The sequence below is a fragment of the Massilia aurea genome (assembly GCF_040790145.1).
Taxonomy (GTDB): domain Bacteria; phylum Pseudomonadota; class Gammaproteobacteria; order Burkholderiales; family Burkholderiaceae_D; genus Telluria; species Telluria aurea_C.
Genome location: NZ_JBFMMP010000015.1, coordinates 1 through 55,448, shown reverse-complemented (window position 1 = coordinate 55,448; position 55,448 = coordinate 1). Strand labels below are relative to the sequence as shown.

53 protein-coding genes and 2 pseudogenes (1 of these 55 running past the window's edge) are annotated in these 55,448 nt (G+C 64.1%); 19 read left to right on the top strand and 36 right to left on the bottom strand.

The features are described 5' to 3' along the window. Positions 1-238 carry the 3' portion of a ribosome assembly RNA-binding protein YhbY gene (yhbY, locus tag AB2N08_RS18370; RefSeq protein ID WP_183551125.1) on the top strand. The gene continues 233 nt to the left of window position 1, outside the view, so 238 of the gene's 471 nt are visible here — the last part of the coding sequence; the start codon falls outside the window, past its left edge; its stop codon occupies positions 236-238. Between the two features lie 171 nt (positions 239-409). Here the strand turns inward: yhbY and AB2N08_RS18365 are convergent, their stop codons facing one another. From AB2N08_RS18365 to AB2N08_RS18335, 7 genes are all read right to left on the bottom strand, one after another. After that, positions 410-892: a DUF4149 domain-containing protein gene (locus tag AB2N08_RS18365; RefSeq protein WP_367612336.1), complete on the bottom strand. Its 483-nt coding sequence runs from the start codon at positions 890-892 to the stop codon at positions 410-412. Next, positions 892-1,365 (bottom strand): transcription elongation factor GreA, encoded by a 474-nt coding sequence (gene greA, locus AB2N08_RS18360; RefSeq protein ID WP_367612335.1) that lies wholly within the window; start codon positions 1,363-1,365, stop codon positions 892-894. Before greA ends, AB2N08_RS18365 begins: the two co-directional genes overlap by 1 nt. Before the next feature lie 134 nt (positions 1,366-1,499). After that, positions 1,500-4,730 carry a carbamoyl-phosphate synthase large subunit gene (gene carB / locus AB2N08_RS18355; RefSeq protein WP_367612334.1) on the bottom strand — a complete coding sequence of 1,077 codons (3,231 nt, stop codon included), beginning with the start codon at positions 4,728-4,730 and terminating at the stop codon, positions 1,500-1,502. A gap of 1 nt (position 4,731) precedes the next feature. Beyond that, positions 4,732-5,895: a glutamine-hydrolyzing carbamoyl-phosphate synthase small subunit gene (gene carA / locus AB2N08_RS18350; protein WP_367612333.1), complete on the bottom strand. Its 1,164-nt coding sequence runs from the start codon at positions 5,893-5,895 to the stop codon at positions 4,732-4,734. Between the two features lie 244 nt (positions 5,896-6,139). Continuing rightward, positions 6,140-6,550, bottom strand: a complete 411-nt coding sequence (locus AB2N08_RS18345) for a GlcG/HbpS family heme-binding protein (RefSeq protein ID WP_367612332.1) — start codon at positions 6,548-6,550, stop codon at positions 6,140-6,142. Positions 6,551-6,561: 11 nt separating this feature from the next. Beyond that, a complete protein-coding gene (locus AB2N08_RS18340; protein WP_367612331.1) occupies positions 6,562-7,479 on the bottom strand; it encodes a patatin-like phospholipase family protein in 918 nt (305 codons plus the stop codon). Between the two features lie 100 nt (positions 7,480-7,579). Next, entirely contained in the window at positions 7,580-9,811 is a 2,232-nt protein-coding gene (locus AB2N08_RS18335; RefSeq protein WP_367612330.1) for a TonB-dependent siderophore receptor, read from the bottom strand. Between the two features lie 163 nt (positions 9,812-9,974). Between AB2N08_RS18335 and AB2N08_RS18330 the strand changes: the two genes are divergently transcribed. From AB2N08_RS18330 to AB2N08_RS18315, 4 genes are read left to right on the top strand one after another with little or no spacing between them, the layout of a single operon-like run. Continuing rightward, positions 9,975-10,703: a DUF4198 domain-containing protein gene (locus tag AB2N08_RS18330; protein WP_367612329.1), complete on the top strand. Its 729-nt coding sequence runs from the start codon at positions 9,975-9,977 to the stop codon at positions 10,701-10,703. A 58-nt stretch (positions 10,704-10,761) separates the two neighbouring features. Then, positions 10,762-11,049: a DUF3649 domain-containing protein gene (locus AB2N08_RS18325; RefSeq protein ID WP_367612328.1), complete on the top strand. Its 288-nt coding sequence runs from the start codon at positions 10,762-10,764 to the stop codon at positions 11,047-11,049. Next, a complete protein-coding gene (locus AB2N08_RS18320; RefSeq protein WP_367612327.1) occupies positions 11,046-12,683 on the top strand; it encodes a PepSY-associated TM helix domain-containing protein in 1,638 nt (545 codons plus the stop codon). Before AB2N08_RS18325 ends, AB2N08_RS18320 begins: the two co-directional genes overlap by 4 nt. After that, complete coding sequence (locus AB2N08_RS18315; protein ID WP_367612326.1) at positions 12,680-13,030, top strand: DUF3325 domain-containing protein; 351 nt, start codon at positions 12,680-12,682, stop codon at positions 13,028-13,030. Before AB2N08_RS18320 ends, AB2N08_RS18315 begins: the two co-directional genes overlap by 4 nt. Before the next feature lie 543 nt (positions 13,031-13,573). Here AB2N08_RS18315 and phoR read toward each other — a convergent pair. The 10 genes from phoR to alr form a co-directional block, all read right to left on the bottom strand. Beyond that, the gene (gene phoR / locus AB2N08_RS18310; RefSeq protein WP_367612325.1) at positions 13,574-14,863 is read right to left on the bottom strand and encodes a phosphate regulon sensor histidine kinase PhoR; all 1,290 of its coding nucleotides are present in this window, start codon (positions 14,861-14,863) and stop codon (positions 13,574-13,576) included. 18 nt (positions 14,864-14,881) lie between these two features. Next, positions 14,882-15,568, bottom strand: a complete 687-nt coding sequence (locus AB2N08_RS18305; protein WP_367612324.1) for a response regulator — start codon at positions 15,566-15,568, stop codon at positions 14,882-14,884. Between the two features lie 2 nt (positions 15,569-15,570). After that, positions 15,571-16,272, bottom strand: a complete 702-nt coding sequence (phoU, locus tag AB2N08_RS18300; protein WP_367612323.1) for a phosphate signaling complex protein PhoU — start codon at positions 16,270-16,272, stop codon at positions 15,571-15,573. 82 nt (positions 16,273-16,354) lie between these two features. Continuing rightward, a complete protein-coding gene (gene pstB, locus AB2N08_RS18295; protein WP_343027699.1) occupies positions 16,355-17,143 on the bottom strand; it encodes a phosphate ABC transporter ATP-binding protein PstB in 789 nt (262 codons plus the stop codon). Positions 17,144-17,179: 36 nt separating this feature from the next. Then, on the bottom strand, positions 17,180-18,040 hold the full coding sequence (pstA, locus tag AB2N08_RS18290; RefSeq protein ID WP_367612322.1) for a phosphate ABC transporter permease PstA: 861 nt from the start codon (positions 18,038-18,040) through the stop codon (positions 17,180-17,182). Positions 18,041-18,053: 13 nt separating this feature from the next. Beyond that, positions 18,054-19,076, bottom strand: coding sequence for a phosphate ABC transporter permease subunit PstC (gene pstC / locus AB2N08_RS18285; protein ID WP_367612321.1), 1,023 nt, complete (start codon positions 19,074-19,076; stop codon positions 18,054-18,056). Positions 19,077-19,184: 108 nt separating this feature from the next. After that, positions 19,185-20,219, bottom strand: coding sequence for a phosphate ABC transporter substrate-binding protein PstS (gene pstS / locus AB2N08_RS18280; RefSeq protein WP_367612320.1), 1,035 nt, complete (start codon positions 20,217-20,219; stop codon positions 19,185-19,187). A gap of 472 nt (positions 20,220-20,691) precedes the next feature. Beyond that, positions 20,692-21,012 (bottom strand): PilZ domain-containing protein, encoded by a 321-nt coding sequence (locus tag AB2N08_RS18275; RefSeq protein WP_367612319.1) that lies wholly within the window; start codon positions 21,010-21,012, stop codon positions 20,692-20,694. A 95-nt stretch (positions 21,013-21,107) separates the two neighbouring features. After that, positions 21,108-22,484, bottom strand: a complete 1,377-nt coding sequence (gene radA, locus AB2N08_RS18270) for a DNA repair protein RadA (RefSeq protein ID WP_367612318.1) — start codon at positions 22,482-22,484, stop codon at positions 21,108-21,110. 9 nt (positions 22,485-22,493) lie between these two features. Then, positions 22,494-23,603, bottom strand: coding sequence for an alanine racemase (alr, locus tag AB2N08_RS18265; RefSeq protein ID WP_367612317.1), 1,110 nt, complete (start codon positions 23,601-23,603; stop codon positions 22,494-22,496). A gap of 161 nt (positions 23,604-23,764) precedes the next feature. On the opposite strand from alr, the gene lplT reads away from it, so the two are divergent. After that, on the top strand, positions 23,765-25,024 hold the full coding sequence (lplT, locus tag AB2N08_RS18260) for a lysophospholipid transporter LplT (protein ID WP_367612316.1): 1,260 nt from the start codon (positions 23,765-23,767) through the stop codon (positions 25,022-25,024). Between the two features lie 466 nt (positions 25,025-25,490). Here lplT and AB2N08_RS18255 read toward each other — a convergent pair whose 3' ends face one another. The 4 genes from AB2N08_RS18255 to tsaB are packed head-to-tail and all read right to left on the bottom strand — an operon-like array spanning position 25,491 to position 28,468. Then, positions 25,491-26,435 carry a DUF1853 family protein gene (locus AB2N08_RS18255; RefSeq protein ID WP_367612315.1) on the bottom strand — a complete coding sequence of 315 codons (945 nt, stop codon included), beginning with the start codon at positions 26,433-26,435 and terminating at the stop codon, positions 25,491-25,493. Next, positions 26,419-27,276 (bottom strand): uracil-DNA glycosylase, encoded by an 858-nt coding sequence (locus tag AB2N08_RS18250; protein ID WP_367612314.1) that lies wholly within the window; start codon positions 27,274-27,276, stop codon positions 26,419-26,421. The genes AB2N08_RS18255 and AB2N08_RS18250 overlap by 17 nt, the downstream gene beginning before the upstream one ends. Beyond that, positions 27,273-27,740, bottom strand: coding sequence for a ribosomal protein S18-alanine N-acetyltransferase (gene rimI, locus AB2N08_RS18245; RefSeq protein ID WP_367612313.1), 468 nt, complete (start codon positions 27,738-27,740; stop codon positions 27,273-27,275). The genes AB2N08_RS18250 and rimI overlap by 4 nt, the downstream gene beginning before the upstream one ends. Then, positions 27,737-28,468 (bottom strand): tRNA (adenosine(37)-N6)-threonylcarbamoyltransferase complex dimerization subunit type 1 TsaB, encoded by a 732-nt coding sequence (gene tsaB, locus AB2N08_RS18240; RefSeq protein ID WP_367612312.1) that lies wholly within the window; start codon positions 28,466-28,468, stop codon positions 27,737-27,739. The genes rimI and tsaB overlap by 4 nt, the downstream gene beginning before the upstream one ends. Before the next feature lie 89 nt (positions 28,469-28,557). Between tsaB and AB2N08_RS18235 the strand changes: the two genes are divergently transcribed. Beyond that, positions 28,558-28,983 carry a thioredoxin family protein gene (locus tag AB2N08_RS18235; RefSeq protein ID WP_367612311.1) on the top strand — a complete coding sequence of 142 codons (426 nt, stop codon included), beginning with the start codon at positions 28,558-28,560 and terminating at the stop codon, positions 28,981-28,983. On the opposite strand, the gene AB2N08_RS18230 is transcribed toward AB2N08_RS18235, so the two are convergent. Further along, entirely contained in the window at positions 28,980-32,072 is a 3,093-nt protein-coding gene (locus AB2N08_RS18230) for a bifunctional diguanylate cyclase/phosphodiesterase (protein ID WP_367612310.1), read from the bottom strand. The two genes, AB2N08_RS18235 and AB2N08_RS18230, sit on opposite strands and share 4 nt — an antisense overlap. Before the next feature lie 240 nt (positions 32,073-32,312). Between AB2N08_RS18230 and AB2N08_RS18225 the strand changes: the two genes are divergently transcribed. Next, positions 32,313-32,822: a DUF1993 domain-containing protein gene (locus AB2N08_RS18225; RefSeq protein ID WP_367612309.1), complete on the top strand. Its 510-nt coding sequence runs from the start codon at positions 32,313-32,315 to the stop codon at positions 32,820-32,822. A gap of 6 nt (positions 32,823-32,828) precedes the next feature. Here AB2N08_RS18225 and AB2N08_RS18220 read toward each other — a convergent pair whose 3' ends face one another. From AB2N08_RS18220 to AB2N08_RS18210, 3 genes are read right to left on the bottom strand one after another with little or no spacing between them, the layout of a single operon-like run. Next, positions 32,829-33,065 (bottom strand): DUF1289 domain-containing protein, encoded by a 237-nt coding sequence (locus AB2N08_RS18220; RefSeq protein WP_367612308.1) that lies wholly within the window; start codon positions 33,063-33,065, stop codon positions 32,829-32,831. Beyond that, complete coding sequence (locus tag AB2N08_RS18215) at positions 33,049-33,615, bottom strand: DUF1415 domain-containing protein (protein ID WP_367612307.1); 567 nt, start codon at positions 33,613-33,615, stop codon at positions 33,049-33,051. Before AB2N08_RS18215 ends, AB2N08_RS18220 begins: the two co-directional genes overlap by 17 nt. After that, complete coding sequence (locus tag AB2N08_RS18210; protein ID WP_367612306.1) at positions 33,612-33,881, bottom strand: hypothetical protein; 270 nt, start codon at positions 33,879-33,881, stop codon at positions 33,612-33,614. Before AB2N08_RS18210 ends, AB2N08_RS18215 begins: the two co-directional genes overlap by 4 nt. Positions 33,882-33,961: 80 nt before the next feature. Between AB2N08_RS18210 and AB2N08_RS18205 the strand changes: the two genes are divergently transcribed. The 3 genes from AB2N08_RS18205 (at position 33,962) to selD (ending at position 38,464) form a co-directional block, all read left to right on the top strand. Beyond that, positions 33,962-35,299 (top strand): transglycosylase SLT domain-containing protein, encoded by a 1,338-nt coding sequence (locus AB2N08_RS18205; RefSeq protein ID WP_367612305.1) that lies wholly within the window; start codon positions 33,962-33,964, stop codon positions 35,297-35,299. Between the two features lie 412 nt (positions 35,300-35,711). After that, positions 35,712-37,265, top strand: coding sequence for a DEAD/DEAH box helicase (locus AB2N08_RS18200; protein ID WP_367612304.1), 1,554 nt, complete (start codon positions 35,712-35,714; stop codon positions 37,263-37,265). 143 nt (positions 37,266-37,408) lie between these two features. Beyond that, entirely contained in the window at positions 37,409-38,464 is a 1,056-nt protein-coding gene (selD, locus tag AB2N08_RS18195) for a selenide, water dikinase SelD (RefSeq protein ID WP_367612303.1), read from the top strand. Between the two features lie 12 nt (positions 38,465-38,476). Here selD and nhaR read toward each other — a convergent pair whose 3' ends face one another. Next, positions 38,477-39,373: a transcriptional activator NhaR gene (gene nhaR, locus AB2N08_RS18190; protein ID WP_367612302.1), complete on the bottom strand. Its 897-nt coding sequence runs from the start codon at positions 39,371-39,373 to the stop codon at positions 38,477-38,479. Between the two features lie 194 nt (positions 39,374-39,567). On the opposite strand from nhaR, the gene AB2N08_RS18185 reads away from it, so the two are divergent. Beyond that, a complete protein-coding gene (locus AB2N08_RS18185) occupies positions 39,568-40,533 on the top strand; it encodes a TerC family protein (RefSeq protein WP_367612301.1) in 966 nt (321 codons plus the stop codon). Between the two features lie 134 nt (positions 40,534-40,667). Here AB2N08_RS18185 and AB2N08_RS18180 read toward each other — a convergent pair whose 3' ends face one another. Genes AB2N08_RS18180 through egtD form a run of 3 tightly spaced genes read right to left on the bottom strand, consistent with a single transcriptional unit; the run spans position 40,668 to position 43,797 of the window. After that, positions 40,668-41,609 carry a YihY/virulence factor BrkB family protein gene (locus AB2N08_RS18180; RefSeq protein WP_367612300.1) on the bottom strand — a complete coding sequence of 314 codons (942 nt, stop codon included), beginning with the start codon at positions 41,607-41,609 and terminating at the stop codon, positions 40,668-40,670. After that, complete coding sequence (gene egtB / locus AB2N08_RS18175) at positions 41,606-42,832, bottom strand: ergothioneine biosynthesis protein EgtB (RefSeq protein ID WP_367612299.1); 1,227 nt, start codon at positions 42,830-42,832, stop codon at positions 41,606-41,608. Before egtB ends, AB2N08_RS18180 begins: the two co-directional genes overlap by 4 nt. Further along, on the bottom strand, positions 42,829-43,797 hold the full coding sequence (gene egtD, locus AB2N08_RS18170) for an L-histidine N(alpha)-methyltransferase (protein WP_367612298.1): 969 nt from the start codon (positions 43,795-43,797) through the stop codon (positions 42,829-42,831). Before egtD ends, egtB begins: the two co-directional genes overlap by 4 nt. A 223-nt stretch (positions 43,798-44,020) precedes the next feature. Here egtD and AB2N08_RS18165 point away from each other — a divergent pair, with 223 nt between their 5' ends. The 6 genes and pseudogenes from AB2N08_RS18165 (at position 44,021) to AB2N08_RS18140 (ending at position 48,512) form a co-directional block, all read left to right on the top strand. Then, on the top strand, positions 44,021-44,899 hold the full coding sequence (locus AB2N08_RS18165; RefSeq protein ID WP_367612297.1) for a putative selenate ABC transporter substrate-binding protein: 879 nt from the start codon (positions 44,021-44,023) through the stop codon (positions 44,897-44,899). 20 nt (positions 44,900-44,919) lie between these two features. Continuing rightward, positions 44,920-45,735 carry a phosphonate ABC transporter ATP-binding protein gene (locus AB2N08_RS18160; protein ID WP_367612296.1) on the top strand — a complete coding sequence of 272 codons (816 nt, stop codon included), beginning with the start codon at positions 44,920-44,922 and terminating at the stop codon, positions 45,733-45,735. Positions 45,736-45,737: 2 nt separating this feature from the next. Beyond that, positions 45,738-46,568 carry a PhnE/PtxC family ABC transporter permease gene (locus AB2N08_RS18155; protein ID WP_367612295.1) on the top strand — a complete coding sequence of 277 codons (831 nt, stop codon included), beginning with the start codon at positions 45,738-45,740 and terminating at the stop codon, positions 46,566-46,568. Then, on the top strand, positions 46,565-47,362 hold the full coding sequence (gene phnE, locus AB2N08_RS18150) for a phosphonate ABC transporter, permease protein PhnE (RefSeq protein ID WP_367612294.1): 798 nt from the start codon (positions 46,565-46,567) through the stop codon (positions 47,360-47,362). The genes AB2N08_RS18155 and phnE overlap by 4 nt, the downstream gene beginning before the upstream one ends. A gap of 42 nt (positions 47,363-47,404) precedes the next feature. Beyond that, positions 47,405-47,905: pseudogene (locus tag AB2N08_RS18145) on the top strand (ABC transporter ATP-binding protein); the annotation flags it as partial. Between the two features lie 316 nt (positions 47,906-48,221). Further along, positions 48,222-48,512: a hypothetical protein gene (locus AB2N08_RS18140; protein ID WP_367612292.1), complete on the top strand. Its 291-nt coding sequence runs from the start codon at positions 48,222-48,224 to the stop codon at positions 48,510-48,512. Between the two features lie 33 nt (positions 48,513-48,545). Here AB2N08_RS18140 and AB2N08_RS18135 read toward each other — a convergent pair whose 3' ends face one another. Beyond that, positions 48,546-49,037: a hypothetical protein gene (locus AB2N08_RS18135; RefSeq protein ID WP_367612291.1), complete on the bottom strand. Its 492-nt coding sequence runs from the start codon at positions 49,035-49,037 to the stop codon at positions 48,546-48,548. Between the two features lie 306 nt (positions 49,038-49,343). On the opposite strand from AB2N08_RS18135, the gene AB2N08_RS18130 reads away from it, so the two are divergent. After that, entirely contained in the window at positions 49,344-50,441 is a 1,098-nt protein-coding gene (locus tag AB2N08_RS18130) for an AI-2E family transporter (RefSeq protein ID WP_367612290.1), read from the top strand. Here the strand turns inward: AB2N08_RS18130 and AB2N08_RS18125 are convergent. The 6 genes and pseudogenes from AB2N08_RS18125 to AB2N08_RS18100 all read right to left on the bottom strand — a co-directional run. Beyond that, positions 50,415-51,335: a Ppx/GppA phosphatase family protein gene (locus tag AB2N08_RS18125; protein ID WP_367612289.1), complete on the bottom strand. Its 921-nt coding sequence runs from the start codon at positions 51,333-51,335 to the stop codon at positions 50,415-50,417. The genes AB2N08_RS18130 and AB2N08_RS18125 overlap by 27 nt on opposite strands. A 45-nt stretch (positions 51,336-51,380) precedes the next feature. Then, positions 51,381-52,553, bottom strand: coding sequence for a GGDEF domain-containing protein (locus tag AB2N08_RS18120; RefSeq protein ID WP_367612288.1), 1,173 nt, complete (start codon positions 52,551-52,553; stop codon positions 51,381-51,383). Between the two features lie 93 nt (positions 52,554-52,646). After that, positions 52,647-53,273: an exopolysaccharide biosynthesis protein gene (locus AB2N08_RS18115; RefSeq protein ID WP_367612287.1), complete on the bottom strand. Its 627-nt coding sequence runs from the start codon at positions 53,271-53,273 to the stop codon at positions 52,647-52,649. Positions 53,274-53,313: 40 nt separating this feature from the next. After that, a complete protein-coding gene (locus AB2N08_RS18110; RefSeq protein WP_367612286.1) occupies positions 53,314-53,562 on the bottom strand; it encodes a hypothetical protein in 249 nt (82 codons plus the stop codon). Positions 53,563-53,655: 93 nt separating this feature from the next. Continuing rightward, on the bottom strand, positions 53,656-55,245 hold the full coding sequence (locus tag AB2N08_RS18105) for a TrkA C-terminal domain-containing protein (protein ID WP_367612285.1): 1,590 nt from the start codon (positions 55,243-55,245) through the stop codon (positions 53,656-53,658). A gap of 84 nt (positions 55,246-55,329) precedes the next feature. Next, a pseudogene (locus AB2N08_RS18100) lies at positions 55,330-55,448 on the bottom strand (IS1595 family transposase); the annotation flags it as partial.

The following is a 55,448-nucleotide window of genomic DNA, read 5'->3' as shown; positions in this document are numbered from 1 at the left end:
CATCGGCAAGCTGCTGGTACTGTACCGTCCGAAAGTCGAGACGGCCAAGGAACGCAGCAGCAAGGCCGGCCCGGGCATGCGCGAAGTCACCATCGTCAAGGCCAGCGCCAGCGGCACCAAGAAGCCGAGCGTCACCAAGGTCATGCTCAAGGGTAACGAGCGCGTCACGGCAGGCGGCAACATCAAGCGCGCCAAACCGCGTCAGACCAGCTCCAAGAAGAGCTCGCTGAACAAATAAAAAAAACCGGGGAAACCCGGTTTTTTTACGTAGGGTTGGCGGCTGCGCCGCCGACGCGGCGATGGTTGGCAGTTAGATCATCCGGCACGACAACGGCGCCGATATCGATCACCGCGTCGGCGGCAGAGCCGCCAACCCTACCCCAAGTGGGCAATCGCCACCGAACCGGCGTTACCGCAAGCGTACCAGCAGCCACGCTCCCAGCAAACTCTGGGCAATGTGAAACAGCTGCGACACCCCATGCATGACGGCAAACTGCGTCCAGTACGGCGACGCCCGTACGCCGGCCTCGCCTGCCAGCACCCGCAGATGCGCCATCCCCGGCTGCAAGCCGACAAAAATCACCAGCGCGCACGCCAGCATCGCAACCACGAGCCAACCGAGAAAGCGCCGGCGCACCGGCGCCAGGTCTTTCGACACCTGCAGCAGCACCAGCAGCACGACCGCGCAGACAATCGACAGCCAGGCCTGGCGCGTGAGCAGCACGGCCACCAGATCGCCGGCCTGCCCGCTGCCAAGCACCTTGAACGCCGCTGGCGCCGCGATGTAACCGAGCGCCCACAGGCTGCCGGTCCACAATGCCGCCACCAGCAGGCGCGCCGCCGGCAGGCGCCCTGCCCGGCCTGCGCCGAAGCCCTGCGCGCTGCTGTCCATCAGATGTAGCGCACTTCCAGGATTTCGTATTCGCGCGGGCCCGATGGCGCCTGCACTTCGACGACATCGCCGGCATACTTGCCGATCAGCGCGCGCGCGATCGGCGACGTGATCGACACCTTGTTCATTTTCAGGTCGGCTTCATCCATGCCGACGATCTGGTACGTGACCTTCTGGCTCGACTCGAGGTCTTCCAGGTCGACGGTGGCGGCGAACACCACGCGGCCTTCGGCGTCGAGCGTGGTCGGATCGATCACCTGCGAGGTGCTGAGCTTGCTTTCGAGTTCGGCGATGCGGCCTTCGACGAAGGCCTGGCGTTCCTTGGCGGCGTCGTACTCGGCGTTTTCGGACAGGTCGCCATGCGAACGCGCTTCGGCGATCGCGTCGATCACGCTGCGGCGTTCCTTCGTCTTGAGCTGGTGCAGCTCTTCTTTCAGGAGTTCTGCGCCGAATTTGGTCAGTGGTGTGGTCATGGTTCTCTGCTTGTGATGTATTTGACGGGGTGCCCGCCGCCACAAGAAAGCGAAAACCACAGAGGCACGCGGCGCCAAGGCCGCGCGAGCTCTGTGGTTGACTGGACTTGCTGTGTGACGGGTACTGCGTGTGCTTAGTTTAAGGTTTTATGAAGACCTTGTAAATCGTACACGCGCAGTTCGTCGATATGCGGCATGCCTTCGATCGCCGCTTCGGCGCCAGCGATCGTGGTGTAGGTCACCACGTGGGCCGCCAGTGCCGAGGTGCGGATTGCGCGCGAGTCGACGATGGCGCTGCGTTTCTCTTCCACGGTGTTGACGACCATGACGATGTCGCGGTTCTTGATCATGTCGACCACATGCGGACGACCCTCGAGCACCTTGTTCACGGCGCGCACCGGAATCCCGGCGGCGGCGATCACGGCGGCCGTGCCCTTGGTGGCGACCAGATCAAACCCCAGCGCCACCAGGTCACGCGCCACGCTCGTTGCCCGCGGCTTGTCGGACGACTTCACCGACAGGAACACGGTGCCCGAGCGCGGCAGCTTGATGCCGGCCGCGAGCTGCGACTTGACGAACGCTTCGCCGAAGGTCATGCCCACGCCCATCACTTCGCCGGTCGATTTCATCTCTGGGCCCAGGATGGTGTCGACGCCCGGGAATTTCACGAACGGGAACACCACTTCCTTGACGCTGTAGAACGGCGGGATCACCTCTTTCGTGATGCCCTGCGATGCCAGCGTCTGGCCGACCATGCAGCGCGCGGCGATCTTCGCCAGTTGCAGGCCGGTGGCTTTCGACACGAACGGCACGGTACGCGACGCGCGTGGGTTCACTTCCAGCACAAAAACAGTATCAACCGTATGGCCGTTTTCTTCCTTCTGCTGGATCGCGAACTGCACGTTCATCAGGCCGACCACGTTCAGTGCCTTGGCCATCAGCGAGGTCTGGCGCTTGAGCTCATCGATCGTCGATTGCGTCAGCGAGTACGGCGGCAGCGAGCAGGCCGAGTCGCCCGAGTGCACGCCCGCCTGTTCGATGTGTTCCATCACGCCGCCGATGAAGGTGGCTTCGCCGTCCGAGATGCAGTCGACGTCGACTTCGATGGCGTCGTTCAGGAAGCGGTCGAGCAGCACTGGCGAATCGTGCGAGACCTTGACCGCTTCGCGCATATAGCGCTCGAGGTCACGCTGCTCGTGGACGATTTCCATTGCGCGGCCACCCAGCACGTACGACGGACGCACGACCAGCGGATAGCCGATTTCCTCGGCCAGCGCCAGGGCGTCGGCTTCGGTGCGCGCGGTACGGTTCGGCGGCTGGCGCAGGCCCAGCTCTTGCAGCAGTTGCTGGAAACGCTCGCGGTCTTCGGCGGCGTCGATCATGTCCGGCGAGGTGCCGATGATCGGCACGCCGTTGGCTTCCAGGTCGAGTGCGAGTTTCAGTGGCGTCTGGCCGCCGTACTGCACGATCACGCCCACCGGTTTTTCGAGCTCCACGATTTCCAGCACGTCTTCCAGCGTCAGCGATTCGAAGTACAGGCGATCGGACGTGTCGTAATCGGTTGACACCGTCTCTGGATTGCAGTTGACCATGATGGTCTCGTAGCCGTCTTCGCGCATCGCGAGGGCCGCGTGGACGCAGCAGTAATCGAATTCGATGCCCTGGCCGATGCGGTTCGGACCACCGCCCAGCACCATGATCTTTTTACGATCGGTCGGGTTCGACTCGCACTCTTCGTCGTACGTCGAGTACATGTACGCGGTGTCGGTCGAGAACTCGGCCGCGCAGGTGTCGACGCGCTTGTAGACCGGACGGATGCCCAGCGCATGACGGCGCGCGCGCACCTCTTCGGGCTTCACTTTCAGCAGGAACGCCAGGCGACGATCGGCGAAACCTTTTTGCTTGAGCTTGTACAGCACCGGTTTATCGAGACCTTCGAGCGTCTGCGTCTCGAGCCACAATTCGATGTCGACGATCTCCTTGATCTGCACCAGGAACCACGGATCGATCTTGGTCAGGTTGTGCACTTCTTCGAGCGTGAAGCCCTGGGCAAAGGCGTCGCCCACGTACCAGATACGGTCCGGGCCAGGCTCGCCCAGCTCTTCTTCGATCTTTTCGCGGTCGCGCGTTTTCTCGTTCAGTCCATCGACGCCAACTTCCAGGCCGCGCAGGGCTTTCTGGAACGCTTCCTGGAAGGTGCGGCCCATGGCCATCACTTCGCCCACCGATTTCATCTGCGTGGTCAGGTGCTTGTCGGCAGTCGGGAATTTCTCGAACGTGAAGCGCGGGATTTTCACGACGACGTAGTCGATCGACGGTTCGAACGAGGCCGGCGTGGCGCCGCCCGTGATGTCGTTGCGCAGTTCATCGAGCGTGTAGCCGACCGCCAGCTTGGCCGCGATCTTCGCGATCGGGAAACCGGTTGCCTTCGAGGCCAGCGCCGACGAACGCGACACGCGCGGGTTCATCTCGATGACGATCATGCGGCCGTCTTTCGGGTTGATCGCGAACTGCACGTTCGAACCGCCGGTATCGACGCCGATTTCACGCAGCACGTCGATCGACGCGTTGCGCAGGATCTGGTATTCCTTGTCGGTCAGGGTCTGCGCCGGCGCGACGGTGATCGAGTCGCCCGTGTGCACGCCCATCGGGTCCAGGTTTTCAATGGAGCAGATGATGATGCAGTTGTCGTTCTTGTCGCGAACAACTTCCATCTCATACTCTTTCCAGCCCAGCAGGGACTCTTCGATCAAGAGCTCGGAGGTTGGCGACGCTTCCAGGCCGCGCTTGCAGATCGCTTCGAATTCTTCTTCGTTGTAGGCGATGCCGCCGCCGCTGCCACCCATCGTAAACGATGGACGGATGATGGTCGGGAAGCCCATCTCGCGTTGCACGACCCACGATTCTTCCATCGTGTGGGCCACGCCCGAACGGGCCGAACCCAGGCCGATCTTGGTCATCGCGTTCTTGAACTTCAGGCGGTCTTCGGCCTTGTCGATCGCTTCCGGCGTGGCGCCGATCAGCTCGACGTTGTACTTCTCGAGCACACCGTGGCGGTGCAGGTCGAGCGCGCAATTGAGCGCGGTCTGGCCGCCCATCGTCGGCAAGATGGCGTCAGGACGCTCTTTCTCGATGATGCGCTCGACGACTTTCCAGGTGATCGGCTCGATGTAGGTCACGTCCGCCGTTTCAGGGTCGGTCATGATCGTGGCCGGGTTCGAGTTCACCAGGATGACCTTGTAACCCTCTTCGCGCAGGGCCTTGCAGGCTTGCGCGCCGGAGTAGTCGAATTCGACGGCCTGGCCGATGACGATCGGGCCGGCGCCGATTATCAGGATGCTTTTGATGTCACTACGTTTTGGCATATTATTTTTTCTCCGCTGCTTGCATCAGGCCGATGAAGCGGTCAAACAGGTAGGCGACGTCGGTCGGCCCAGGCGAGGCTTCCGGGTGACCCTGGAAACAGAACGCGGGTTTGTCGGTACGCTCGAAACCCTGCAGCGAGCCGTCGAACAGCGACACGTGCGTGACGCGGCAGTTGTCGGGCAAGGTCGCGGCATCGACGGCGAAACCGTGGTTCTGCGACGTGATGAGCACTTTCTTCGAATCGAGGTCCTGCACCGGGTGATTCGCGCCGTGGTGGCCGAACTTCATCTTCAACGTTTTCGCGCCGGAGGCCAGCGCCATGATCTGGTGACCGAGGCAGATGCCGAAGGTCGGGATGCCCTTTTCGATCAGTTCACGCGAAGCGGCAATCGCGTAATCGCACGGCTCCGGGTCGCCCGGGCCATTGGCCAGGAAGATACCGTCCGGGTTCAGGGCCAGTGCATCGGCGGCGGTGGACTGCGCCGGCAGCACGGTGACCTTGCAGCCGCGCTCGGCCAGCATGCGCAGGATGTTGCGCTTGACGCCGTAGTCGAAGGCGACCACGTGGTATTGGGGATTGGTTTGCTTGCCGAAGCCTTCGCCGAGCTTCCACTCGGTTTCGGTAAATTCGTACGACGCTTTTACCGACACGACCTTGGCCAGGTCCATGCCGGCCAGGCCCGGGAACGAGCGCGCCAGTTCCAGCGCCTGCGCCGCCGACGGTTCGGCGCCCTGCGCGGCCGTAAGGATGGCGCCAGCCTGGGCGCCCTTCTCGCGCAGGATGCGGGTGAGCTTGCGGGTATCGATGCCGGCAATCGCCACGACGTTCTCGGCCTTCAAGTAGTCGCCGAGCGACTGCGTGGAGCGGAAGTTCGAGGCCAGCAGCGGCAGATCGCGAATGATCAGGCCGGCGGCGTGCACTTTCGAGGCTTCGACGTCGGCCGTGTTCACGCCGTAATTGCCGATGTGCGGGTACGTCAGCGTGACGATCTGACGTGAATAGCTCGGGTCGGTGAGGATTTCCTGGTAGCCGGTCATGGCGGTGTTGAACACCACTTCGCCGGTCGTGTGACCGACGGCTCCGATGGAATAACCTTTGAAAATGGTCCCGTCAGCAAGGGCCAGGATGGCCGGGACAGAGGGGCCAGAGAAAAATGGCGGCAAGGGCAACTCCCGTAAAAGTTGCCGTAGCTGCGCCACGTCAGACCGACATCCAGCGAACCCCGCTGCACTGGGTGCGCCGGGCGTTGGAGGTCTTTTGAATGAGGGTTGGTGGGTATGCGCTACGGCGAAGTTTGAATTAGATAAACTTCCGAATTATAGCGCGTCAAGCGACGTTCGGCAATGCGGCGTTGCAGCATTCGCCGCTGCAAATACTGCACCCGCACTGCGCTTCAAGCCTCAAATATCAGGCTGCGCCCAGTGCCGCAATACCGGCTTTGGCGATCTGCACATCCTCATTCGATTTCACGCCCGACACGCCCACGGCGCCAATCACGTGACCGTCGACGATCACCGGCACGCCGCCTTCGAGCATGCCTTCGAGCTTCGGCGCGCTCAGGAACGACATGCGGCCGTTGTTGATCACGTCTTCGTAGATCTTCGATTCGCGCCGACCGAGCGCGGCCGTGCTGGCCTTGCTCGGGGCGATATGCGACGAGATCGGCGGCGCGCCATCGAGGCGCTGCTGCCACAGCAGGTGGCCGCCGTCGTCGACGATGGCGATCGACACGGCCCAGCCATTGGCAAGGGCTTCGGCTTCGGCGGCGGCGCCGATCTGTTTCACGTCCGCCAGCGTCAGGTAGGGTTTGGTATGCATGATGGGCTTTCTCAGGGTACTTGTTGTTTGAGTTTCAGTTTGGCCTTAATTTGCGGCATGACGGCGGCGGCGGCCTGTTCGCCGGCGAGGATGGCCAGGTTGCGGCCGCCGAAGTCGCTTGACCCCATATTGCCCAGCGCCGGCGTGATGACGATGTCGGCGTCCTTCAGCTCGAAGTGGTTCAGGCGCTGACCCATGATGGAAAATGTCTGCATCAGCACGTCGAGCGAGCTGGCCGTGGCTGCACCCTCGGTGGCGCTCGAAATATTGACCGCGATAATGAAATCGGCACCCATATCGCGCACGTAGCGCACCGGCACCGGCGCCACCAGACCGCCATCGACATAGCTCTTGTTGCCGATGACAACCGGCTGGAACACGCTCGGTACGCTGGATGAGGCGCGCACGGCCATGCCCGTGTTGCCGCGGCTGAACAGAATCGGCTGGCCCGACTTGAGGTCGGTGGCCACGGCGCCGAAGCGCAATTTGAGCTTTTCCATCGGCACATTGTTGACCGATTTGTTCACATAGCTTTGCAGCGCCTCGCCCTTGAGCAGGCCGGTCGATTTAGAAAACAGCGGCAGCGCCCAGTCCGAGATCGTCGCCTCGTCCATGCTCAATGCCGTTTTTTGCAGCGCAAAGCCGTTCAGCCCCGACGCATACAGCGCGCCGACGACCGAACCGGCACTGGTGCCGACGACGATTTCCGGATAGATGCCCTGGGCTTCGAGTGCCTTGATCACGCCGATATGGGCAAAACCGCGCGCGGCGCCGCCGCCGAGGGCCAGGCCGATACGGATTTTCTTGGGTGGTAATGGCGCCGCCTTGGGGGCGGCAACCGGCACGACGGGGGCCGGCGTTGGGGTGCTGCCGCAGGCGGCCAGCAACAGCGCGGCGAAGGCCACGAGGGAAGTACGACGAGAGAGCATAAGAGGCGCCGAAAAGAACGAGGCCCGATTGTACATCGGCTCGTTCTGAACGGCATGAGCGGTCCGCCGTGGTGGCGGACCGGGCGGCATTACTGGCAGATTACAGGCTGGCGCGCAGCGACACCGACACATTGCGTGGGTCGCCGTAGTAGTACGAGATGCCCGTCGGGCCGATCTTCTTGTAATACACCTTGTCGAACAGATTATTGATATTGCCCTGCACCGACCATGTGTCGTCGATACGGTAGGCAAACATCGCATTGGCCACGCCATAGCCACCCTGGCGCGCGGTCAGCACACCGGAGCGCACATAATTGTCGCTCTGGATATTCACGCCGCCACCGACGGTCCAGCCCGGGCCCGAGCGGTTCGGGCTGTAACTGGTGAACAGGCGCAGCTGGTGTTTCGGATCGTGGCTGCGCAGCGGCTGGCCGGCGTTGGCGGCCGTGTCGACGACGTACTTGGTGCGGGTGTTGGTGTAGCCGCCCATCACTTGCCAGCCGGTGTAGACCTCGCCCGAGATTTCGGCTTCGAAGCCTTCGCTGGTCTGCTTGCCGCCGGCAATGCGGCAGAAGTCGGCCAGCTGCGTCGGTGGGCACGGGTTGATCGACGACGTGTCGGCAATCGCGCGCCCCACGTTCTCGATCTTGAACAGGCCCAGCGACGCATTCAGGCGGCCGCCGAAGAACTCCCCTTTCAGGCCCAGCTCATAGTCTTCGCCGGTGATCGGGTCGAGGATGTTGTTGTCGGCGCCGCGCACGTTTTGCGGCGTGAAGATTTCGGTGTAGCTGGCATACGCGCTGATGGCGTCCGACAGGTCGTACACCAGGCCGGCGTATGGCGTGACTTCGCGCGTGACCTTGTAGGTGGCGTTGGCATTGGTCTGGTTGAGGACATCCCACCAGCTCAGGCGGCCGCCGATCATGGCGGTGAGCGGATCGGCCAGCGACAGGCGCAGCGTGGCGAAGGCGCCGTCGGTGGTCGTCTGGACCGGCGGGCTGCCGAAGGTCGGCATGGTCGTGACCGGTCGCTGCAGGTAGGTGGTGTACGGATCGAAGGTGCGCACGTCGATGTTTTGCGGGAACAGGTTGCCGACGCCACGGGTACCGATCGACTTGTTGCGCACGTGCTCGCCGCCGAGAACAACCGAATGCTTGCGGCCGAACAGCTGGAACGGCCCGTCGACGATCAGGTTCATCGCCCGCTGGCGGCTGTCGTCGCCCGTGTACTGGGCGGTGGTGATGGTCATCAGGTGTGGATCCGTCGCGCCGACGGTGCGCGCGACGTACGACTGCAGGAACGCATTGTCCTTGATCTGGAGGGCCGTGTAGCCGGCGTTGGCGCGCACCGTCCAGCCGCTGTCGAAGCGGTGCTCGAGTTCGAGCTGGGCCTGGTCGTTGAAGCGGTTCCACTGGTTCCAGTCGACGCCGACATACGTGTTGCGCGGCAGGTTCAAGCCCGCGCCGTCGAGACCGGCCGGCAAGCCGCCCCATGCGCCGGTGGCGTCCAGGTCGGTGTGATGCATCGAGGCGGTGATGGTGGTGCGCGGCCCCAGATCGGCCTGGACCACGCCGTACAGGACTTCACGGTCTTCTTCCTTGGCCAGCTGGAACGATTCCTTCACGTCCTTCACCGCCACCACACGGGCGCGGATCGAACCGCTCTCGTTGAGTGGGGTCGAAATATCGGCTTCACCGCGACGGCGGTCCCACGAACCGACGGTCAGGCCGGCAGACGCCTGGAACGTCCTGGTCGGGCGCTTGAGCACCAGATTCACCGAGGCCGACGGGTTGCCCGAACCGCGCAGCATGCCCGAGGCGCCGCGCAGCACTTCGACGCGGTCGAGCAGCGCGGTATCGGGCTGCACGAAGGCCGCGCCCGACTGGGTATAGGTCAGGCCATTGAGTTGCAGTGCATCGATGGAAAAGCCGCGCGAGTTGTAGCTCAGGCGCTCGCTGTCGGTGTAGTCGACATTGATGCCGGGCGTGTTGTTCAACACATCGGTCAGGTCGAGCAGGTTGCGCTCTTCCATGAACTGGCGGGTAATCACGGTCACCGGCTGCGGCGTGTCGCGAATCGCCTGTTCGCCCTTGAACAGGGTCGACGAACGGGTCGTGAACGATTTGCTCTTTTCCGTGGTTGCATCCATGGTGCCGACGACATTGACCGTTGGGACACCCTCGGTCGGGATGTCGTCTGGCGCAGCCGGCGCCGCGGCAAAGGCCGCCAACGGAGAGATCAGCGCGACAGTGGTCCACAGTGCGATGCTCTGGCGAACCGAGCGGGCGACGGGCGTCGGATTAACTACAACGTGAGGCACTGCGCGCAACATGACTACTCCTTGAAATTGTTTTGAAATGAGAATGATTCGCATTATAATTCTTGTTCGTAAGTTGACGCAATGCACATATTTCTTCCGGCAGCCCTGAAACTTCTTCGACCGGCAGGCTATGTGGGATCAACCGTCTGTCAAAACCAATGAAAAGAGAACGACAATGATGAACAAACTCCTGCTCTCCTCCCTCGTCGCCATGCTGGTCGCCGCGCCTGCCGCTCAGGCCCACCACATCTGGCTGGAGCAGGACGGCAAGGTCGTCAAGCTGCAATTCGGCGAGTTCGCCCTGAACCAGCGCGAGACCACGCCCGGCCTGCTCGACAAGTTCGGCGCGCCGTCGGCGACCCTGCTGGGCGCCAGGGGCGAGCAGGCACTCAAGCTGGAAAAAACCGCCAAGGGGTATGTCGTCAGCGGCGCCACACCAGGCGCAGGCGAATCGATCGTCGCCGAAGACAATGCCTACCCGAGCTGGGAGTCGAACAAGGACGGCAAGAAGCTCAATCACATCTGGGTACCGGCCGCGCGCCTGGCCACGAGCTTTGCCGCGCAGCAGCCGAAACTGGCGCTCGACCTGGTCCCGACCGGCGTGGCCGGCGAATTCAAGGTGTTCTACAAGGGCCAGCCGCTGCCGAAAGCCAAGGTCAGCGCGATCGTGCCGAGCGGCTGGGCCAAAGAAGCGGAATCCGACGTCAGTGGCGTGGTCAAGTTCGACCTGCCATGGAAAGGTACCTACGTGCTGGAGACGGCGCATACCGACAAGACCGCAGGCGAGCGCGCCGGCCTGCAATACGCCAGCGCCAGCCACACCACGTCGCTGACGGTCGTGCAGCCGAAGGGCATCGCTGCGGTGGCCGCCGGCCCGGTCATGGCGCCGAGCGCCGAACACTGATCCGGGTTGCACCTTACATAGCGTCTCCACAGGCCGTCTCAAGAAAGGCTCGAGCTTCATGACCACTATCACCTGGCGCTACCGTGGCGGCGTCACCGTCCGCGCGGTGGCAGCCATCGGTGGCGGCTACGTGTTCACATCGATCGCCAGCGCCCTTATCGCGCTGGCGTTGCCGATGTCGCGCGCAGACGCCGTCACCACCGCCACACTGCTGTCATTTGTCGTCTACACCTGCATCATCCTGTGGGTATTTGCCACGTCCAGCGCGTTGCGTGCCTGTGTAGGCGTGATCGCGTCCAGTGCCGTGCTGGGCGCACTTCTGTGGTTCGTCGGGAGGACGGCATGAAGGACGGCTTGCGTCAATCGATGGCCTGGGTGCATACCTGGTCCGGGCTGCTCGTGTGCTGGCTGCTGCTGCTGGTGTTCATGGGCGGCACCGCCTCGTACTACCGGCACGAGATCACGTTCTGGATGAAGCCCGAGTTGCACAAGGCGGCCGGCGCGCAGTCCGTCATCACGCCGGCGCAATCGACGGCGCTCGCGGTGCGCGAGCTGCAGGAGCGCGCACCCAAGGCGACGCGCTGGACCATCGACCTGCCCGAAGAGCGCAACCCGCTGATCCTGGCCAACTGGCAGAATCCGCCCAAAAAAGGCATGACGCGCGAGGAGCGCCGCGACGCCTTCCGCAAGCAAAACTTCTCGCTCGACCCGGCGACGGGCCTGCAAACAGCGGCGCCGCGCGACTCGCGTGGCGGCGAGTTCCTGTACCGCCTGCACTTCGACCTGTACTACATGTCGGCGATCTGGGGCCGCTGGATCGTCGGCGTGGCCGCCATGTTCATGCTGGTGGCGATCGTCAGCGGCGTGATCACGCACAAGCGCATCTTCAAGGACTTCTTCACCTTCCGGCCCAGGAAGGGCCAGCGCTCGTGGCTCGACGCGCACAACGTCACGGCGGTGCTGGCGCTGCCGTTCCACCTGATGATCACGTACACGGGCCTGGTCACGCTGATGTTCATGTACATGCCAGCGGCCACCAAGGTGCTGTATGGCGCCGAGCAGAATGTGATGTTCGGCGAAGTGTTCCCGAATGCCGAGCGCAGCAAGCCGGCGAAAGTCGCCGCGCCATTGGCCGACCTGGCGCCGATGCTGGCGCAGGCCGAGCGTGCGTGGGGCGTGGCGCCATCGCGCGTGGCAGTGAGCCATCCGAACGATGCGGCGGCGCGCGTGGAGCTGTATCGCCCGTCGGGCCAACAACTGTCGAACATCGAACCGTCGATGACGTTCGACGGCGTGAGTGGCGCCCTGCTCTCGCAGACGGCGCCGGCCAGCACCACGCTGGCTGCACGCGCTGCGATCTACGGCCTGCACGTGGCGCACTTCGCCGATCCGCTGCTGCGCGCCCTGTTCTTCGTGTGCGGCCTGGCCGGCTGCGCGATGGTCGCCACCGGCGCGCTGCTATGGGGCGTGAAGGAACGCCAGGCATATGCCAAGGTCGTGGCCAAGGGTGGACGCGTCGGCTTCGGCGTGCGTCTGGTCGACGCGCTCAACATCGGCGCGATCGCTGGCTTGCCGATCGCGTTTGCCGCCTACTTCTGGGCCAACCGCCTGCTGCCGGTAGACATGGCGCAGCGCTCGAATGCCGAAGCCAACTGGTTCTTTATCGCCTGGGGCGCAGCTGCGTTACTGGCGCAGATCCGGCCGACGCGCGCGATGTGGCGCTTCCAGCTGATGGTGGGCGCGGTGCTGATGGCGGGCATTCCTGTGCTGAATATGTTCACGACAGAGTCGCATCTGGGCGTGACGCTGTTCGGCGGCGCGGGCCTGGGCAAAGTGGCCGCGTTCGACCTGGTCGTGCTGCTGCTGGGTGCGTTGCTGGGCTGGGCTGCGTGGTGGCTGGGGCAGAAAGCAAAAAAGAAGGCGGCCGCACAGCAGCCAATGGCGAGCACCGGGACGACCTCGAAGATGGAGGCCGCATGAGTCTTCTGATTGGCAGCAGCGTCGCCCTCGCCTTCAGCGCGTTCGCCGCGAAAGGCATCGTGATGGACCGCCACTACGCCGACCTGCACGGCCGCGGAACAGAACCGGCGCCAGCCCTGCGTCAGCGAATGCGCGCGCTGGCCTGGCTGGGCCTGGCCCTCTCGTTCGCCGCCTGCATCGGCGCCAGCGGCTGGCACATCGGCCCGGTGCTGTGGTGCGGCGTCTTGTCCATCGCAGCCTGGACCGTCGCCGTGATGCTCCAATACGCTCCGCGCAAAGTGGCGCATGGGGCCTGGATCGGCATCCCCGCCGCAGTGCTCGCCTGCGCACTCCTGCTGCTGCACTAACCTGGATCAGGGGCAGCTCAATCAGGGTCAGCGGCTCAATGAGGGTCAGGCTCAATGAGGTTCAGGCCCAATTAGGGTCAGTGTCGAATTGTTGAGCAATTTCCCACCACCGCTCACGAGTTTAACCTGACTTCAATTTCCCTCTTAAAGCTTGCCCAAAAGACAATTAGGGTCGGAGTCGAATTGTTTGACAACTTTTAAAGTTGCTCATTAATGCGACACTGACCCTACTTGGATTTTCGGCCGAAAAGCCTTAAGAATTTCGCTCAAAACATTACATTGTGATGTTTCATTCCTGTCTGCATATTTCGAATGAAAATCAATTGATCTCAACGTAAAAACGCGAACATATTAAATAGGGTCGGAGTCGAATTATTGAGCAATTTTCTAGAATTGCCAGTAATTCGACTCCGACCCTAATTGTCCAAAGCGAAAGTTTCAGCAAGATACGTGATAGACCGACTGTTCTCGTCAGCATGTCACAAAGTTGTCAAACAATTCGACACTGACCCCAATTGGAATGCAATTGCTTCAGGGTGAAGGTCAGGCTGGCAGCGACGTATTCGGCAAGGTCGCAGCGAACGTGCTGCCCTTGCCCGGCTGTGACGTGATCGTCAACTTGCCGCCGTGCCGCAACAGCACGTGCTTGACGATCGCCAGGCCCAGACCCGTGCCCTGCGTCTCGCGCGAGCGGCTCTTGTCCACCCGATAGAAACGCTCCGTCAGGCGCGGGATGTGTTCCGGATCGATCCCGATGCCGCAATCGGTCACCGCAAATGACAGCGCATCGGCGCCGCGCGACCAGGCCAGGCGGATCGTGCCGCCGTCGGGCGAGTAGCGCACCGCGTTCGAGGCCAGATTGGCGAACGCGCTGCGCAACTCTTCCATGCTGCCCATCACGTCGGGGCCGTCCACCGCCACCTCGATATGGTGCCGCCCACCCGACAGGGCGCGCGCCTCGACGGCGATCGATTCGACCAGGCTCTTCACGTCCACGCGCTCGCGCTTGAGCGGGAACTCGTCCGATTCCAGTCGCGACAGAGTCAGCATGTCCTGAATCAGCCGCTGCATCCGCTGCGCCTGTTCCGTCATCAGGTTCAGATGCGCCGTGCGGATGGCGACATCCAGGCCTGGATCGGCCATCGCGATCTCGAGAAAGCCCACGATCACCGTCAATGGCGTGCGCAGTTCGTGCGAGGCGTTGGCGATGAAGTCGCGCCGCATGGCTTCGATGCGCTCGGTGTCGGTCGCATCGTGCGTCACCAGGATCTGGCGCCGGTTCTCGAACGGGATGATGCGGCACTCGATCTTGCGGCCCCTGAACGCGAGCGTCAGCGGCTGCTCGTAGCGGCCCAGGATGATGTAGTCGATAAAGTCGGGATGGCGCACCAGGTTCGTCACTCGCAGCCCCTTGTCGCGCTCCATCGTCAAGCCCAGATGGCGCTCGAGGGCCGGATTGCACCACTCCAGGAACAGCACGTCGTCCATGATCGCCACGCCTTCGGGCAGCAAGTGCATCGCCTGGCGAAAGCGCGCGAGCCATTCGGTCAGTTCGGCCTGGTGCTTCGTGTCATCGCGCCGCATGCGGTACAGGCGCGCGAACGCATCGGTCCAGGTGCCCCAGCCGTCGGGCAGGCGCGTCCCGGGATCTTCGAGCCATTCGCCGAGCTTTTGCAGGTACGACAGCTGCACGATGACGGCAGTAACGACGGCGGCCAGCGCCAGCGACAGCCCGGCCACCGGGCCAAGCCACCACCAGACCATGCCGGCCAACGCAAACAACAGTCCCAGGCGCAACAGCGCCGGGACCCAGAACAGCAACTTGGGATTCATCGCGTCCTTCGACACAGACTATTTTTCGGACAGCATATAGCCGACGCTGCGCACCGTGCGGATCAGGCCATCGGCGGTTTTCAGCGCCTTGCGCAGCCGCAGCACGTGCACGTCGACCGTGCGTTCTTCGATCACCGCATGGTCGCCCCACACCTTGTCGAGCAGCTGGGCACGCGAAAACACGCGCTCGCGGTGCGCCATCAGGTACTTGAGCAGCTTGTATTCGGCGTTGCCAATGTCGATCTGCTGGTTCTCGACCGTGACGGTACAGCTGTTCGGATCGAGCGTCACCGTGCCCGCGCGCAGCGGCGCTTCGGCCAGGTGCGGACTTTTACGGCGCAGCAGCGCGCGCGAGCGGGCCAGCAGTTCGCGCGGCGAAAACGGCTTGGTGATGTAGTCATCGGCGCCAGTGTTCAGGCCCGCCAGCTTGTCTTCTTCCATGCTCTTGGCGGTCAACATGATCACCGGCAGTTCCTGGAAGTCGCGGTCCGCGCGCAGGCGCGAGAGCAGGCGCAGGCCGCTCTGGTCGGGCAGCATCCAGTCCAGCAGCAGCAGGTCGGGCTTGCCGCGGCTGATGCTGTCCCAGGCGCCGGCCGCCGTATCGGCCGTGCGGATTTCCCACCCGGCTTCGCGCAGCGAGTAGGTCACCAGCTCGACGATCGCCGGCTCGTCCTCGACCACGAGGACGGAGGTGGTGTCTGCCATGCTCAAGCCACCGGTGGCTCGGCAGCCGTCGGCTTGCTGTGGCGGATGTCGCGCCCTTCGGCCACGAAGATCACGTATTCAGCGATGTTCTTCGCATGGTCGCCGATGCGCTCGATCGCCTTGGCGACCCACAGCGTGTCGAGCGCCGACGAAATCGTGCGCGGGTCTTCCATCATGAACGTGACCATCGTGCGCATGATGACGCGGAATTCGTGGTCGACCACTTCGTCGGCCGCGATGATCTGCAGCGCCTGCTTGCCATCGAGCCGCGCGAACGCGTCGAGCGAATCGTGCAGCAGTTCCGACGTCGCCTTGGCGATCGTGCGGATCATGTCGAAGTGGGCAAAGCCGACGGTGCCGCGTTCATGCATGCTTTTCGCGGTGCGCGCGACCTTGGTCGCTTCGTCGCCGATGCGTTCGAGGTCGGTGATCACCTTGACGGTGGCCATCACGGTGCGCAGGTCGTTCGCGGTCGGCTGGCGCTTCACGATCATGTGGCGGCAAGCGTCGTCCAGCGCGACTTCCAGTTGGTTGACTGCCTGGTCTTCGGCCATCACGCGCTCGGCGCGCGCGATGTCACCGACGCGGAAGCACTCCAGCGCTTCTTCGAACTGGGTTTCCACCATGCCGCCCATCAGCAAGACCTGGGAACGGATCCCTTCGAGTTCATGGTCGTACTGCTTGGATGAATGCTCGCCTGTCATACAAACTCTCCGTCAATATTCTTGTGAAGCCGGCCCACGCGGACCGGTCGATAGTGTTGCCAACTCGTTGCAGCCGGTTCGATCAACCGAAGCGGCCGGTAATATAGTCTTGCGTTTCCTTGCGCGCCGGATTCATGAAGATCTGGTCGGTTTCGCCGAATTCGACCAGCTCGCCCAGGTACATATAGGCCGTGTAGTCCGAGCAGCGCGCGGCCTGCTGCATATTGTGGGTCACGATGGTGATCGTGTAGTCTTGCTTGAGCTCGCTGATCAGCTCTTCGATCTTGGCGGTCGAGATCGGATCCAGCGCCGAGGTCGGCTCGTCCAGCAGCAGCACATCGGGTTTGACTGCAACGCCGCGCGCAATGCACAGGCGCTGCTGCTGGCCGCCCGACAGCGACAGGCCGCTCTTGGACAGCTTGTCCTTGGCTTCTTCCCACAGCGCCGCCTTTTTCAGGGCCCACTCGACGCGCTCGTCCATCTCGCCCTTCGACAGGTTCTCGTACAGGCGCACGCCAAAGGCGATATTGTCATAGATCGACATCGGGAACGGCGTCGGCTTCTGGAACACCATGCCGACTTTGGCGCGCAGCATGTTTACATCGACGCCGGCGTCGAGGATATTACCGCCGCGGTACATGATCTTGCCTTCGGCGCGCTGCCCCGGGTACAGGTCATACATGCGGTTCAGGGTGCGCAGCAGCGTCGACTTGCCGCAGCCCGACGGGCCGATGAAGGCCGTCACCTGCTTGGCGTGGATGTCGAGGCTGACGTTCTTCAGACTCTGCGTTTTACCGTAAAAGAAGTTCAGGCCTTCGATTTCGATCGTCTTGGCTTTGGCCGCAGCTGGGGTCGGAGTCGTATTGAGCATGGCTTGGTTCATCACTTTTTCGCTTATCAGAGTGAATTAATTCGGAGTTTTTTGGCTGAACAGCGTGCGCGACAGGATGTTCAGCAACAGCACGGTCGTGGTCACCAGCAATGCACCGGCCCAGGCCAGCGAACGCCAGTCGTCATACGGGCTCATGGCGTAGGTGTAGATCACCACCGGCAGATTGGCCAGCGGGGCATTCATGTCGTGGCTGTAGAACTGGTTGTTCAGCGCGGTGAACAGCAGCGGCGCGGTTTCACCGGTAACGCGGGCCACGGCCAGCAGCACACCGGTCACGACGCCGGCCTTCACGGCGCGCAGGCGCACCGTCAGGGCCACTTTCCAGTGCGGCGCACCCAGGGCATAGGCCGCTTCGAGCAGGCTGGCAGGCACCAGGCGCAGCATATTGTCGGTGGTACGCACCACGACCGGGATCGCGATCAGCGACAGCGCGATCGTGCCGGCGTAACCCGAGAAATGCTGCACCTTCGCCACGTAGATGGCGTACACAAACAGACCGATCACGATCGATGGGGCCGACAGCATGATGTCGGTCACGAAGCGCGTGACTTGCGCGAACTTGTTGTTCTCGCCGTACTCTGCCAGATAGATACCGGCCAGGATGCCGATGGGCGTACTCACCAGCGTCGACAGGCCCACCATCATCACACTGCCCAGGATGGCGTTGCGCAAGCCACCGCCGGGCGTGCCCGGGGCCGGCGTATCGGCCGTGAACAGCGTGGCCGACAGTCCGCCCAGGCCGTTGTACAGCAGCGTGAACAGAATCCAGGCCAGGAAGGCCAGGCCGATGCCCATGGCGCACACCGACAGCGTGATGCCGATGCGGTGCGCCAGCAGGCGGCGGCGATACACCGGGTTTTTGGTAGCGGTATTCATCTGGGTTGCCATCTTATTTCGTGCCTTCGTTACGGGACATACCGACCAGCATCAGCTTGGCGGCCGACAGCACGATGAACGTGATGCCAAACAGGATCAGTGCCAGGGCAAACAGCGACGAGGAATGCAGCGTGGTAGCCGCTTCGGCGAATTCGTTGGCCAGCGTCGACGAAATCGAGTTACCGGGCGAGAACAGCGAGGCCGACAGCGAATGCGCATTGCCGATCACGAACGTCACCGCCATCGTCTCGCCAAGCGCGCGGCCCAGGCCCAGCATCACACCACCCACGACGCCGTTGCGGGTATAGGGCAGCACGACCTTGCGCACCACTTCCCAGCGCGTGCAGCCCAGGCCGTACGCCGATTCCTTCAGCACGGTCGGCACGATCTCGAACACGTCGCGCATCACCGAGGCAATGAACGGGATGATCATGATCGCCAGGATCAGGCCGGCGGTCATGATACCGATGCCCATCGTCGGCCCCTGGAAGATGACGCCAATCACCGGCAGCTGGCCGATGGTTTCCTTCAGCAGCGGCTGAACGTGGTCGGCGAACATCGGCGCAAACACGAACAGGCCCCACATGCCGTAGATGATCGACGGCACGCCGGCGAGCAGCTCGACGGCAGTGCCCAGCGGGCGGCGCAGCCAGGCCGGGCAGATTTCGGTCAGGAACAGCGCGATGCCGAAGCTGATCGGGAACGCGACGGCCAGTGCAATGATCGACGTGGCCAGCGTGCCCCAGATCGCGATCATTGCGCCGAACTCATCGTTCACCGGATCCCACTCGACGCGGGTGATGAAGCCAGGGCCGAACTGCGAGAAGGCCGGCGCGGCGCCAATGGCCAGCGAGATGATGATCCCGATCAGCACCGCCAGGACCGTGGCAGCGAACAGCAGCGTGATTTTATGGAAAAAGAAGTCCTGGATACGCTGGTTGCGCATGGTCGTGCGCAAGGCGGCGTAACGGCGGGCGTCTTCGGCTGCCGCCTGTTCAGGCAGGTCCTGCACGGACAAGGATGGGTGGGCGCTCATATTTTTGGAAAACTCGCTATAAGACTCGTTATCAATATCGTTTTGTCAATATCGCTGGCGTGCAGAAGGACCGGTCGGGCCGGTCCTTCAAGGGTGAAACGGTGTGGCTTACCAGAGCGCCTTGCCGGTCGTGTCTTTCAGGTTGGCGCGCCAGGCATCCTGCACCAGCTTGATGACGGGCGCAGGCATCGGCACATAGTCGAGCTCGGCTGCCGACGGCGCGCCGTTCTTGTACGACCAGTCGAAGAACTTCAGCACTTCCTTGCCCTTGGCCACGTCCTGGGCCTTGTGCACCAGGATGTACGAGGCGCCCGTGACTGGCCAGCTGGCCTTGCCCGGCTGGTCGGTCAGGATGACCGCGAAGCCCGGGGTGCCCGACCAGTTGGCGCCGGCGGCGGCGGCCTTGAAGGCGTCGTCGCTCGGTTGCAGGAACACGCCATCCTTGTTCTGGAGCTGGGTATGCGACATCTTGTTTTTCTTGGCGTAGGCCCACTCGACGTAGCCGATGCCGCCCTTGATGCGCTGCACGTTGGCGGCCACGCCTTCGTTGCCCTTGCCGCCCACGCCCACCGCCCACTTGACGGTGGTACCGGCGCCGACCTTGGTCTTCCATTCAGGGCTCGACTTCGACAGGAAATCGGTCCACAGGAACGAGGTGCCCGAGCTGTCGGCGCGGCGCACGACGGTGATATCGCTGTCAGGCAGTTTCACGCCCGGGTTCAGCGCGGCGATCTGCGGCGCGTTCCACTTGACGATCTTGCCCATGTAGATGTCGGCGATGATGGCGCCGCTCAGTTTCATCTGGCCAGGAGCGATGCCCGGAATATTCACGATCGGCACCACGCCGCCCATCACGGCCGGGAACTGGAACAGACCAGCGGCGTTGAGGTCAGCGGCTGCCAGCGGCATGTCGGACGCGCCGAAGTCGACGGTCTTGGCCTTGATCTGCTTGATGCCGGCGCCGGAACCGACCGACTGGTAGTTCAGGCCATTGCCGGATGCTGCCTTGTACAGCTCGGCCCACTTGGCGTAGATCGGATAAGGAAACGTCGCGCCGGCGCCGGTGATGTTGGCGGCCTGGCTCGATGCTGCGAATGCCGAAGCGGCGACGGCGATCGAAACGAAGAGATGCTTCATGCGCATATCTGATCCTATGGAAGGTGAAACGACGGGACGACCCCGCTGACGATGAAGCGCAGTCTAGCGGGCGAATATGACAGGTTCATGACATATTCTGAAATGTGACACGAACATGACATCGCCGCAAGCATGGCATTGCAGATGGCGACGCGGCGCGCGGCAGGCCGTCAGCCTTGATTTTTTCAGCCTGCGCCAGCCTTGTAAATACGGCGCCACCTGCTACCCTGAGGGTGTTGTCTTTACACGGAGGGGATGCTGAAAGGCGTTTTACAAGTTCATGATCGATATGATGGTGATGGGAATCCTGGGCGGGCTGGCTGCATTGGTCGCCTTCGAGATCTTCCAGGAAGTGCGTGGCAGCGCCAGGCCACTGAATGACCGCTATCACGAATAGCGAATAGCCCGCTCGGCGGGTCACACAAGGGAGCGGCGAGGCCTGAGGGGACTCGCCGCTTGTCATATGGCCATCGGTGTTTTAACGCAGGAAGCGCGCCAGTGCGGTCACCGACGCCAGGTCGAGGCTCTGGAACTGGAATCCCACTTTGTATTCACCGCCGCTGAAGATGCAGTGCAGCGCCTTGGCACGCGTCTCGATAGTGGTGAAGCGCCCTTCAATCATCAAGTCGAAGCGCATCAGGCCGGACAGGCCGACCGGCAGCGGGTCGGGGATATTGACACTGATGCCGTTGGCGCTGACATCGACACTCTTGCCGGAAAATGGCGGCTGGCCGTCGATGGCCAGCAAGACTTTGGTACGCAATACTTTGCGCGGGGATTGCCTCTGCTCTTGTAACACGTGTTTCCCATATTGCCGAAGAAGGAGACACTATTATAGGAACATCTTCGCAATCCGGCACGGCATTGTTGAGCTGACCAGGCCTTCAGGTCGTATCAATCGAGTTCGCGCAGTTTGTTGAACGCTTCTTCGATGCGCTCGACGGCGATGATCGTCATGCCCTCGATTTTCTGTTTCGGCGCATTCGCCTTCGGGATCACGGCAATTGAAAAACCGAGCTTCGCCGCTTCGCGCAGGCGTTCCTGGCCGCGCGGCGCCGGACGGATTTCGCCGGCCAGGCCCACTTCGCCGAACACCACCAGCCCGCGCGGCAAGGGTTTGCTGCGCATCGACGAATTGATCGCCAGGAGCACGGCCAGGTCGGCCGCCGGCTCGGTGATCTTGACGCCGCCCACTGCATTGATGAACACGTCCTGGTCGAACGCGGCGATGCCGGCGTGGCGGTGCAGCACCGCCAGCAGCATCGCCAGGCGGTTCTGCTCGAGGCCCACCGACAGGCGGCGCGCGTTGGGCAGGTGGCTCGTGTCGACCAGCGCCTGAATTTCGACCAGCAGCGGGCGCGTGCCCTCTTGCGTGACCATCACGCAGGACCCCGGCACCGGCGTGTCGTGCTGCGACAGGAACAGCGCCGATGGATTTGACACGCCCTTGAGACCCTTCTCGGTCATCGCGAACACGCCCAGTTCATTCACGGCGCCAAAGCGGTTCTTGATCGCTCGCACCAGGCGGAAACTCGATTGCGTATCGCCCTCGAAGTACAGCACCGTGTCGACGATGTGTTCGAGCACACGCGGGCCGGCCAGTGCGCCCTCTTTCGTCACGTGGCCCACGAGGATGATCGTCACGCCGGTCTGCTTGGCCACGCGCGTCAGTTGCGCCGCGCATTCGCGCACCTGGGCCACCGAACCGGGGGCCGAGGTCAGAGCGTCGGAGTACACGGTCTGGATCGAGTCGATCACTGCCACTTCGGGTTTCAGGTCGGCGATCGTGCCGAGGATCTTTTCAAGCTGGATCTCGGCCTGCAATTTCAGGTCTTGCGCGTCGACTGCGAGACGGCGCGCGCGCAGCGCGATCTGCGCGCCGGATTCCTCGCCGCTGACGTACAGCGTGGAGCGCGTTTTGGACAGGCTGGCCAGCGCCTGCAGCAGCAGCGTGGACTTGCCGATGCCCGGATCGCCGCCAATGAGCACGACGCCGCCGGCCACCAGGCCACCGCCGAGCACGCGGTCGAATTCCTCAATGCCGGTGCCGAAGCGCGGCACGTCGATCGCCTCGATATCGGCGAGCGACAGCACCGGTGCGGTCTGCGCCAGGGCCCGGTGTGGCGTTTGCGACATGCGGTTCACGCCGGGCGCCTCGACGACCGTTTCGACCATCGTGTTCCAGGCCTTGCAGTCGGGGCACTGGCCCATCCAGCGGGTGGCGATTGCGCCGCATTCGGTGCAGGTGTAGTTGGTTTTTGCTTTTGCCATGATCTTTACTTAATATCCGTCGCTGCCCAGGCGGCCTTCGGCGATGCGCACGCGCGGCGCGACAGCGCACATCAACTCGTAGCCGATCGTGCCGGCGGCCTGGGCCACTTCGTCGACCGGCAAACCGTCGCCCCACAACGTGACCTTGCTGCCGATGCGCGCGTTGGCGACCGGCGACAGGTCGACCGTCATCATGTCCATCGAGACGCGGCCGATCAGCGTCGTGCGCACGCCGTCGACGAGCACCGGCGTGCCATGCGGCGCGCTGCGCGGGTAACCGTCGGCATAGCCGCAGGCGACGACGCCAATCGTCATCGGGCCCTCGGCCTCGAAGCGGCTGCCATAGCCGACCGTGTCGCCGCGGTCGATGTGCTGGATGCCGATGATTTCCGAACGCAGCGTCATCGTCGGACGCAGGCCAAAATCACTGGCGCTGCGCCCGCCCGGCGTGCCGCCGTAGAGCATGATGCCGGGGCGGACCCAGTCGTTCTGCAGCTTCTCGCTGAGCATGGCCTGGTGCAGCACCCCGCCCGAATTGGACACGCTACGCTCGCCCGGCAAGTCGCCAGCGCCGATCTGGAAGCGGCGCACCTGCTCGGCGATCGTCAGGCGCGGGTGTTCAAGTTCGTCGGCATTGGCGAAGTGCGTCATGTGGGTAATGTTGCTCACGCCCGGGATCGCGCGCAGCCGTTTGTAGGCGGCGGCGTAATCATCGGGGCGCAGACCCAGGCGGTTCATTCCGGTGTTCATTTTGAGGTAGACGTCGATCGGCCGGTACAACTGGGTGTACTCGAGCAGCTTGACCTGCTCGACGCAGTGCACTGCCGTGACGATATTGTGCTCGGCCAGCAGGGGCACGTCGGCCGCTTCGAAGAATCCCTCTAATAAGAGGATCGGCTTGATCCAGCCAAGTTCGCGCAGGCGAATCGCGCCTTCGAGCTCGATCAGCGCCAGGCCATCGGCGGTGGCAAAGCCGCGCATGGCGCGTTCAAGGCCGTGGCCATAGGCGTCGGCTTTGACGACCGCCCAGATCTTTGCCATAGGCGCGCAGGTGCGGGCTTGCGACAGATTGTGCTGCATCGAATCGGGGTGGATGGTGGCAAACAGGGGACGCGGCATGGTCGGCGATCGAGGCGAAATCGGAGCGGAAAGATGAAGGGACTATTCTACCGGAGCGTGACAGGCGGCGTATCCGGCCGCGGCACGGCGCGTCGTACGGGCTTCGCCACGCCAGCCATTCATGGTATAAAGCAACCCGGACCGAACTTTAGAATTCTCGAATGAACCGTGGTTTTTATACCATCATGGCGGCGCAGTTTTTCTCGTCGCTGGCAGATAACGCGCTCCTGTTTGTCGCGATCAGCCTGCTCGTCGCAATGGACGCCCCGGCATCGCTGACTCCGCTGCTGAAGCTGTCGTTCGTGCTGTTCTATGTGCTGCTGGCCGCCTTCGTCGGCGCGTTTGCCGATGCGCTCAACAAAGGCCGCGTGATGTTCATCGCGAACATCATCAAGGTGTTCGGTTGCGCGCTGATGTTCTTCACGGTGCACCCGTTGATTTCGTACGCGGTTGTCGGCTTCGGCGCGGCCGTGTATTCGCCTGCCAAATACGGGATCCTGACCGAACTGCTGCCGCCTGAAAAACTGGTGCCGGCCAATGGCTGGATCGAAGGCTTGACGGTGATGTCAATCATTTTCGGCACAGTCCTGGGCGGCACGCTGGTAAGCCCGCGCGGCTCTGGCTTCCTGCTCTCGTTCGACCTGCTGCCGCGCTTTGGCATCGACACCCCGGCCGAGGCCGCAATGGCTGTGGTCGTCGCGATCTACATCCTGGCCGCCGTGTTCAACCTGCGCATCCCGGACACCGGCGCCCGCTACGAGCACCAGGAACGCAATCCGATCAAGCTGATCACCGATTTTGCCAATTGTTCGGCCACGCTGTGGCGTGACAAGCTGGGCCAGATTTCGCTGGCGGTGACGACGCTGTTCTGGGGCGCTGGCGCCACGCTGCAATTTATCGTGCTCAAGTGGGCCGAAGCATCGCTGGGCTTGCCGCTGGACCAGGCGACGAACCTGATCGGCGTGGTCGCCATTGGCGTCGCGCTGGGCGCCGCGATGGCCGCCCGCATGATCCCGCTGCGCAAGTCGCTGAGCGTGATCCCGATGGGGATCATCATGGGCCTGGTGGTCACGAGCATGGTGTTCGTCACTTCGGTCACGCTGGCCTACCCGCTGCTGGCCTTCATCGGCTTCCTGTCGGGCTTCTTCGTGGTGCCGATGAACGCGCTGCTGCAGCACCGGGGCCACGTATTGATGAGCGCCGGCCACTCGATCGCGGTGCAGAACTTCAACGAGAACCTGTCGATCCTGACGATGCTGGCGGCCTACGCGGTGATGATCACGCTGAACCTCGACCTGGACATCATCATCGTCATCTTCGGCCTGTCGGTAGCCGGCATCATGCTGCTGATCCAGCGCCGCCACATCCTCAACCAGCGCGAACACGACTCCCTCGGCCTGATCGGCGAAGGCAAGCACTAACCACAAATAGGGCCAGCACAAATAGGGTCAGTGTCGAATTGTTTGACAACGTTCTACCTGGCCCATTTACCTGATGCTACCTCTGTTCGATATACCCACGAGGCAATTGCGCGCACCGGGCACTTTGTCCCCAGTTTCTCCGCATTCGCGAGAAATTGCTCAACAATTCGACTCCGACCCCAATTAATTCGCGGGCCTGAAGTTGCCGGTAAATATGCTTCTTTCAGCACTTTCTGAGGCGATTCAGTCATCGGCTGAATTCGATGCCTGCTGCCAATCGAATCGAGTCTGACGAGCAAAAAATTAAATAGGGTCGGAGTCGAATTGTTTGACAACTTTGAGGAATTGCCCATTAAATCTACACTGACCCTACTTTGTTTAGCAGGCTGATCAGTCATGTTCAAGGCAGGGTCGGGGGCTATTTATTGGGCAACTCGAGAAATTGCCCAATAAATCTACACTGACCCTAATTGGGGGGTTGGGTAGTGGTGGCGCGGGTGCGCCAGTCGTTGGGGACGATGAAGCCGCGGTCGACTTCTTCCAGCGCATCGTCGTGTGCGTGGATCCGCGCGATCAGGACTGGGGCGTTCGATGCGGCGAAGCGGTCGGCGAGTTCTGCTGACAGTTGTGCGCGGGTCATTGTCCAGGCTGATGAGGCGGTGCGTAGTGGCGCCAGCCATGCAAGTTTTGGCAGGATCACGAACGTTTCGTCGGGCAGTTCCCCCAGCTCGTTCAGTGCGCACCAGAAGCCGCGACAATGGGCTTCTGTGATGCCTTGCATTGCCGGCCAGCTGCCGGCAGGGTAGAACAGCCAGCCTTTGACCAGCGCGCCGGCTTTTGTGACCGGGCGCGGCAGCTGCGCTTGTGCTGCCGGGTGCTGACCAAGCGCCAATTGGCGCTCGAAGATTTTGCGCATCTTCAGCCCCAGCGTGTCGGCCAGGTTGGGGCCGACCAGCGTGTCGGGGCCTCCTGCGCCGCTCTCCCCTTGCAGATAGAACTTCGTGGCGAACTCGATGTGCTCGAGGGCATCCGGGCCGTTCTCGAGCAAGAAATCGAATTCGCCCACCGTATCGTTGCGGCTGGCGCGGATTTGCAGGCCGTGCGCGACCAGCAGCCCCTGCTGCGCGAAATAGAAAGCCATCAGCTTTTCAGCGTACAGGCCCAGGCGCGTATAGGGCTTCTCGCCAAGCGCGGCGTTCAGTGCGGATGGATCGGCGTCGAGCCGCGCCAGCCAGGCCGCGACGTCGTCCGTGACCGGGCCGAGCGTGGCCACGCGCCCGGCCCATGCCGGTGCGGCGCTGTCGAGGAGATCCGGAGAGTCGAGCAACCAGGCCAGCGCGCGCACCGGCGCGAGCGTCAGGTGCCGCCAGCGTGCGTGGAACGCGGCCTGGTAACTAGGTGCGGGGTTCAAGCGAGCGTGCCCGGCACAGGTCGGCCCAGGCCAGGGCCTTGTCGGCGCCGCGCAGCAGCAGTTCGCCCGGATGCAGCGTGGCGACCAGCGGCACGTCGCCCAGCGCGTGCACCTGGCCGCGCACGCCGGCCAGCGGTTCGTTCAGGGCGCGGCCCAGCAGGCCATTGGCAGCGACCTGCCCCATCGTCAGCACGGTCGTCGCCCCCGTCAGCGCCAGCTCGCGCTCCAGGAAAGGCCGGCACGCCGTGATTTCTTCGAGCGTCGGCGCACGCTCACCGCCCCTGGCATTGACCGGGCGGCACTTCACCAGCGGCGTGACGTAGGCGTCGCGCTCGCGGGACAGGCCGACCGCGTGCAGCATATTGTCCAGCAGCTTGCCCGGTTCACCACTGAGCGGCTGGCCGGCCTGCTCGTCGAGCGCGCTCGGCGTACCGGCGGCGATCAGCCAGCGCGCCTGGCGCGGACCGCTGCCGAACACCGGCTTGCGACCGTCGCCGCACGCGCAGTCCTTGCAACCGGCAATCGCCTGGCGCAGGCCCGCCCAGTCGAGCGTGGCGACGGCTGGCCCGGCCGGCGCGGCGTGACTGCCGTCATCCCAGGCGGCGTCGGTCTCCACCGGCGGCGGATTGCGATACGGCGGCGCCGACAGCGGCGTCATGCCACGCGCAACCGGCGCCGGGTCCAACGCAGGCGCCTGTGCAGCCACCACCTCGGGTGCGGCATCGACAGCATCGTCGGCAACCGCATCCGCCACCGGCGCGGCCGCAGCACGCAACTGCCACAACGGCCCGATCCCCATTTCGTTCAGGAACAGCGCATCGCGCCCGCTCACATTCTTCATAAATCCAGCCTCATCACGATGGCATCCTCGCGGCCCGCGGCGCCGGCCGGATAATAGCCCTTACGGCGCCCGATATGCACAAAGCCATGGCGCCGGTAAACCTCCAGTGCGCGCTCGTTCGATGGCCGTACCTCGAGCAGGATCGACGTCATGCCCTGGCTACGCGCACGCGCCGCGAGCACCGCCAGCAGCCGCCGCCCGAGACCCTGGCGCTGGCGTGGCGCCGCCACCGCCACGTCGAGCAGGTGCGCCTCGTCGAGCGCATACATCAGCAGGTAGTAACCGGCCAACTCGCCCGCCCCATCGCGCACCGTCCAGCAATCGTAGCCGCTGTTAAGCGAGTCGATGAAGTTCCCGCGACTCCAGGGAAACGGAAACACGCTCGCCTCGAGCGCGCACACCTCGCCCACATCGGCCGCCGTCATTGGCGCCAGTTGCAGGCCGAGGTCGAGCAGGTCGCTCATGCGCCCGCCTTGGCTGCAGCATTGGCCGCCGCATTGGCTTCATTGATCACCAGTCGCTCGGCTGTGGTGAACGCGATCTTGTTACGCAGGTAGATCGGCTGCGCCTGCGCGGCCGGTACGCCCTGCCCGGCCGCCAGCGCGCCGGCAGCGAGCAGCGCCATCTCGCGCGCATGCGGCACGATGTCCGTCATGGCTCTGGCGGCGAACGCCTTGTCGGCGAAGGCGTCGGCATACGCCTCGAAGCCGTTGCCGCACGCCTGCAAGCCATCAACGGCCAGCGGCGCCACGGCCTGCGGCGCGTTCAGAGCCGGCGCCACCACCTCGCGCCACTCGCCGTCGAAGCGGTACTGCGCCCAATACACTTCGCCCATGCGCGCGTCGAGCACCGCCAGCACCTCGGTCGCGCCGGAACGCGCCCTGCACTGTTCGGCCATGGCGGCCAGCGTCACCATCGACAGCACCGGCAGATTGGCGCCATATGCCAGGCCCTGCGCCACGCCGCACGCCGTGCGCACGCCGGTGAACGACCCGGGCCCGGCGCCGAAGGCGATGGCGTCGCACCCGGCCAGCGCAATGCCGGCTTCGCGCAGCAGTTCCTGCACCATCGGCAGGATCGATTGCGAGTGGGTGCGCACGCCGCTGGTGGCGCGTTCGAGGATGACGTCGTTGACCAGCAGCGCGCAAGACGCCAGCTCGGCTGAGGTTTCAATGGCAAGGATGGTAGGCATGCGGTATTTTAACCGCTAGTCCGGGCGCGATCCATGCCGGCCACCCGGCGCATGCACATTGCGCTGCAACACGCGGTAAAATGCGCTCCATGCATAGCCTGACCCTCGATTCTTCGACCCTCGATGCCGCCGTCGCCGCCGTCCATGACGACGCCTGGACGGTCGCCTGCCTGTGCGCCGCCTGGTGCGGCACCTGCGCCACCTACCGCGCCACGTTCGAAAGCCTGGCCGCGCGTCACCCGGACAAGCACTTCATCTGGATCGACATCGAAGACCAGGCCCACCTGGTAGGCGACCTCGATGTCGACAACTTCCCGACGCTGCTGCTGCAGCGCGGCAACACGGTGGCGTTTTTCGGAACGATGGTGCCGGACGGCGGCGTGGCCGACCGCCTGGTACAGGCCCAGGCCGAGATCGCGCCAACCGAACTGGCGCGCCTGGCGCAGTCGAGCGACGAGCGCCGCACGTGGCAGCGCGACTGCAATCTGCGCGTGCTCTTGGACAGCGCGGGCTAAACCTGCCTGCCCCACCGCTCCACGATCGCCTCAGCCGACACTGGCTTCCCATACAAATACCCCTGCGCCAGATTGCACCCATGGCGCAGCAGGAACGCGGCCTGGTCCTCGCGCTCGACACCTTCGGCGATCACCGACAGGTTCATGCTCTTGCCAAGCTGGATAATGGCAATCGCGATCGCCTCGTCGTCCGGCCCCTGCGAGATATCCTTGATGAAGCTGCGGTCGATCTTGAGCGTCTGCACTGGCAGCTGCTTCAGATAGGCCAGCGACGAATACCCGGTGCCGAAATCGTCGATCGCCAGCCCCACGCCGATCGCGTGCAGGTCCCTCACGTACTGCAGCGCGTCGCCCGTGTTCATGATGATCGACTCGGTCACTTCCAGCTGCAGGCGCTGCGGCGCCAGGCCGGTCGACTCCAGCACCGACGTCACGATCGCCCCCATCCCGCCGCGCTCGAACTGGCGCACTGACAGGTTCACCGCGATCTTCGGCACATATAAACCCTGCGCCTCCCACGCCACCATCTGGCGGCACGCCTCCTGCAGCACCCAGTGGCCAAGCTGGCCGATAAAACCGGTGTCTTCGGCCAGCGGGATGAATTGCCCCGGCCCGATCTCGCCCAGCTCGGCACTGTTCCAGCGCACCAGGGCTTCCACGCCGATCATGCGTCCTGTGTCGGTTTCAACCTGCGGCTGGTAGGCCAGGTAGATCTCGTCCTTGTCGATCGCGCGGCGCAGCAGGCCTTCCATGCGCAGGCGCTCGACGCCGTCGCCGCTCATCGACGCCGCGTAGAACTGGTAGCCATTGCGCCCACGCGCCTTGGCCTGGTACATCGCGACGTCGGCGTTCCGGATCAGCATGTGCATGTCCTGCGCATCGTGCGGATACAGGCTGATGCCCACGCTGCCGGTGACAAACAACTCGTAGCCGGCCACCATGAATGGCTGCTCGAACATCGCGATGAACTTGGCCGCCACGCGGGTCGCGCCGGCGACGCCGCCAATGTCCTCGAGCAGCACGATGAATTCGTCGCCACCCAGGCGCGCGAGCGTATCGCCTTCGCGCAGGCAGCCGGCCAGTGAGCTGGCGGCGTGCTTGAGCAGTTCGTCGCCGACGTGGTGCCCCAGCGTGTCGTTGACGTTCTTGAAGCGATCGAGATCGATAAACAGCACCGCGAGCTGCTGGCCGTCGCGCTGCGCGCGCGTCATGGCATGGCGCAGGCGGTCGTGATACAGCAGGCGGTTGGGCAGCGCGGTCAGGGCGTCGTGGTGCGCCAGGTGGTCGAGCTGGTTCTGCGATTTGCGGGCCTGCGTGATGTCGCTGAAGACCGACACGTAATGCGTGATCGCACCGTCGTCGCCCCGCACCGCCGACACGGTCAGCGCCTCCAGATAAGCTTCGCCGTCGCGGCGCGTGTCCCAGATCTCGCCGCGCCAGAAACCGGTGTCGTCCAGTTCACGCCACAGCTTCTGGTAAAAGGCCTCATCCTGGAGCCGGCCGCGCGTCAGGCTCGACTCGCGGCCCACCGCTTCTTCTTCGGTGTAGCCGGTGATGCGCGTAAAGGCCGGGTTGATGGCCACGATCCGGCCCGCGATATCGAGCACCATCACGCCATCGGCGATGTGCTCGAGCACCGTGGCCGACAGGCGCAGCGTTTCTTCCGCCAGTTTGCGTTCGGTAATGTCGGCGAACACCCAGATGCTGCCTTCGTTCGGATGCGCCGGATCGAGCGCCGAGCCACTCATCAGGCACCAGAACAGGCTGCCGTCGCGATGGCGCAGCTGGCGTTCTTCGCCCAGGTCCATGCTCTGCGCCAGCAGCGGGTAGTGCGTGATGCCGGTCTGTTCGTAATCGGCGATCGACGGATACAGGATCTCGGTCGACTGCCCGACCATCTCGCCCTCGTCGTAGCCGAATAGCTCTTCGCCGCGCCGGTTGCTCGAAACGATGCGGCGCTGGCGCACGAACAGCACGCCGAACATCACGTTGTCGAGAATCGCGCCCTGCTCGGCGAGCAGCGCCTCGATGCGCATCTCGTTGTGCTTGCGCTCGCTGATATCCGAGATGATGCCGTCGATCCGCTCCACCCCGCCCTGCGCCCCTTGCGGCTGGCCGCTCTCCTGCACCCAGCGCTCCACGCCATGGGCGTCGATGATGCGGTATTCCAGCTGATAGGCATGGCCCTCGGCGGCAGCGTTCCTGACCGTGTAACTGTATTCGCGCCGATCTTCCGGATGCACGATGTCGGTCCAATCGTCGGTGGTCGCGCGCATCAGGTGCGCAGCCTCATACCCGGTGATGGCTTCGATCGCATCGCTGACAAACTCGATCGCCCCACCGGGACGAACGCGAAATACCGCGCCCGGGACCTGGGTCACGATGCTGCGAAACTGCTCTTCGCGCCGCGCGATGTCGGCGAACAGGTCGCGAATCGCCAGGCGCATGCGCTCCATCTGCTCGCCCAGCTGACCCAGCTCGTCGGGCGCCGACAATGCCAGCGGCGTGTCGAAATCGCCGCGCGCCAGCCGGCCCGAAAATCGCATCAGGCTGCGCAAGGGCGAGAGCAGGCGGCGGCGCAGCAGCAGCGCGATCAGCAGCAGCGAGATCGCGACCTGCAGCGCGACGACCAGGGCATAGCTGCGCTGCTTGCTGCGCAGCTCCTGGCCGCTGCGGTAGTCGTCCATTTCGAGGCGCACGGTGCCGATGGTTTCGCGCCGCACCACGATCGGCCGCTCGGCGCCGAGCACGCGACCCAGCGGGCGGGCCGGCGAGCGCACGCGCAGCGCGATGGCCCCATCCGGGCCGCGCACCTCGACCGACACCACGGCCGGGTCGCGCAGCATCGCGTCGAGCAAGGGGCGCGCCGCCTCCGGGTCGAGGTTCCAGATGGATTCCTGCACGCCGAGCGCCAGGATTTCGGCATTGCGCTTGAGCGATTCATCCAGCGCCGCAGCCGCCGCGGCGCGCTCCTGCACGCCGATCACCAGATAACTTCCCACCACCGCCGGGCCCGCCAGCCCGACAAAGACCACCAGCAACAGCGCGCCGTACAGCGAGCGGCCGTACAGGCCGCGCATGCGCGTCATGGTTGATGTCGAATCGGATGGGAGCCTGGGCATGGACGTGGGCGGCGCCGACACCTGCCGCCAGCGCTGTCTTTCTAATGCAATGTGAATGGGCCGATTATGCCCAGTTGCTTGCTCTACGTCACCAACTAATGGCGCGCCAGACGGGCAATGTTATTCGCCCGTACCGTGGTGTCGGCAGCGCGCGACAGGACTTGCTATGATGGATTTTTACAAGTGCATCTTTCAAAGGAAAACCTGATGAGTCATTCCCTGTACGCGGCGTCGGTGCCGGTCTTCCGCCAATTGCTGGGCAGCCTGGCCGCGGTCCTCGAAAAAACCGAGGCCCATGCGCTCGAGCGGCGCATCGAGCCGGACGCCCTGCTCCAGGCGCGCCTGTTCCCGGACATGTTCCCGCTGGCGCGCCAGATCCAGATCGCCACCGATTTCGCCAAGGGCGCCGGGGCACGCCTGGCTGGCGTCGAACCGCCGCGCTATGAAGATGGCGAACGCACCTTCACCGAACTGCAGCAGCGCATCACGCGCACGCTCGGCTTCCTCGACAGCCTGGCGCCTGGTGACATCGACGCCGGCGCCACCCGCCCGATCACCCATGGCAGCGGTGAACGCGCGCGCCATTTCGACACCGGCGCGATCTATCTGACGCACTTCGCCATGCCGCAGTTCTGCTTCCACACCACCACCGCCTACGCCATCCTGCGCCACAACGGCGTACCGATAGGCAAACGCGACTTTATCGGCAGCTATTAAGAGAAGTCACTTATTCCGGCGCGGGTAGCCCTGCGCCAGGATGCGCTGCCAGACGAGTTCCTTGGCCTCGGCGCTCATCGACACCCAGTGGGCAACCTCGGCCACCGTGCGTCCGCAGCCACGGCAGACCTCGTCGAACGTCGTCGAGCAGACCGCCACGCACGGAGTGTCCGGCCGGCCGGCCGGGGTGCCTGGGGTGGCTGGTGCGGGACCTGCCACGCCCGCCTCAGGCTGGTCCGACATGGAGCTTGTCCCAGCCGTCGTGCCCGAGCTGTTCCATCGTCTCGATGTTCTTCTCAAAAATATCTTCGGCCTGCGGGAAGGCCTCGACGGCGCGCGCGATGCTGTCTTCGCGCAACAGGTGCAGGATCGGGTACGGCGCGCGGTTGGTGTAGTTCGAGATATCATTGACGTCAGTATCGGCGAACTGGTACAGCGGGTGAAAGCTTGCCACCTGCAACTCGCCGTCGAGCTGCATGTCTTCCAGGGCGGCGTCGGCCACGTCCAGGAACTCATTGTAATCCTCGAAGTCGCCCAGCACGAACGGGTGGACGATCAGGGTGGTGTCGATTTTTTCGGCATCGGTGTCGGACAGGTGCTGCAGCTCGTCCATCAAGGTTTCAAGCAGTTGCTCGGGCGTGGTCGCAGTGGCCACGACGTAGCGCACCTGCTCCTTGACATACACGGCCTTGGCAAACGGACACAGATTCAGGCCGATCACGGCGCGCTCGAGCCAGTTGCGGGTTGCCGCGATGATCGCGTCATCGTCGGCGTTGAGGTAGGGGGTGCTCATGGAAAAACTTTCAATAGCAAAGCGAACAGCGAAAGCCGGATTGTACGCACTCTTTGCGTGTGCTCATAGATAGACCCGGATTCAGGCGTAGCGTTTGCCTGGCGTGTTTGTATGCGAGGCGGATAACGGCGCGGAATCATGGCGCTGCTGACCACGAATGCCGTCAGTTCATTAATTTCCATGATCCTGATGGCATCTTCTGTTTTCATGATGGCAACGCGCGCGATTCCAGAGGGCACTTTTATTGTAACGAGGGTGACATACATCTTGACTCACTCAACAATCCCTCCGTACACTGCCTCCTGGTCCTCGGTCCGTTCGTTCCCGAACGCAACACTGGAAAGCTATGCACAACACGAAACGTACTACCTTCGCACTGGCTGCATTGGCCTTCCTGGCCGCGTCACCGTTCAGCCTCGCGATGGAAGCAGCCGCGCTGCCAACCATCCAGGCTGCAACTACCAGCAACACAAACACCAGTACCCGTAGCGCCGCGGCACCGTCGCAAGTCCAGGCCAAGCTCGATGAATACCGCGAAACCGACGTCTGGGGCCGCATCCGCAGCGGCTACGCGATTCCCGACCTGAACAACTCGCTCGTCACCCGTCACACCCAGGCCTACGCCAACCACCCTGCCAACCTGTCCCGCATTTCCGGCCGCGCTTCCCCGTACCTGTATCACGTGGTGTCCGAACTTGAAAAGCGCGGCATGCCGACCGAACTGGCGCTGCTGCCGGTGATCGAATCGGCCTTCAACCCGCAAGCCATGTCGAGCGCCAACGCCGCAGGCCTGTGGCAGTTCGTGCCGGGCACGGGCAAGGATTTCGACCTCAAGCAGAACATGTTCAAGGACGAGCGGCGTGGCGTGGTGGCCTCGACCGATGCCGCCCTGAGCTACCTGCAGCGCCTGTACACGATGTTCGGCGACTGGCCGTTGGCCCTGGCCGCGTATAACTGGGGCGAAGGCAATGTCCAGCGCGCCATCAAGAAAAACCAGCTTGACGGCAAACCGACCGATTTCGAGAGCCTGGCCGAGCTGATGCCTGCCGAGACGCGCAACTACGTGCCCAAACTGCAGGCGGTCAAGAACGTGATCGCCAATCCGGGCATGTACGGCGTCACGCTGCCGGCCATCGATAACCAGCCCTACTTCACCACGGTCGATAAAACGAGCGATATCGATCTGGCCATCGCGGCCCAGCTGGCCGAGATGTCGATCGACGAATTCAAGGCGCTCAATCCGCAATTCAAGAAGCCGGTGATCATCGGCGGCGCCCAGACCCAGATCCTGCTGCCGAAAGAAAACGCCGAGAAATTTCATGTGAACCTGGCGCAATGGGGCCACGCCCTGTCGACCTGGACCACGCACAAGATCACCGGCGCGCGCGTGAGCATCGCCTCGCTGGCGTCGAAATTCGGCACCACTCCGGAAATCCTGCGCCAAGCCAATAACATTCCGGCGCAGTCGCGCCTGAAGGTCGGCTCGACGATCCTGGTGCCGAAAACCTCGGCCTCGAGCCATACCGATATCGCCGAGAACATCATCGAGAATGCCGTCGTGGCGTTCGAAGCCGATCGCGGCATCGTCAAGCGTACATCGGCACGCTTCAAAGCCAAGGCCGGCGCGAGCAAGAACAGCAAGCGCATCGCCCGCAACACGTCGTCCAAGCGCAAGCAGCGCTGATCGACGAGCCGGCGCCCTCGCCAGGGGGATGCCGGCCGTGATTTGCGGTGGCCCAGTTATACGATTTTCAAAGGGTCCGTGCATGCAGCCCGAAAAACCTGTATAGTTCGGTTTGTGCACTGCGACATTGCGCCCGGTTCTGAACATATTCGGAACATATTCTGAACATACCCAGACCCGGCAGCAGCAACAGCAGTCATCCAAGCAGCACCGCAAACCCCTGGCAGCTCTTTAGAGCGCCTTTCTAAAGCCCTCCCGCCCTGTGTGTCGCTTCCAGACACCGTCCCGGCGCAAAGCTTTTGTGCCGAAATTTCTTTCATTCTGAGTCATTTCGTTTGTTGGTTCGCGTTGCATTTTTTCGTTCGCGCCCTCCGTGCGAGCGTATTTGATTTATTCCGAAAGTACAGATCACATGAGTTTTGACACCCTAGGCCTCCACGCGTCCCTCGTCCAGGCCGTCGCCGACACCGGTTACACCACCCCAACGCCAGTCCAGGCGCAAGCCATTCCTGCCGCCATCGCTGGCCGCGACCTGCTGGTCTCGTCGCAAACCGGTTCGGGCAAGACCGCAGCGTTCATGCTGCCGGCCCTGAACAAACTGGCCAATGCCGAAGAAACCCCGGCCGGCAAGACCGCCGCGCAAGAAGCGCAGGCTGCCCGCGCCAAGGGCGAGCGCGTCCGCTTCAAGGCTGCCCAGCCAAAAATGCTGGTGCTGACCCCGACCCGCGAACTGGCCCTGCAGGTCTCGGCTGCGACCGAACAGTACACCGCGCACATGCGCCGCCTGCGCTGCGTCTCGATCCTGGGCGGCATGCCGTACCCGAAACAGATGCAACTGCTGGCCAAGAATCCTGAAATCCTGGTGGCCACCCCAGGCCGCCTGATCGACCACATGGACTCGGGCAAGATTGACTTCTCGCAGCTTGAAATCCTCGTGCTCGACGAAGCCGACCGCATGCTGGACATGGGCTTCATCGACGACATCGAAAAGATCGTCGCCGCGACCCCGTCGGCACGCCAGACGATGCTGTTCTCGGCCACGCTCGACGGCGTCGTCGGCAATATGGCGCGCCGCATCACCACCGATCCGATGACCATCCAGATCGCCAGCGCCACCAACCGCCACGAGAACATCTCGCAGCGCGTCCACTTCGTCGACGACCTGTCGCACAAGAATCGCCTGCTGGACCACCTGCTGCGCGACGAATCGATGGACCAGGCCGTGGTGTTCACCGCCACCAAGCGTGACGCGGACACCATCGCCGACCGTCTGAACATCGCCGGTTTCGCCGCCGCCGCACTGCATGGCGACATGCATCAGGGCGCCCGTAACCGCACGCTGGACAGCCTGCGTCGCGGCAGCGTCAAGGTGCTGGTCGCGACCGACGTCGCCGCGCGCGGCATCGACGTGCCGAACATCACCCACGTCGTGAACTACGACCTGCCGAAGTTCCCGGAAGACTACGTCCACCGCATCGGCCGTACCGGTCGTGCCGGCCGTAACGGTGTCGCGATCTCGCTGGTGAACCATGCCGAAAGCATGAACGTACGCCGCATCGAGCGTTTCACCCGTCAGCCGATCCCGGTCAATGTCGTGGAAGGTTTCGAACCGAAACGTGCAGCAGCGCCAGCCCGCGCCGGCTGGAAACCAGGTGACGGCCGCAGCCCGTCGGCCAAGCCGGCATCGCGCGGTTTCAGCAAACCGTCCGGTCCGCGTGAGAGCTACGGCGACCGCGCCACCAGCGGCGCCCGCAGCGCCCCGTCGGAAAGCCGTTACGCCGACCGTGGCCCACGTGAAGCCGGCCCGGCGCGCGCACCAGGCGCAGCCCCACGTGCGCCAAGCGCGCCGCGTGACGGCAACCGCTTCAGCGCCCCGCGCGAAGGCCAGCCGGCCCGTCGCGAAGGCGGCTACAAGGGCGCCCACCCACGTTCGGCGGACGGCGTGCGTCGTTCGTTCGGCGAGTAATCTGCATCAGCTAAACTGAACTGCCGCAACGCAGTTCAGCCAGCCCCAAGACCGTCGTTCCCGCCTTCGCGGGAACGACGGTTTTTTACGTTAGTGGGCCAGATGGTGGATAATTCACAACGATCAACGAAACCGGACACCCCATGAGCACCAGCGACCAACCCATCAAACTCACTTCGTTCTCGCACGGCGGCGGCTGCGGCTGCAAGATCGCGCCCGGTGTGCTGGCCGAGATCCTGAAGTCGTCGCACGGCTTCCCGGTGCCCAAGGAATTGATGGTTGGCATCGAGACCGCCGACGATGCTGCGGTCTACAAGCTCAACGATGAACAGGCCCTGATCGCCACCACCGACTTCTTCATGCCGATCGTGGACGATCCGTTCGACTTTGGCCGCATCGCCGCCACCAATGCGATCTCGGACGTGTACGCGATGGGCGGCACGCCGATCATGGCGCTGGCGCTGGTCGGCATGCCGATCAACAAGCTGCCGCTCGACACGATCGGCCAGATCCTGCGCGGTGGTGAATCGATTTGCGCCGAAGCGGGCATCCCGATTGCCGGCGGCCACACGATCGACTCCGTCGAGCCGATCTATGGCCTGGTGGTGCTGGGCCTCGTGCATCCATCGAAAGTAAAACGCAATGCCGACGCCCGCGACGGCGACGTGCTCATCCTCGGCAAGCCGCTGGGCGTGGGCGTGCTCTCGGCGGCGCTCAAGAAAGACATGCTGGGCGCCGACGGCTACGCGGCGATGATCGCCAACACGACCAAACTGAACAAGCCGGGCCGCCTGCTGGCCGACATGCCGGGCGTGCACGCGCTGACCGACGTCACCGGCTTCGGCCTGCTGGGCCACCTGCTGGAACTGGCGCGCGGCGCCAGGCTGCATGCCGAGCTCGATATGCCGGCCATCCCGCTGCTGCCGGGCGTGCTGCAACTGGCGCAGGATGGCTATTTCACGGGCGCATCCGGGCGCAACTGGGAAGCCTGCGGCAAGGACGTGCAGCTCGATGCCGCCATCCTGCCCGCCCAGCGCGCGCTGCTGACCGATCCGCAAACGTCGGGCGGCCTGCTCGTGGCCTGCGATCCGGCGGTTGCCGACGAGGTACTGGCGCTGTTCGCGCGCGAAGGCTTTGCCGACGCCGCCATCATCGGCCGCATGGCTGCCGGCACGCCGGGCGTGAGCGTCAAGCCCTAGGGAGGCGCTGATTCACACGAACAGCTTGTCGCGCGCCAGCGTACTGATGGCCACCGTCGCCGGATGACTCATGCGGCGCTCGGTGGTGATCGCATACACCTGCTCCACCACCCCATCGATCTGGCCCAGTGCCACCACCTGGTATTGCTGGCTCACTTGCGCCGCGATCACCGTCGGCACGAAGAATACCCCCGCCCCCGATTGGCCGAAGGCATTCATCATCGCGCTGTCGTCGAACTCGCCGACGATATGCGGATGCACCTCGGCCTGCTCCAGCCAGCGCAACAGGCGCTGGTGGATCGCGAAATCCTCGCCCGGCAACAGCATCGGCGCATTGTGCAGGCAAGCCGGGAACGGCTGGTCGAACGTGGTCGCCAGCGCCTGCGTGCACAGCGCTGTCATCGGGCTCTGGCCCAGCAGGTGGTTGTAGGCACGCACACTGAAGTGCCCCGGAATCGGCCGGTCGGCAATCACCAGGTCGAGCCGGTGCACGGCCAGGTCGGCGATCAGGCTGTCCAGACGGCCTTCGCGGCAGATCAGCCGCACCGGGTCTTTCAGTTTTAACGCCGGCTCCACCAGCTGGCAAGCGATGAGTTTCGAGACCGAATCGGCGCACCCGATCCGGAATGACATCGTGGCAAAACTTTTATCGCGCACCAGCTCGAGCAATTCGTCGCCCGTGTTGAAGATCGTCTCGGCATAGCTGACGATGCGCCGCCCCGTGTCGGTGAGTTCCAGGCTGCGGCCGGACTTGCGAAACAGCGCCACGCCCAGCGCGTCGGCGAACTCGGACAATTGCCCCGAGATCGAATGGGGCGTCAGGTTCAGTTGCGAGGCGGCCTTGGCAATGCTGCCGGTCTTGGCCACCATCCAGAAGTAGCGCAGGTGCTTGTAGTTCAGGGCAGACATGGCGGCTCCGATACATCGAAAAAACTGATTTAATATGAAATTATATTCGATTTGTACGATGCTTCGCGCTCCCCTATAGTCAAGTCTTCGCCACAAACTGAAGGTGCCATTCCCATGACACACCCAATTTTCCACCCGCCCGACCAAGCCCGGACACACCGGCCGAACAATCCTCGACGTGACGGGAGCATCCGATGAACGGTCTGGAAACCATTGCAAGCCCCATGATGTGGGCGGGCTTCGTCGGCTTCGTGCTGGTGATGCTGGCGCTTGACCTGTTCGTCTTTGGCGGCAACAAGGCGCACAAGGTCAGCGTCAAGGAAGCGGGTATCTGGTCGCTGGTCTGGGTCAGCATGGCCCTGCTGTTCAATGCCGGCCTCTGGTGGTATCTGAAGGGCAGCGTCGGCGCCGAAATCGCCGACCAGAAGGCGCTGGAGTTCTTCTCCGGCTACCTGATCGAGAAAGCGCTGTCGGTCGACAACGTGTTCGTGTTCCTGCTGATCTTTACCGCGTTCCAGGTGCCGCAGCAATACCAGCGCCGCGTCCTGATCTACGGTGTGCTCGGCGCGATCATCATGCGTGCTGTCATGATCAGCGCCGGTGCGTGGGTCGTGAGCGAATTCAGCTGGGTACTGTACCTGTTCGGCGCGTTCCTGCTGTTCACGGGTATCCGCATGCTGGTGGCTGTCGATGAAGAACCGGACGTGGTCAACAACCCGATCCTGAAGTTCGCCCGCAAGCACCTGAAAGTGTCCGAAGGCGACCACGGCGAGAAGTTCTTCGTCAAGATCGACGGCGTGCGTTTTGTCACCCCGCTGTTCTTGGTGCTGATCCTGATCGAAGTGACCGACCTGGTGTTCGCGGTCGACTCGATCCCGGCAATTTTCGCGATCACGACCGATCCGTTCATCGTGTTCACGTCGAATATGTTCGCGATCTTGGGTCTGCGTGCGCTGTACTTCCTGCTGGTGGACGTGGCTGACCGCTTCCACCTGCTCAAGTATGGCCTGGCGATGGTCCTGACCTTCATCGGTGTCAAGATGCTGATCATGCCGTGGTACCACGTGCCGGTGCAGGCTTCGCTGACCGTCGTGGCCGTGCTGATCGCTGGTAGTTGTATCGCCAGCCTGTTCATCACGCAGAAGGACAGCAGCAAGTAAGCCGAGCCAAAAGCCCGTCGTTCCCGCGGAGGCGGGAACCCAAGTTTTCATGCGCTGGCCACAAATGCCGTAGTGGCCAGCGACATACTTGGGTTCCCGTCTTCACGGGAACGACGGGCGCGTTACGTGGTGGCTTACCGGGCTGCCAGTGGCGCCGTTGTCATTGGCGGCGAAGGCGTGTCGTCCGGCGCCTTGCCCACCCGCTCGTATTCCGCAATCACTTGCGCGCCCAGCAGCAACAGGGTCGCCGCGATCTCGAGCGAGAACATGACGACGATCGCCGTCGTCATCGAGCCATACACCAGGTTCACCTGCGACAGCGTCGAGAAATACCAGACCAGGATGTGACGCGCCGCTTCCCACAGCAGCGCCGCCGTCACGCCGCCGATGGCGGCGTGCCACAGCGACAGCCGGCCCACAGGCATCACGAGATATATCGACGTGAGCACGAGGATCTCGCCGATCAGCCCCAGCAGATACAGCAGCGCGCCCGATACGCCATTGAGCGACCAGTGGTAATTGAACAGCCACACGCTTTCGCGCCCCATCACCTGCAAGGCGCCGGCGACCAGCGTGACGACCATGATGCCGAAGCCCAGCGCCAGGATGTAGCAGTACGGCAGCACGGCCGAGACCAGGTAATGCCGGCGCCGGATCGCCACCCGGTGCACGAAGATCACGCTCATCGCGTTTTCCAGCACAGTGAAGGCGAGCGAACTGAAGAACAGCATCGTTACCACCAGCACCCAGGTGATCAGTTGGCGGTCATCGAGGAAGTGCGCCACCTCGGCCACGATCGGCGCCGACTGCCCCGGCATCAATAGTTGCAGGTAGCGGCTGAGCGTTTCGAGCAACTCGGTCGGGTCGATGAAGTGCGACAGCACCACCATCACCAGCATCAGGAACGGCACGATCGACAGCAGCGCGTAATACGCGACGGCGCCGGCCAGCAGCAAGCCCTGGTTGGCGCGGAACCCTTTCAGGACTTGCAGCGTGAACTTGAGCGGATGGGAAAGAATGTAGACATTGGCGCGCTGGTCTTTCAGGCGCGCGCGCCAGTCACGCCGACGGCTCATCGGGCGAGGCGAATGCCGGTAAATTGCCAGCGTGCGCCTGTCGGGAAGAAGTTGCGATAACTGGGCCGCGCGTGACCGCCAGGGGTGGCGCAGGACGAGCCGCGTAAAACATACTGATTGATCATGAACTTGCCGTTGTATTCGCCGATGGCGCCTGGCGCTGGTGCGTAGCCGGGATACGGTGCGTAGCTACTGCTGGTCCATTGCCAGCAAGCGCCGAACATCTGTTGCAGGCCGGCGCCGCTGGCGGCGTCGGGGTGATGGGCCGGGCCGCAACCCAGGCAAGCCTGGCGCGCCGCGAACTCCCATTCGAACTCGGTTGGCAGGCGCGCACCCGACCAGCGCGCGAGCGCGTCGGCCTCGTACAGCGACAGGTGCGTGACGGGCCGCTCGGCGTCCAGCGGCTGCAGGCCGTGCAGCGTGAATTCGTGCCAGCCGTCGGGGTCTTCGACCCAGTACAGCGGCCGGGCGATCTCGCCGCGGCTGACAAGGTCCCAGCCCTCGGCAAGCCACAGCGCTGGATCGCGGTAACCGCCGGCCTCGATGAAGGCGCGGTATTCGCCATTGGTGACCAGGCGCGACGCCAGCGCGAACGGCGCCACATAGGTGCGGTGGCGCGGCAATTCATTGTCGAAGCAAAAACCGTTGCCGCCATAGCCGACTTCGGCCAGGCCGCCGTCGAAATCGAGCCAGGCCAGCGGCTCGGCAGGATCTGCCGGCGGCATCGCATCGGTGGCATACGCCGGATACAGGGGATTTTGCGCCAGCAGGTGCTTCACGTCGGTCAGCATCAACTCTTGGTGTTGCTGCTCGTGCTGCAGACCGAGTTCGATCAGCGCGGCCAGCGGCGCATCGATGCCGCGGGCGAGCAGGTCGGCAATGCGGCGGTCGACATCGGCGCGGTACGCCTTGACGACTGAGAGCGCCGGGCGTGTGAGCAAGCCGCGCTGGGCGCGTGGATGCTTGTTGCCCACGCCGTTGTAGTACGAATTGAAAATGACCCGGAACGCCGGGTGAAACGGCGCGAAGTTGGCCTCGCGCGGCTCGAGAATGAACGTTTCGAAGAACCACGTCGTGTGCGCCAGATGCCATTTGATGGGGCTCGCGTCCGGCATCGACTGCGCGCAGCAGTCTTCGTCGGACAAGCCCTCGGCCAGCTGCAGCGACCGTGACCGTACCTGCGCGAAAGCGCGTGGCAAGCTGTCGTCGCGCATCATGTTCATGATGCAATCGCCTGCGCGTGAATGACGGCAAACCAGCGCTGCGGATCGGTCCAGACCCGAGTGGCCTCGAAGCCCGAGCGTTCGAGGAGCTTGATGGCATCGGCCTGCTGGTACTTGTAGCTGTTCTCGGTGTGGATGCGCTCCCCGGCCTCGAAACGGCGCTCGCCGCCGCGCCAGCGCACGGTTTGCGCCGTGCGCGCTTCGAGATGCATCTCGATGCGGCCCATCGCCGCATTGTAGGCGCCGCGATGCTGCCAACCCCTGATGTCGAAGTCGCCGTCGATCAGGCGGTTCACGTGGCGCAGCAGGTTCAGGTTGAAGGCCGCCGTGACGCCCAGCGCGTCGTCATAGGCCGCGTCGAGCGTGGCGTGATCCTTGGCCAGGTCGACGCCGATGAGCACGCCGCCATCGTCACCGCACTGGGCGCGCAGGCGCACAAGAAAACCCTGCGCTTCGTCGGGCGTGAAGTTGCCGATCGACGAACCCGGATAAAAGAACAGGCGCCGCCCGGCGTTCACTTGCGGCGGCAGCACGAACTGGCTCGAGAAATCCATGCCAAGTGCTTCCATCGCGATCTGCGGGAAACGCTGGCGCAGGCGCGCCAAGGCGTCCTGCACGAAGTCGGTGGAAATGTCGATTGCCACGTATTGCGCCGGCTGCAGCAGTGGAAACAGCGCCGCCGCCTTGGCGCAGTTGCCAGCACCCAGGTCGACCAGGGTGGCCCCCAGGCCGGCCGAACGGGCGATTTCGGCGCCATAGCGACTGAAAATCGACGCTTCGGTGCGTGTCGGGTAATACTCGGGGAGTTCGCAGATCGCTTCGAACAGTTTCGAACCGAGAGCGTCGTACAGGAATTTGGGGGAGATCCAGGCGCCCGGCGCTTGCAGGCCGGCGTGCAGTTCGTCGGCTTCGTGGGCGCTGTGGCCACGAGCGGCGACGTCTTCGGATGTACAGGAAGTCAGCATAGGTTTATCATTCGTGCCGCCACGACGCACCATGCGAGATGGCCTGTGAGTGTTACGCGTTACTGAAACGTTACTGAAACTGGAAATTGGTAATGGGTACGCTTACTGTTGTATTGCCGTTTTAGCTATCATAGCGGATTCCCCGAATTCGTCTTGTTCGCAACAACCAAGCGTGCCGCCCCTGTGGCTGCACTGTTTTCTTAATTTTTAGACAAGAGCCTCCATGACCCTGTCCTTCCGCCGCCACGTTCTCAAAACCCTGTGCGCCGCCGCTGCCGGCACGATGATGATCGCAGGCGCCGCCCACGCACAGAGCAATGGCGTGCTGCGCGTTTCGGCCATTCCCGACGAATCGCCGACCGAACTGCAGCGCAAGTTCAAGCCGCTGGGCGACTACCTGGCCAAGGCCACTGGTCTCAAGGTCGAGTTCACCCCGGTGACCGACTACGCTGCCTCGGTGGAAGGCCTGGTCAACCGCAAGATCGACATGGTCTGGTTCGGCGGCTTCACCTTCGTGCAGGCGAACGTGCGCAGCAAAGGCCAGGTCACCCCACTGGTGCAGCGCGTGGAAGACGAAAAATTCCGCTCGGTCTTCATCACCACCGTGCCGACCATCACCAAGCTGGAAGACCTGAAGGGCAAGACCCTGGCCTTCGGCTCGGAATCGTCCACCTCGGGCCACCTGATGCCGCGCTCGTTCCTGCTGCAAGCCAAGATCAACCCGGACGCCGACCTCAAGCGCATCGCGTTCTCGGGCGCGCATGACGCGACCGTGGCCGCTGTCGCCGGTGGCAAGGTCGATGCGGGCGCGCTGAACATCTCGGTCTGGGAAAAACTGGTCGAGGCCAAGAAGGTCGATCCGAAGCAGGTGCGCGTCTTCTACACCACCCCTGGCTACTTCGACTACAACTGGACCGTGCGCACCGACATGGACCCGGCCCTCAAGAAGAAGATCACCGACGCCTTCCTGGCGCTGGACGATTCGACCCCGCAAGGCAAGGAAATCCTGGAACTGCAACGCGCCACCAAGTTCGTGCCGACCAAGACCGCCAACTACGGCGCGATCGAAGCGGCTGCGAAAAACGCCGGCCTGCTGAAGTAAGCACGGCAGAGTCGATACCGATGGCGACCTACCGCCTGCGCGGCGTGACCGTGCGCCACCTGGCCGGCACGCAAGCGCCTGCCTTGCACGCGCTCGACCTCACGATCGGCGCCGGCGAACAGGTCGCCCTGATCGGCCCGTCCGGGGCCGGCAAGACCACCCTGCTCGCGACGCTGGCCTGTGCCCACCGTCCGGGCGAGGGTGCACTGGAAATCCTCGGCCAGGATCCGTGGGGGCTCACGCACGCCGAGCGCCATCGCCTGCGCGCGCGTTTGTTCCTGGCGCCGCAAACGCCGCCGCTGCCGGCGCGCCAGCGCGTCGTCACGGCCGTACTGGCTGCCCGCTTGCCGCACTGGACGCTGTGGCAGGCGTTACGTTCGCTGGTGCGGCCGCACGACCCCGACGCGGCCCACGCCGCACTATCCCGCTTTTCACTGGGCGACAAGCTGTACGCGCGCGTCGACCGCCTGTCCGGCGGCGAACGCCAGCGCTGCGGCCTGGCGCGCCTGTTATTGTCCGATGCCGAAGCGCTGCTGGTCGACGAGCCGATTTCGGCGCTCGACCCGGCGCTGGCCCGTCACACACTGGCCACGCTGCGCCAGGAAGCCGCCAAGCGCAACGCCACGCTGGTCTGCAGCCTGCACCAGGTGGATCTCGCGCGCGAACAGTTCGCCCGCCTGGTGGGCCTGCGCGACGGACGCATCGTGTTCGACGCACCGCGCGACCAGGTCACCGACACCATGATCGCCGACCTGTACGCCAACGAGAACGTCGAACCGCACGACGCGCCGCCCCACGACACGCCTGCACAAATCGCCGTCGGCGCCTGTTTCTAGGCATGGGGCGTAACGCAGTTCTTCATCCCGACCCGGCCTGGCGCACGCGCCTGACGGCCGCCGTCGTGTTTATCCTGCTGCTGTATCCGCTGCTGGTCGCGGCCGAATTCAAACCCTGGCTGCTGTTCGACGCGCAAAGCCTGCGCGCGGCCGGCGGCTTCCTGCGCGACTTCCTCACGCCCGAAACCGATCCCGAATTCCTGGCGATGGTGCTGCGCGAGACCTGGCAGACGGTGGCCATTGCCACGGCGGGCCTGACGCTCGCGCTGATCGTCGCCATCCCCGCCACCTTCGTCATCAGCGAGCGCCTGTCGATCTCGCGCCTGGGCACCGGCCGCATTCGCCCAATGGCCGGCATCGTGCGCCAGATCCTGCGCTGGATCTTGATGGTGCTGCGCTCCGTGCCCGAACTGGTGTGGGCGCTGCTGTTCGTGCGCATCGTGGGCCTGGGGCCGACCGCCGGCGTGCTGGCCATCGCCCTGTCGTATTCGGGCATGCTGGCCAAGGTGTATGCCGAGATTCTCGAATCGTCCGACGCGCATGCCACCGACGTGTTGCTGGCCAACGGCAGCGGCCGGCTGCCGGCGCTGCTGTATGGCGCCCTGCCCGATTCGAGCGCCGAACTGGTGTCGTACACCGTGTATCGCTGGGAGTGCGCGATTCGCGGCTCGGCCGTGATGGGCTTCGTCGGCGCCGGCGGCCTGGGCCAGCGGCTCGATGAATCGACCAAGATGATGGCCGGCGGCGAAGTGGCCACCATGCTGATCATGTTCGTGCTGCTGGTGGCCGGCGCCGACCTGGTCTCGAAGCTGCTGCGCCGGAGGATCGGATGACCGATCAAACCACCATCCCGGCGCCGCCGCCGCGCCAGATCGGCACCTGGGTCATTCTCGGCGGCCTGCTCGCGCTGATCGTCGCCAGCTTCGCCTCGCTGCCGCTGCAATGGAGCGCCTTCTTCACGCGCGAAGCGGTCGATTCGGCGTCCGAATTCCTGGCCGGCTTCGCGCCGCCCGACACCGCCCCGGCATTCTTGGGCAAGACGCTCGTCGCGTTCTGGGAAACGCTGGCCATGTCGGCCATCGGCACCATCCTGGCCGCGCTCGTCGGGCTGCCGCTGGCGCTGGCCGGCGCCGGGCGCATGGGCCGTGCGGCGCGCGCCGTCACGCGCCTGGTGCTCAATGTGCTGCGCTCGATCCCCGAACTGGTGTGGGCCGCCGTGCTGCTGGTGCTGGCGGGCCTGGGGCCGCTGGCCGGCACGCTGGCCCTGGCTGCGCACACGGCCGGCGTGCTGGGGCGCCTGTTCGCCGACGCGCTGGAAAACATCGAGCCGCACGCCGAGCAGAGCCTGCGCACGAACGGCGCGCGCCCGCTCGCGGCGTTTTTATACGCGACGCTGCCGCAGGCGCTGCCGCAGATGCTGTCGTACACGCTGTACCGCTGGGAAAACAATATCCGCGCGGCGGCGGTGCTGGGCGTGGTCGGGGCCGGGGGCTTGGGCCAGATGCTCAAGTACCACCTGTCGCTGTTCCAGATGCCCAGCGCCGCCACCGTGGTGATCGCGATGCTGGTGCTGGTGGCGCTGGTGGATGCAGCCAGTTATGCGCTGCGCCGCGCACTGACCCGCTGACCCGCTGACCCGCTGACAGGATTGCGTAAATACAAGGCTCGCATGCTCGAACTCGACCAGCTCACCAAATCCTACGGCGGCCGCACCGTGCTGGCCGAACTCTCGCACGTGTTCAAGGCCGGCGAATTCGTCGCGATCATGGGCGAATCTGGCGTCGGCAAATCGACGCTGCTGAACCTGATCGCGGGTCTGGACACGCCCGATGGCGGGCGCGTGATCATCGACGGCACGCCGATCTCGAATCTGGACGACGACGCCGCCACGCGCCTGCGCCGCACCCGCATGGGCTTCATCTTCCAGGCCTTCCATGTGCTGCCGCACCTGACGCTGCGCCAGAACGTGGCGCTGCCGCTGCTGCTGAACAAGGCGCCGCTCGAGCGGGCCGACGCCATGCTGGGTGCCGTGGGCCTGCACGGGCGCGGCGGCGACTTTCCGCGCCAACTCTCGGGCGGCGAAATGCAGCGCGTGGCAATCGCCCGCGCGCTGGTGCACCGCCCTGCCCTGCTGCTGGCCGATGAACCGACCGGCAACCTCGACCCCGACACCGCCGCCGTGATCCTGCAACTGCTGCGCGACGAAACGCGCGCGCATGGCGCCGGCGCGATCATGGTCACCCACTCCCACGCCGCGGCCGCCATGGCCGACAAGGTTTTATTGCTGACGCACTCTGGGCCGAAATTAGCGTAAGTTCCCAGAAGAAACGCTCGAATAGCTGCGATTTAGTTAAATGATACGAGGCGTGCGCGACGCAATCGTAGTAATATCGCAACGACCTGCCGCAAAACGCCGTCAAAACAGGCAGGAAAACTCCAGAACGATTGATCTGTCTTGAATCATGTTTTCATATGGGAGAACCGACATGACCGTACGACAGAAAAAACAGGAATTGCTCGAAGCGATGCAACGAGCACGGGCGCTGGAGCCATCGAGCTTCGTACCGAACAAACTGCTCGACACGCTGATCGAGCGCATGCAGTTGAAAAACGACGCCGAGCTGTGCCGCGTGCTGGAAGTGCAGCCTCCGATCATCAGCAAGATCCGCCATCGCAAACTCAATGTCGGCGCGACGATTTTATTGCGCATGCACGAAAAGTCGAATATCCCGATCCGAGAGCTCAAGGAGCTCACCAGCGACTCGGCGCTTCACTGACGGCGCGCTATTGCATCGCTATTGCATCGCTATTTATTCCTGCACCGGCGGCCGCCCGGTCTTGAGCTGGGGCAGCGCCGCCAGCACGCCCTGCAAGGTGGCCACGTCGAGCTGGCCCAGCAGGGCCACGCCGATGCGCAGCAGCTCGCTCTTCTTGACATCGATCCCGGCGCGCAGGCAAGCCTGCTTCACTTCCAGCAGCACCGCGTACTCCCCTTCCGGCATCGTGAAACTGTCGCGCACCAGTGCCGGACGGGACGCCATCGCCGGCGCACGGTCGACGAGCGCCATGGCGGGCGACCTGGCGACGGCGCGCGCCGGGGCTGGCTTCCTGGCCGGCGCGCCAGCCAGTGCCTTGGCTGCCGTCTTGACGGCCGCCTTGACAGTGGTTTTCGCCGGGGCTTTGGCGGGCGCTGTCGATTTGGCAGCAGCCCCGGGGACGGCGACCTTGCCCGGTTTGGCAGCGGTCTTGACTGCCGGCCGTGCGGCGCGGGGTGCTGATCTGGCGGCGGGTTTGCGGGGCATGGGCCGCTCCATCGTTAACAAGGCAAACAATATAAACGATTTAGCAGTATGCTGGCGGACTGGAATGCACGATGGGTACGCAGGCAACGCCGACGGATGGCGTCAATCCGGGGGGCAATACTGGCTTCATAGAGCGAGACTTCTGTTTTTTTGAAGTAAAGCTTCGACAAACTCCTCTTTTACAGGAAATGATCCTGAATTATCCTGCCAAGGCCACGACTCTGCTGTAAACTTGTCGGCGCCGCGAGTCTCGCCTCGCGGGTCCCATGCGCACCGAAGTAATTTATGAACCCGACTCAGGCCAGTATGCGCACCAACACTCAATGGATCCTGCCGGTGGTGTTTGCCGCCGCGCTGGCCCTGCTGCTCCAGCATTTCCTCGGCTCGATCGCGTGGGCCGGCCTGCTGGCCGTGATCACCTGGCCGCTGCACCAGCGCATGCTGCAGCGCGGCTGGCCGCCGCTGGCCAGCGCCGCCTTCATGCTCGTGCTGCTCATCGTGAGCTTCGTCGGCCCGTCCGTGTTGCTGTTCCATACGCTCAGCAGCGAACTGGCGGCCCTGCAGCGCCTTCTCATCAGCTTCAACCAGACCGGCGTGCCGGTGCCGGCCTGGCTGACCGGCCTGCCGCTGGTGGCCGAGCCGGCAGTCACTTGGTGGCTCGAACACCTGGCCGTGCCCGGTGGCCTGAACGCCCTCGTGCGCACGACCGTTGGTGATTTCATGCCGCACCTGACCGACACCGCACGCGTGTGGGGTTCGACCATCCTGGCCAACGCGCTATACCTGTTCCTCACGCTGCTGACGCTGTTCGTGCTGTACCTGCACGGCGCCGCCGTGCTGCACTACATCGACGGCGCCGGCGCGCGCGTGGCGCCGAACCAGTACGCCAGGCTGCGCCGCGTGCTGCCGCTGTCGGTACGCGGCACGGCGCTCGGCCTGGGTTCCATCGCCATCCTCGAGGGCATCGTGCTGGGCGTGGCCTACTGGATCGCCGGCGCGCCGGCCCCGGTGCTGCTGGGCGTGATCACCGGCTACCTGGCCCTGATCCCGGGCGGTGCGCCGCTGTCGTTCACGATGGTCTCGCTGCTGCTGTTCGGCCAGGGCCATTCGGCCGAGGCGCTGGGCCTGTTCACCTGGGGCGCGGTCGAATTGTTCCTGGTCGATAAATTCATCCGCCCGAAACTGATCGGCAAGGCCGTGAACCTGCCGTTCCTGGCGGTGCTGTTCGGGCTGCTGGGCGGTGTGTCGACGCTGGGCGTGATCGGCCTGTTCGTCGGCCCACTGATGATGGCGATCCTGTTCGGCTGGCTGCGCGACGCGACGCCGGCAACCCCGCTCGTCATCAGTCCGGCGGTGCCAGATGCCGCAGTCGACGTCTCAGACCAGGCCCAGCGGATTCGCTAGCGTATCGAAGACGGCGCCGGCGCGCTGGTGCATGTCCCACAGCGCGCCGACCCGCAGGCCGGCCGCCACTGGCGCCACAGCCGCGATCTCGAGTTCTTCCATCAAACCGCACAGCAGCGCCAGCCCTCCGGCCAGGTGGCCCCGCCGATTGGTGTCGATGAAGATATCGCGCAACACCGCCAGATCGGCCTGCGTGATGGGCATGCGCTCGCCCCGCTGTGCGATCCCGGCCAGCGCGCGCACCGTGCCGCAAGCGCCATACGCCATATCCCAGCCGCGCGCCCCGAACCCGGCTTCCGCAAAGCGGCTGCGGCTCGAGCGCACGGCGGCGTCGAACCCCGCTGCGTCGATGCGGCCGTTCGCGAAAAACGTCAGGCTCTGGCGCACGGCGCCGAGTGCGAACGATTCGATGCGCCGGATCGTCGGACCCTGCCCGATCACCAGCTCCGTCGAGACGCTGCCGATGTCGAGCACGAGCCGTGGCGTGTTCTCGCCAGAGCCCAATGAATTGGCGACGCCGAGGTACACCAGGCGGCCGGCCTCGTCGCCCGCGATGATCTCGACCGGGTGACCGAGCGCGCGCCCGGCGGCCGGCAGGAACAAGGATGCATTCTTCGCCATGCGCAGGGCCGCCGTGGCCACCACCCGCACCGCGCGCGGCCGCCAGGCGTCGAGCGCGCCCCGGAATTGCGCCAGGCACGCCAGGGCGCGCCGCAGCGCTGCGCTATCGAGCATGCCGTCTTCGTCAAGGGAGGCCGACAGCTCGACCTTCTCGAACATGGTCGCCACGAGTTCGAGCGCGCCATCGTGAAAGCGGCCGATGTGCAGGCGAAAGCTGTCCGAGCCTAGCTCGACAGCGGCATAGATGGGGGATTCCTGATCAAGGGGCGGCATGGCTCATGAGCATAAGCGGCCACCGTGACGGGCGTGTTACACCTGTTATATATCGGCGACCGCATCGGCCGCCAGCGCAACGCGGTTACGGCCGGCCTGTTTGGCCAGTTGCAGCGCCTCGTCGGCGCGCTGGAACAGTGCCGTCGTGCTGTCTTCGGGCCGGATCGTCGTCACGCCGAAGCTGGCCGTGAGCTTGATCATCGCCCGCTCGCTCTTGACCGGCGTGGTGTCGATGGCCGCACGGATCCGTTCGGCGACAAGCGCGGCCTCCTCGAGATTGGTACGCGGCAGCAGCACGGCGAATTCGACGCCCACCACGCGCCCCAACTGGTCGCTGTCGCGCAGCTGGCGCCGGCACAGCGCGACCATCTGGTGCAGCACCACGTCGCCGGCCGGATGACCATAGCTGTCATTGACGCGCTTGAAGCCGTCCAGGTCGAACACGATCAGCGCGGTCGGCAGGCCGGGCCGGCGCGCCAGCGCCATCCACGGCGCCAGCAGCTGGAAAAAGCCGCGGCGATTCGGCGCATCGGTGAGCGGGTCGACCGTCTCGAGGCGCTGCAGCGTGTCTTGCAGGCGCTCGCGGGTCAGGAGCAGCACGCCGAAGGCATTGCCGAGCAAGAGCAGATACAGGGCGCCGCTGGAGAATTGGCTCAGCAAATCGTTCGAGAGCCAGCCCCAGCCGCGTGGCAGCAGCAGCACCGACAAGCCGCGCGCCGCCACCACCAGCGCCAGCGCCGCCGTGGCCAGCGCCAGGAAGCGCTGCAGCAGGCTCGCCTCACCCCAGCGCCAGCCCAGCGCCAGCGCGCCGGACAGGTAGAACACGCCGAGCAGGAGCGACGCCGCCACGCTGCGCAAGCCCTCTTCGTCGATCAGGTAGCACAGGAAGAAGACCAGGATCGCCACGCCGGCCACGATCAGGGTCGGCGTGCGCCAGCCGGGCCGGCGCGCCGCCTCCCACGAGGCGCCCGCCTCGATCGCCACGCCGGCGAACAGCAGCGCGTAGCCGCCCGGGATCGAGATCGGGGCCGGCACCACGCCGGAGTCGCCCAGCGCCAGCAGCAGCCAGGCGCCGCCCTGGATCTGTTTCGACAGGCTCCAGAAGGTCAGCGCGGGAGGACGGATGGGACCGTGATTGAAAAACGTCAGCAGCGCGCACAGTGTCAGGTTACCCAGTGCGAGCACCAGCACCATCGTCGACGCGTCCAGCATAGGCATGTCATTACTCATGTTCGGCGTTCCGGGGTGAAGGTATCCTGCTGGCGGCCAGCTTATCAGAAAGAGATGCCTTGCAACAAGCCAGCCCTGCCCTCAACCTGCGAAGCGGTTGAACACCTCGCGCATGGCCAGGCCACCGCCACCGATCAGTACGCTGAAATAGATGATGGTGACGACATTGCTGATATGGCCGAGCAGGATGCAGACGCCGTCGCGCTGCAGCAGCCCGATCGCCAGGAACAGGATCGCCACGGCCGGGAACGTATTGCTGAACGGGATCAGGCCGAACGGCATCATCAGCAGCACGGCGCCCAGGATCAGGGCCGCGTTATTGAAGAAGGCGACCGGCCCCTGGGCCACCAGCCACTGGATGCGGTTGGGTTTGCTCACACGCTCGAGCTTCTTGAGCCACGAGAGCGCCTTGCGCAGCAGTGGGCGCAGCTTGCGGGTGCCGATGACGCGGTGCTCGAGCTTCGACGGAATCCACAGATCGCGCCCGAACAGGCGGCTCACGCTGATGAGCAGGATCGCGGCGCCGAACACGGTGCTCACGCCGGGGATGGAAATCGGGATCAGGAACACCAGCGTCAGCAGCGCCACCAGGATCAACAGGCCGTCATTGCCGACGCTGCGGATCAGTTCACTGAGGGTGATGCCGGTGCGCGGCATGGAGCGGACCAGGGCGCGCAGGCGCTGGGAGACTGGTGGTTCAATAGGCATTGTGTCTTCTTGTGGTCTGACGGGAGGCGCGGCGAGTGGCTTATTGGCCGACGCAAATGATCCGGGTTTCGTACTCGGCTGCTTTTTCTTTCTTCGTGGTGGCCCAGGCAATGACTTCTTCGGCTTGCACGATCGTCATGACGGTCGCCTTTTCCTTGTTCTTGATGAACGAAACGCCTTCGAACTTGCCTTCCTTGCTGCGCATGACCTTGGCGAAGACCGGTGGTTTCTTGCCCTCGTCCGAACGCTTGTCTTGCCGGACGAGATAACGCTGCTCTGCTGATTCCATGAAAATATTCCGTACGTGATCGATCAAAGCGCTATTTTACGGTGCGCGCATTGCTGGCACGTGAAAATCTCATCGGCCCGCTCATTGGCCCGCTCATCGCCCCATCACGCCAACCACCTGCACCAGCACGATCTTGAGTACCGTCATCGACGGAAAAATCATTGCGTAGCCGATATCGGGCCGGTCCGTCGGCGCGATCCGGTTGGCAAAGGCCAGGATGGCGGGATTGCCGGTGGTGCCGGCCACGATGCCGACCACGCTGTCAAATGGCAGCCGAAACACGAACAGCGCAATGAGCATCGTGACGATGACGAGAGTGGCGGCAATGGCGCTGCCGAGCAGCAGGTACAGCAAGCCATCGTTGGCAATCGCGGCGGCAAACGTCGCGCCCGACGACATGCCGACGACCGCGAGAAACAGCGTCAGCCCGAAATTGCGCAAGACCAGGTTGGCCGAGATCGGCATCGCCCACTGGAACATCCCACTGCGGCGGCGCCAGCCGAGCACCAGCGCGACCAGCAGCAAGCCGGCAAAGCCGAACGAGAATTGCCCGATCAGCGGCAACGGCCACACAATCGCGCCGAAGGCCAGGCCGAGTGTCACGCCGACACCGATGCCGATATAGCTCACCTCCCCCGTGCTGCGCACCGAGTCGCCGAACAGCTTGCGCAGTGCCGGAAAACTGCTGCGCGGCGCAAGCACGCCGATGCGGTCGCCCATCTCGAGCAGGCGCGACGGGCTCATGACCAGATCGGCGTCGCCGCGCCGCAGGTGCAGGATGCGGGCGTTGAGTGCGGGCGGCAGGGTCAACGCGCCCAACGGCAAACCGGCCATGGCGGCGCTGGAAATGAAAAAGCGTTCGTAGTCGAGGTCGCTCCGGTCATGCAGCATGCCGCCCGGATGCGCCGGTCCGAAGCGCGTGGCGACTTCGTGCAGCAACGTCTGGTCATTGCCAGCCACGAGCAGACGGTCGCCCGGCTCGATGCACATGGCGCTGTCGGCCACCAGGTTGTGCTCGCCGCGCCGGATGGCGACGATGGCCACACCGCCAGGCAGGCGCACGGCGGCCTCGGCGAGGGTCATGCCCAGCACGGAGAATTCGGCGACATCGATTTCTTCCAGATGCAGGGCCGATGAGACCGGCGCAGCGGTGCTGGGCTTGAACACGGCGTTGTACAGGCCGAGCAGCAAGATCGGCACGGCCACGCCGACAGGGTACGCCACCGAATAGCCGGTCGCGGCCGACGTGCCGAAGACGGCCAGCGCAGCCTGCAGCGCAGCGGTGCTGGTGCCGGCACCGGCAAATGCGCCCAGCGCTTCGGGCAAGGCGAAGATCGGGAACAGCAGCGCCGCGCCCACGGCCAGCGCCAGCGCCGTGACCACGGCCAGCAGCGCGGCAAGGTTGGCCTTGATGCCTTCCGGCGTCGTCAGACCGCGGAAAAATTGGGCGCCATAGGCGATGCCGACGCCGTACAGAAACAGCAGCAGGCCGAGGTTGCCCAGCATCCCGGGCAGCACCAGGTCAGGCGCGGCCGCGCCGACGGCCAGGCCGACGAACAGCACCGCGCCGGACCCGAGCGACAACCCTTTCACGCTGACCGCCCCCAGCAAGTAGCCGGCCGCGATGGTGAAAAATAGTGCGAACATCGGCTGGTGCGTGAAGAACGTCGTGATGGCGGTCATGTAGGCGCTGCCTTGATAGCATGTGTGTGATGCAGTCTACGACATGCGCCCTGTGACCGGCCTTTATTCAAGGCGCTGTCACCGTTATCTGTAGATCAGACTGATAGCGATACGTAGCAATTGTTTGGCGGTCATTATCCGGCCGCCGTCTAGTGCCCACCACCAACCCAGATAGTTCGGCAGGTAACGCGACGCCACGCCAT

What these genes read in the sequence shown, in the direction of transcription:
- AB2N08_RS18365 (WP_367612336.1), bottom strand. Translation starts at nt 892, where the DNA reads ATGGACAGCAGCGCGCAGGGCTTCGGCGCAGGCCGGGCAGGGCGCCTG.
- greA (WP_367612335.1), bottom strand. Translation starts at nt 1,365, where the DNA reads ATGACCACACCACTGACCAAATTCGGCGCAGAACTCCTGAAAGAAGAG.
- carB (WP_367612334.1), bottom strand. Translation starts at nt 4,730, where the DNA reads ATGCCAAAACGTAGTGACATCAAAAGCATCCTGATAATCGGCGCCGGC.
- AB2N08_RS18345 (WP_367612332.1), bottom strand. Translation starts at nt 6,550, where the DNA reads ATGCATACCAAACCCTACCTGACGCTGGCGGACGTGAAACAGATCGGC.
- AB2N08_RS18340 (WP_367612331.1), bottom strand. Translation starts at nt 7,479, where the DNA reads ATGCTCTCTCGTCGTACTTCCCTCGTGGCCTTCGCCGCGCTGTTGCTG.
- AB2N08_RS18335 (WP_367612330.1), bottom strand. Translation starts at nt 9,811, where the DNA reads ATGTTGCGCGCAGTGCCTCACGTTGTAGTTAATCCGACGCCCGTCGCC.
- AB2N08_RS18330 (WP_367612329.1), top strand. Translation starts at nt 9,975, where the DNA reads ATGATGAACAAACTCCTGCTCTCCTCCCTCGTCGCCATGCTGGTCGCC.
- AB2N08_RS18325 (WP_367612328.1), top strand. Translation starts at nt 10,762, where the DNA reads ATGACCACTATCACCTGGCGCTACCGTGGCGGCGTCACCGTCCGCGCG.
- AB2N08_RS18320 (WP_367612327.1), top strand. Translation starts at nt 11,046, where the DNA reads ATGAAGGACGGCTTGCGTCAATCGATGGCCTGGGTGCATACCTGGTCC.
- AB2N08_RS18315 (WP_367612326.1), top strand. Translation starts at nt 12,680, where the DNA reads ATGAGTCTTCTGATTGGCAGCAGCGTCGCCCTCGCCTTCAGCGCGTTC.
- phoR (WP_367612325.1), bottom strand. Translation starts at nt 14,863, where the DNA reads ATGAATCCCAAGTTGCTGTTCTGGGTCCCGGCGCTGTTGCGCCTGGGA.
- AB2N08_RS18305 (WP_367612324.1), bottom strand. Translation starts at nt 15,568, where the DNA reads ATGGCAGACACCACCTCCGTCCTCGTGGTCGAGGACGAGCCGGCGATC.
- phoU (WP_367612323.1), bottom strand. Translation starts at nt 16,272, where the DNA reads ATGACAGGCGAGCATTCATCCAAGCAGTACGACCATGAACTCGAAGGG.
- pstB (WP_343027699.1), bottom strand. Translation starts at nt 17,143, where the DNA reads ATGCTCAATACGACTCCGACCCCAGCTGCGGCCAAAGCCAAGACGATC.
- pstA (WP_367612322.1), bottom strand. Translation starts at nt 18,040, where the DNA reads ATGAATACCGCTACCAAAAACCCGGTGTATCGCCGCCGCCTGCTGGCG.
- pstC (WP_367612321.1), bottom strand. Translation starts at nt 19,076, where the DNA reads ATGAGCGCCCACCCATCCTTGTCCGTGCAGGACCTGCCTGAACAGGCG.
- pstS (WP_367612320.1), bottom strand. Translation starts at nt 20,219, where the DNA reads ATGCGCATGAAGCATCTCTTCGTTTCGATCGCCGTCGCCGCTTCGGCA.
- radA (WP_367612318.1), bottom strand. Translation starts at nt 22,484, where the DNA reads ATGGCAAAAGCAAAAACCAACTACACCTGCACCGAATGCGGCGCAATC.
- alr (WP_367612317.1), bottom strand. Translation starts at nt 23,603, where the DNA reads ATGCCGCGTCCCCTGTTTGCCACCATCCACCCCGATTCGATGCAGCAC.
- lplT (WP_367612316.1), top strand. Translation starts at nt 23,765, where the DNA reads ATGAACCGTGGTTTTTATACCATCATGGCGGCGCAGTTTTTCTCGTCG.
- AB2N08_RS18250 (WP_367612314.1), bottom strand. Translation starts at nt 27,276, where the DNA reads ATGAAGAATGTGAGCGGGCGCGATGCGCTGTTCCTGAACGAAATGGGG.
- rimI (WP_367612313.1), bottom strand. Translation starts at nt 27,740, where the DNA reads ATGAGCGACCTGCTCGACCTCGGCCTGCAACTGGCGCCAATGACGGCG.
- tsaB (WP_367612312.1), bottom strand. Translation starts at nt 28,468, where the DNA reads ATGCCTACCATCCTTGCCATTGAAACCTCAGCCGAGCTGGCGTCTTGC.
- AB2N08_RS18235 (WP_367612311.1), top strand. Translation starts at nt 28,558, where the DNA reads ATGCATAGCCTGACCCTCGATTCTTCGACCCTCGATGCCGCCGTCGCC.
- AB2N08_RS18230 (WP_367612310.1), bottom strand. Translation starts at nt 32,072, where the DNA reads ATGACGCGCATGCGCGGCCTGTACGGCCGCTCGCTGTACGGCGCGCTG.
- AB2N08_RS18225 (WP_367612309.1), top strand. Translation starts at nt 32,313, where the DNA reads ATGAGTCATTCCCTGTACGCGGCGTCGGTGCCGGTCTTCCGCCAATTG.
- AB2N08_RS18220 (WP_367612308.1), bottom strand. Translation starts at nt 33,065, where the DNA reads ATGTCGGACCAGCCTGAGGCGGGCGTGGCAGGTCCCGCACCAGCCACC.
- AB2N08_RS18215 (WP_367612307.1), bottom strand. Translation starts at nt 33,615, where the DNA reads ATGAGCACCCCCTACCTCAACGCCGACGATGACGCGATCATCGCGGCA.
- AB2N08_RS18210 (WP_367612306.1), bottom strand. Translation starts at nt 33,881, where the DNA reads ATGTATGTCACCCTCGTTACAATAAAAGTGCCCTCTGGAATCGCGCGC.
- AB2N08_RS18205 (WP_367612305.1), top strand. Translation starts at nt 33,962, where the DNA reads ATGCACAACACGAAACGTACTACCTTCGCACTGGCTGCATTGGCCTTC.
- AB2N08_RS18200 (WP_367612304.1), top strand. Translation starts at nt 35,712, where the DNA reads ATGAGTTTTGACACCCTAGGCCTCCACGCGTCCCTCGTCCAGGCCGTC.
- selD (WP_367612303.1), top strand. Translation starts at nt 37,409, where the DNA reads ATGAGCACCAGCGACCAACCCATCAAACTCACTTCGTTCTCGCACGGC.
- nhaR (WP_367612302.1), bottom strand. Translation starts at nt 39,373, where the DNA reads ATGTCTGCCCTGAACTACAAGCACCTGCGCTACTTCTGGATGGTGGCC.
- AB2N08_RS18185 (WP_367612301.1), top strand. Translation starts at nt 39,568, where the DNA reads ATGAACGGTCTGGAAACCATTGCAAGCCCCATGATGTGGGCGGGCTTC.
- AB2N08_RS18180 (WP_367612300.1), bottom strand. Translation starts at nt 41,609, where the DNA reads ATGAGCCGTCGGCGTGACTGGCGCGCGCGCCTGAAAGACCAGCGCGCC.
- egtB (WP_367612299.1), bottom strand. Translation starts at nt 42,832, where the DNA reads ATGAACATGATGCGCGACGACAGCTTGCCACGCGCTTTCGCGCAGGTA.
- egtD (WP_367612298.1), bottom strand. Translation starts at nt 43,797, where the DNA reads ATGCTGACTTCCTGTACATCCGAAGACGTCGCCGCTCGTGGCCACAGC.
- AB2N08_RS18165 (WP_367612297.1), top strand. Translation starts at nt 44,021, where the DNA reads ATGACCCTGTCCTTCCGCCGCCACGTTCTCAAAACCCTGTGCGCCGCC.
- AB2N08_RS18160 (WP_367612296.1), top strand. Translation starts at nt 44,920, where the DNA reads ATGGCGACCTACCGCCTGCGCGGCGTGACCGTGCGCCACCTGGCCGGC.
- AB2N08_RS18155 (WP_367612295.1), top strand. Translation starts at nt 45,738, where the DNA reads ATGGGGCGTAACGCAGTTCTTCATCCCGACCCGGCCTGGCGCACGCGC.
- phnE (WP_367612294.1), top strand. Translation starts at nt 46,565, where the DNA reads ATGACCGATCAAACCACCATCCCGGCGCCGCCGCCGCGCCAGATCGGC.
- AB2N08_RS18140 (WP_367612292.1), top strand. Translation starts at nt 48,222, where the DNA reads ATGACCGTACGACAGAAAAAACAGGAATTGCTCGAAGCGATGCAACGA.
- AB2N08_RS18135 (WP_367612291.1), bottom strand. Translation starts at nt 49,037, where the DNA reads ATGCCCCGCAAACCCGCCGCCAGATCAGCACCCCGCGCCGCACGGCCG.
- AB2N08_RS18130 (WP_367612290.1), top strand. Translation starts at nt 49,344, where the DNA reads ATGCGCACCAACACTCAATGGATCCTGCCGGTGGTGTTTGCCGCCGCG.
- AB2N08_RS18125 (WP_367612289.1), bottom strand. Translation starts at nt 51,335, where the DNA reads ATGCCGCCCCTTGATCAGGAATCCCCCATCTATGCCGCTGTCGAGCTA.
- AB2N08_RS18120 (WP_367612288.1), bottom strand. Translation starts at nt 52,553, where the DNA reads ATGCCTATGCTGGACGCGTCGACGATGGTGCTGGTGCTCGCACTGGGT.
- AB2N08_RS18115 (WP_367612287.1), bottom strand. Translation starts at nt 53,273, where the DNA reads ATGCCTATTGAACCACCAGTCTCCCAGCGCCTGCGCGCCCTGGTCCGC.
- AB2N08_RS18110 (WP_367612286.1), bottom strand. Translation starts at nt 53,562, where the DNA reads ATGGAATCAGCAGAGCAGCGTTATCTCGTCCGGCAAGACAAGCGTTCG.
- AB2N08_RS18105 (WP_367612285.1), bottom strand. Translation starts at nt 55,245, where the DNA reads ATGACCGCCATCACGACGTTCTTCACGCACCAGCCGATGTTCGCACTA.